The following is a 57,671-nucleotide window of genomic DNA, read 5'->3' on the forward strand; positions in this document are numbered from 1 at the left end:
ACCTCTTTCACTTTGGAAAGGGGTTTTTTTCTGCAGTAAAAGGAATTTACAAATCGGAGTAATTGATCAATAAATATATTCATAATGTTAATTAATTTCAGAAAATTAGATCAGTTTGATATATATTTGTACACTCTAACCTTTTATAATTAAAGTTACATTTATTTATCTTCATTAGCACTATTTTGAAAGGGCTTACAGTGGAGAAGAGACGTCAACTATTCAATGAAAGCGGGGATAAAAATGAATCTGGTAGAAAAGAAATCAATAACAGAAGAATTTACGCTTTTTGAAAAAATGTCTAAACATGAACAAGTGGTCTTTTGCAACGATCCGTCATCGGGCTTGAAGGCAATTATTGCCATTCATAATACAACGCTTGGACCTGCGCTTGGCGGGTGCCGTATGCAGCCATATAACAGTGTGGAAGAAGCACTTGAAGATGCCCTGCGCCTCTCGAAAGGCATGAGTTATAAATGTGCTGCCTCAGACGTTGATTTTGGTGGAGGAAAAGCTGTTATCATCGGGGATCCGTTAAAAGATAAATCACCTGAATTGTTCAGAGCTTTTGGCCAGTTTGTTGAATCGCTGGGTGGCCGTTTTTATACGGGGACAGATATGGGCACAAATATGGAAGATTTCATTCATGCCATGAAAGAGACCAATTGTATCGTTGGTGTACCGGAAGCCTATGGAGGCGGAGGAGATTCTTCTATTCCGACTGCTATGGGTGTTCTTTATGGCATCAAAGCAACAAATAGAACGCTCTTTGGTAGAGACAGTCTTGGCGGCCATACATATGCCGTTCAAGGCCTAGGAAAAGTTGGCTTTAAAGTAGCAGAAGGTTTATTGGAAGAAGGCGCTCATTTGATTGTGACAGATATTAACGAACAAAGCTTACAGGCGATACAAGAAAAAGCAGAAGCTACGCTAGGTTCAGTTTCTATTGTGGCTAGCCATGAAATATATACACAAGAAGCAGATGTTTTTGTTCCTTGTGCCTTTGGTGGAGTTATTAACGATGAAACCATCGCACAGTTGAAAGTAAAAGCAATCGCTGGTTCAGCCAATAATCAACTTCTTACTGAAGAACATGGAAGACAGCTTACTGAAAAGGGCATTCTATATGCACCGGATTACATTATCAACTCGGGTGGTCTCATTCAAGTAGCGGATGAATTATACGGTGTGAATAAAGAACGTGTACTTGCAAAAACAAAACATATTTATGATGCCATTCTTGAAGTATACCAGCAAGCAAGACTGGACAGCATCACTACCATGGAAGCAGCAAACCGAATGTGTGAGCAACGCATGGCATCCAGAGGAAAGCGAAACAGCTTCTTCACTTCTTCTATCAAGCCAAAATGGGCGATTCGTAAATAATTGTGTGTGAGGAGGGTACTATGGAGACTCAATTTCCGATCAAAAGAATCATAGATGATGAAGGAAACGTAGTGGACGCTTCCTATCGTGAACAATTGCATGAAGAGCTAGCAAAAGAGTTGTATTACCATATGAAGCGGGTTCGGGCCTTTGATAGAAAAGCGATCAGCTTGCAGCGGCAAGGACGCCTTGGCACATATGCACCAATGGAGGGGCAGGAAGCTTCACAGGTGGGCAGTGCACTAGCGCTGGGGCAGGATGATTGGATGTTTCCAACATACCGCGACCACGGTGCAAAGCTTACATTTGGCTCCCCTATGGTTGAGACCTATCTTTACTGGAATGGAAGAGCAGAGGGATGTATTCCGCCTGTAGGTAAAAATATTTTTCCGCCTGCTGTGCCGATTGCTACACAATTGCCGCATGCAGCAGGAGCAGCTTGGGCGGAAATGCGTAAAGGGACGCGGAATGCAGCCATTGCCTACTTTGGAGATGGAGCAACATCTGAAGGAGATTTCCATGAAGGATTAAATTTCGCCAGTGTATTAAAAGCACCTGTCTTATTTTTTAATCAGAATAACCGATATGCCATATCGGTTCCGATTGAAAAGCAAATGAATTCCGAAACGATAGCTCAAAAGTCTGTCGCATATGGCATGCCAGGAGTACGCATTGACGGAAACGACTGTTTCTCTGTTTACTTTGAGGCTAAAAAGGCCTTAGAAGATGCTAGAAATGGCAAAGGACCGACGCTTATTGAAGCGGTGACTTGGCGTACTGGTGCCCATACAACTGCAGATGATCCGTCAAAATATCGTCCGGAAGACCAAGGGAAAGAGATAGTAGATCCATTAGTGCGACTTGAGCGTTTTATGAAGAAAAACAGCTGCTGGGATGAGGCTTGGATTGTTGAGATAGAAGCATTAATCAAAGCAGAAGTAGAGACAGCTGTTGAAGAGATGGAAAGCTATCCAAAAGCAAACGTGGAAGATTTGTTTGACCATGTTTTCGCTGAAATGCCGACACAACTGGCTGAGCAAAAAGAATCCTATCTTGCACATTTGAAGAGGGGGTAATGGGCTTTGGAAATGAAAGTTAAGGATATACAACGAGAAAATACGACAACACAGCTTTTGACGATAGTAGGAGCTGTCAATGATGCGATGAAAACGCTGCTTGAAAGCGATGAAAGTGTCATGATTCTTGGTGAGGATATTGGAAAGAATGGCGGAGTTTTTCGTGCGACGGAAGGGCTTCAAGAGAAATTTGGTACTGATCGTGTTGTTGATACACCCCTCTCAGAAGCTGGAATTATAGGTACATCCATCGGCCTTGCAGTCAATGGATTTAAACCTATTGCGGAAATTCAATTTTTAGGCTTCATTTATCCAGCTTACGAACAAATTATGACACATGTCTCACGGCTTCGGATGAGAACCATGGGGCATTATACTGTGCCGATGGTTATCCGAGCCCCATACGGCGCAGGAATCCGTTCACCTGAAATTCATTCTGATAGCACAGAATCCCTGTTCACACATATGCCAGGAATAAAGGTTGTTTGCCCATCTACTCCCTATGATGCAAAAGGGCTGCTGATCGCGGCAATGGAAGACCCAGACCCGGTATTAATGCTTGAGCCAATGAAGAGCTATCGTGCGAAAAGAGAAGAAGTGCCGGTTGGAAAATATACAGTTGAGATTGGCAAAGGGAAAAGGGTGAAAGAAGGTACAGATGTCACTCTGATTGCCTGGGGAGCTATGATGACCATTGTAGAAAAGGCGGCGCAGCAAGCCGAGAAAAAAGGAATCAGCTGTGACATTATTGATTTGAGAACACTCTATCCAATCGATCGAGAAATCATTGCGGAATCTGTACAAAAAACAGGGAGAGCTGTTATTGTTCATGAAGCGCATTTAACTGGCGGTCTTGGCAATGACATTATCTCTATTATTAACGATACATCTTTCTTATATTTGCGGGCGCCTATTGAGCGTGTTACAGGCTTTGATGTGCCAGTGCCTTTCTTTGCATTAGAGGAAGACTTTCTTCCAACGCCAGCACGTGTATTAGAAAGTATTGAAAAGGCTGTTCATTTCTAATCGTGTGGCTGAAGGCGCCAATTCCTGGCGTCTTCTATTTTTCTATAAAGAGAATAAATGCATTGTGATTTTTGAAATGGGGGAACGTCTATGCTAGAGGTAAAACTTCATGATATCGGAGAAGGAATGACAGAAGGTGAAATTATTCATTACCTTGTTAAACCAGGAGATCGGGTGATAGCTGACCAGCCGCTTGTAGAAGTGCAGACGGATAAGATGGTGGCAGAATTGCCCTCACCTGGAGCCGGTACAATAAAAGAAATTATTATTAATGCAGGAACAACCGTAGCTGTAGGTACGACGCTGCTTTACATTGAAGGAGAAGGAAGCATAGAACCTGTTAGTGAAGGAAAGGCATCTGAAACTCCTAAAGAAGAAGTTCCGGTGCTATTAAAGGAGAAAAATGAGTTTGTTTCTTCGTTTAATCGCGTATTAGCTACTCCCTATACACGCAAAATTGCACGCGATCACCATATCAATATTGAAGATGTTACACCATCGGATCCCTCTGGAAGGGTAACAGAAGAAGATGTTTACCGGTTTATGAAAAGAGAACAGTTAGCAGAGAATGAAGCTGTATCGACTATTGTAGAGCCAGAAATCCTGGCAAAGCCAATATCGCCTGATGAAATTCCGTTCCGGGGTATACGCAAACAAATCGCGAAGAAAATGACAAAATCCCTCTTTACGATTCCACATGTGACCCATTTTGACGAAGTCAATATGACAAATCTTCTGAAGTTGCGGGAGGAATTAAAGAAGGAAGGCGTTCATGTATCGGTGCCTGCTTTCTTCATGAAAGCCCTGGTATTTGCTTTGAAAGATTTCCCTGTATTTAATGCGGAACTCGATGAAGAAAACGATAGAATACTGCTGAAAAAAGAGTACCATCTCGGTATGGCGGTAGATACAAAAGAAGGCTTAATTGTGCCAGTTATTCACCATGCTGATAAGAAATCAATACAACAGATTTATGATGAGATGAAATGCTTAAATGAAAAGGCGAGAGACGGTAAGCTTGCGGCTGCTGATATTCAAAACAGCACATTTACTGTCAGCAATGTGGGGCCGCTTGGAAGTACAGGAGCAACACCAATCATCAACTATCCGGAAACAGCACTGATCGCTTTCCATAAAACAAAAAAAGTGCCAATCGTGACGGAGAATGACGAGATTGTTATTGGACATATGATGACATTGTCCATGTCTTTTGATCACCGTGTTGCGGATGGTGCTACTGCGGTTGCATTTACAAATCGTTTTGCTAGTTTAATTGAGCAGCCAAACAAATTGATGCTGGAGATGATATAGATGGTCGTTGGAGATATCAGTCAAGAAAGAGATTTGGTCATTCTCGGTGGCGGCCCTGGCGGATATAGTGCTGCCATTCGTGCTGCGCAGCTTGGTTTATCCGTATCGTTGATAGAGCAAGAAAAACTTGGCGGCGTTTGTTTGAATAGGGGCTGCATTCCGTCTAAAGTGTTTACATATGCTGCGAAAAAACAGTCAGAAACTGGGCATATGAAAGAGCTAGGTCTTTTCGTTGGGGAAACATCATTTAACCTAAACAAGCTGCTTTCTTATAAATCGAAAGTAATTGAACAACTCAGAAGTGGTGTAGAAACACTTTGCAAAGCCAATAAAGTAGAGATAATTAAAGGGAAGGCAGGACTGATTGGAGAAGATCGGATTGGTGTTGAAAATGGCCACCAATTTGATATTTATACGTTCAAGCAAGCAATTATCGCTACAGGTAGTAGCCCTGTGTTGCCAGAGGGATGTCCAAAAAACAATAAGCGTATGCTACTTTCTCATGAAATATTTGATTTGCGGGAGTTGCCCGAGCATTTAATCGTTTATGGCCATGATTATATATCGCTAGAAGTGGCTTCAAGCTTTCATGCATTAGGGGCTCAAGTGACAATTCTATTGGAAGGCACAGATGATTTTTTATTTGATAGTTCTATCACTAAGGAATTGAACCGGTTACTTAAGAAAAAGAAGATAAAGATCTACAAAGAAGCCAAGATTTTGTCAGTCGAGGAAACAGAAGCAGGTATCGATGTAAGGTTTAGAACGCAAGGAAAAGAAGAGGATGTTTCAGGTACACATTTGTTCGCAGCAGGGAACAGGAAGCCGAATGTAGAGGATCTAGGGCTACAACGATTTGGTATCGAGCAGAATGAAGATGGGTTTATAAAGATTGATCGAAATATGAGGACAACAGTTCCCTCTATTTACGCGATCGGGGATGTGACGGAAGGTCCGCTTCTCGCAGTAAAGGCAATTAAGCAAGGCAAAGCCGCAGTAGAATCGATTGCTGGTGGCAATCCGGAGGTAGATTTAGAATTCCTACCAACCATTGTTCATTCCATTCCGCCAATTGCTTCAGTTGGTTTGACTGAACAGCAAGCCCAAAATCTCGGAATCGATCTTCGTGTAAACCAATTTGCATTGGGGAGTAATGGCTATGCTATGATTACTGGCAATAAAGATGGCTTTATTAAAGTAGTGACAGATGCTTCAAATGACTTTATTTTAGGCATTCATATGATAGGAGAAGGAGCGGTTGAGCTATCAAGCACATTTGTTCAACTATTGGAAATGGCAGCGAAAGAAGAGGATGCAAAATTTCCGGCCTTTGCCCACCCTAGTATGAATGAAGCCCTGTTAGAAAGTGTGGAAGGGCTTATTGGCCAGGCAATCCATACTGTACCAAAGGGAAAAAGGCAAAAGGAAAGTTCCTTGAGCTTTATTAGGTAAAAGATTTTCCACAGAGGGCAAATTTCATTTGACAGAATTTTGCTCTTTGGTTTAAGATAATTGTAATTCAAACGGACGAGAGGGTGACCCAACTAAATGATTTACTAATCCTATGATTGAAAACACACAAATGAAGGTTTTAAGTAGGCGGACACCGCTTCTTTTTGATGCCTTCAATTGTCATTTTCAGAATAGGATTGTATTTCTATAGTTGGATTGAATGGTCTTTTTATAGGCTTATTTAATGATCCTCTATTTATGAATGCCTCCTATTCTGCATAAAATAGGAGGCATTTTCTGTCTCCAAAAGGAGATGAATTTATGCAGGTATTAAAAGCGGGACAAATAAAACATTATGTAAAAGATCGTTTGTTGTTGGATATTACAGAACTCGAGGTGCAACAGCATGAACGGATTGGGCTGGTTGGACCGAATGGAAGTGGAAAGACGACACTATTACAGATTTTGGCTCAGAAAATAACGCCTGATAATGGGTTTGTGCATCAATATGTAGAGTGTGAATATATTCCTCAATTAAAGGTTGATATAACAACCAAAAGTGGTGGAGAAGTCACACAAGAATATATTCAAAAAAGCCTCAATCAAAATTCAGGATTACTGCTATTAGATGAACCGACTACTCATTTAGACCTTTCTCATATCAACTGGTTGGAAAAAAGTGTGAAAAGCTGGCAAGGAGCATTTATTTTAGTATCACATGACCGGACATTTTTGGATGCTCTCTGCACGAGTATATGGGAAATAAGAGATGGCCATCTGACAAAATATAAAGGCAATTATAGTGAATATGTAAAACAAAAAGAAGTGGAAAAGAATCAAGAGCAAGCGGCATATGAAAAGTATGTGAAAGAAAAGAAACAGCTTGAAGAAGCTTTAATATTAAAAGAGGAAAAAGCAAAAAGAGCCACAAAAAAACCGAAAAAGCTGAGCTCCTCAGAAGCTAGAATTACTGGAACAAAACCATACTTTGCAAAAAAACAAAAAAAGTTATATCAATCTGCTAAAGCCATTGAAACGAGAATAGAAAACCTTGAAAAAGTGGAAAAGAGCAAAGAGCGTGCCCCTATTAAGATGGATTTACCTCATGCAGATTTAGTGAATGGACGTATTGTTTTTCGATTTGAAAATGTGGAAGGGTCTTTTGGGGAAAGAAAGCTATGGAAGAAAGCAAGCTTCTTCATACGAGGCGGCGATAAATTAGCAATAATCGGAGCAAATGGAACAGGGAAAACAACACTCCTTAAAAAAATAATGGCAAGAGATGCAGGCATTTCGATTTCTCCCTCTATTCAAATGGGCTATTTCAGTCAGAAACTTGATATATTAGACACTGAAAAAACAATCTTAGAAAACGTGCAATCTACCTCAAAAAGAGGGGAAGACTTAATCCGTACAGTTCTTGCTCGCTTGCATTTCTATCATGATGATGTGTATAAACCTGTTGGTGTATTAAGCGGGGGTGAACGAGTAAAAGTAGCGTTCGCCAAATTATTTGTCAGTGACCTAAATACATTAGTGCTAGATGAGCCGACCAATTTCTTAGATACCGAAGCAGTAGAAGCTTTAGAATCACTCCTGCAAGATTATGAAGGCACAATTATTTTTGTATCGCATGACCGTCAATTTATTGAAAAGATTGCTACTCGAATACTGGAGATTAAGAAGCAGAAGGTCCATATTTTCGAAGGTAGTTATACGCAATATGTACAGCAACAAAAGCCTAAAAAAGATAATTCTAAGTCTGACCAGCTTCTCTTATTAGAGACAAAAATAACAGAAGTGCTCAGCCGCCTAAGTATTGAACCGTCTAGTGAATTAGAGTTGGAATTTCAAAGGCTCCTGAAAGAAAAAAGGGAATTAAAATAGCTCCGTAATTGGAAGTCAGAAGAAAAAGTTACTATCAATCCTAACAAATTTTATAAAATATGTTTTAAGCCTGCGACAGCGGGTATATATAGAATACAAGGGAAAAACAATACTACAACGAAAGGGACTGATAGACATGAAGTGTTTAACAGCGACTGCAGAAGATGTATTGGAAAACACCTTGTACGGGGAATTTAGTTTTCGGGCGAAAGGAACACTCGTCCTGAACCGTTATATTTAGCGCTAGAATTTTTTTCTAGTAATTTCCCTTGAATCCCGCAACTAGTGGGATGAAAAAGGCGCTACTCAATAGAGTAGCGTCTTTTTCGTGTGTGTTGATATTTAAAAGTTATAAATCAATGATAAATTAGATTTTGAACTGGTTCACATGTTCTTGCAACTCTTCCGCCATCTTAGATAGCGCCAAAGCAGAAGAAGAAATTTCCTCCATTGATGCCAGTTGCTCTTCAGAAGCAGCAGCCACGTGTTGAGTATTTGTCGCGGAAGTTTGTGCTATTTGAGCAATATCTTCCATAGTGGCGTTGATCTGTTCAGCGCCTGCTGACATTTCTTCAGAGATAGCTGTAGACTCTTCTATTTTGGAAGAAACTTGTTCTATTAATTTCACAATCTCTTTAAAGCCAGTTTCAGCTTCATGTACGACAGTCATGCCGACTTGCACTTCATGTGTTCCTTGTGTCATAACATCTACTGCACGTGCCGTATCATTTTGAATTTTGCTGATCAATTGAGCGATTTGGTCAGCAGATTGCTTGGATTGTTCAGCTAATTTGCGTACTTCGGCAGCGACTACTGCGAACCCTTTGCCATGTTCGCCAGCTCGAGCTGATTCAATCGCAGCGTTTAGTGCCAACAAATTTGTTTGATCGGCGATTGAAGTTATCACCTCAATAATATGGCCGATTTCTTCAGAATGGCTGCCCAAGTTTTTGACGACTCTAGCAGAATCATCTACTACATCTGTAATGGTGTTCATTTGGGAAATCACTTTTTTCAATGAGTCATGGCCATTATTAGCTTCTTTTAATGTATCGCTTGATAGTTCAGAAACTTGTGCTGAAGATTCGGCTACTTGTTGAATACCTACTGTCATTTCATTCATTGCACTAGAGCTTTCCATTGCACCTTGGCCTTGCAATTCTGCACCGCTAGAAATTTCATGGATGCTCGTTGCAATTTGGTTTGTCGCCAGTGAAGTTTGTTCAGCGCTAGCAGTTAATTCTTCTGCTGAAGAAGCAACTTGGACTGCATTATTGTTTACTTTATGAATTAAACTACGAAGGTTATCAGTCATCAAATTGAATGATTGAGCTAAATCACCAATTTCATCTTTATTTTTTACTTGAATAGGCTCAACAGTTAAATCACCGTCTGAAACGCGCGAGGTTGATTGTGCAATGGCGATGAGCGGCTTAGATATAAGACGGCCGATGAACCATGCAATGGTAATGGAGATTATAACCGCAATGATGCCGATGATAATTAACACGTTCATTGTATGTTTTACTGTGTCTGATGTTTCTTTGTTACCTTTGTCCAAAATATCATTTTGATAATCAGACAGTTTTTTTGATTGCTCATTAATACGGGTTACAATATCTTTTCCTTTTGAAGTCATCAAAAGATTTGCTTCTTCTGTTTTCTTTTGTTTTTGAAGTGCAATGACTTGCTCAGAGAGTTGATTATATTCATCTTCAATACTATTTAAATCACTTAACATTTTCTTTGCTTCAGCGATCTTAAACCTACTTTGTAGATTATTGTACTTATTTTTAAAATCCTCGCGTGATTGTGTATATTCTTGTAAAGCCTGATCAGTTCCTAAAAGTAAGTAGCCTCTTAAACTAGACATTTCTTGCTTCACGGCAACCTGTAAATCCTTAATATCTACCGCTTTTTGTGCTTTGTCTTGCAAGAGGAAGCTATAACTATCGTTCACTGAACGAAGTTGGGAAAAGCTTATTGCAACCATAGCAATTAAGATCGCAATTACTACTCCGAAACCACCGAGAAGTTTTCGGTTAATGGTCCATTTCATTTTCATCATCCTTTTCTACTATGCTTTATAGCATATAATTTTAATTCTATTGGGAATTTGTTGTTTCTTTAAAACATCAAATCTTTTGACCTATATTATGCTTTATTTTGCTATGTACAAAGGTATTTATGTTTTGTAAATACTCTTTTTTCAATGAGAAAAGCATTTTTATATAGTTATTAAGTCAAATTGCCCAGCAACTTTTCTATTATAATAACATGTTATTAAATTTACAATATTTTTAAATTGAAACCTAAAATTTTTATTCTTTGGAATGTTTATGGAAAAATACTTATTACTTTTTACTATTGAATGAACATGGTAGAATAGTTTAACGTACCGATCGCCTTTTGGGTATATTGGTTCAAATTGCTATTAATTGCAGACAACTAGGGGAGAAAAATCACATGAAGAAGACCAAAAGTATAGGTTGGAGATTGTCAGGGGTAATTATAGGGCTGTTTCTAATATTATTCCTGATATATTCTGTATTAGTAAGTATCAATTTATATCAAAAAAGTATCCAAGACTCAGAAAAATATGCAAAAGAGCATTCGAAACTATATGCCGCTGAAGTTTCTGAACGATTTGAAGCCACAGAAGAAACAATAAAGGCGACAAAACATGCATTAGAAGCACTGGCAAACGATCATAAACTGACAGCACAATCAGTTTTAAGTATTATGAAGCAAAACTTAGATAATACTTCGCAGCTTACCGGGATATCTATAATTTTAGAAAAAAATATCGCGCCTAAAAAGAATTTAGTAGACCCAAAATTATTAGATGAACATGGGCGATATATCCCGTATATGTTAAAAAATAACGATCAAGTTAATGTAGTGCCAGCAGTCGGATATGATAATGAAGAGATAAGTAAATGGTATGCTATTCCCAAAAATGAAGATCGTACTGTATTAACGGAACCACAGGAGTTTAAAGTAGGAAATGAATCTATTTATGTGGCTTCTATAGCTACGCCTATTTATACAGAAGATCATCAATTTGCAGGTGTTATAACAGCTGGAATTTCAATGGATTTCTTAAATGAATTCGTTAAGGACATGAAGCCTGATGGAGGTTATGCGAGCATTATCACAGACAATGGGACTGTGGTAGCGAATAGTATAAACCCCAAAATCACTGGAACCAATATGGCGAATGCGATTAATTGGAAACCGGTAAAAAGCCAATTGGCAAAAGGTGATATACCAAGTCTGTATGTAGATTCGAAGCAATTAAAAGAACAAGCGTTTAACGCATTTGCACCCATAAAAGTCGAGGGAGCAGATGAGGTATGGAGCGTGCAGTCGGTAGTTCCTAAATCAAGTATTCTGGCAACATTTAAGTCTATATTAACTTTAACAATTATTGCAGGTATCATCATCATCATTTTGATGGCAGCTGTGTCGCTTTGGTTCATTCATAAGCAATTGAAACCTCTTGCCAGCTTAAGAAAATCTATTGAAAAAGCAGCTTCAGGTGATCTAACTGAGAAAATAGATGAATCGCAAATACGCCCAGATGAAATTGGGCTTGTAGCTATAGCATTCAATGATATGTTAGACCAGACAAATGAAGTCATTGGCACGGTCAAAGAATCTACTTCGCGCTTGAATCAAACATCTACGAACGTGCATCGTGCATTTGAAGAGGTTTCAGCAGCGAGCGAAGAAGTGGCAGCAGCAGTAGAACAAATTGCGCAAGGTGCACAACAACAATCAATTGATGCAGAAAATACAAATCAGCAAATGGTGGATCTTTCTTCACAGATTGATGCATTAGCAGCACTTTCAGCAAATATGGATCAGTTGTCACTGAAATCAGCTCATTCTACTAAACAAGGAATTAAGCAAGTAGAATTGCTTCGTAATCATCATGAAACCACTAATGATATGAACAGTAAAGTGGAAGCTCAAATTTCAGTTCTATCCCATAAGATGACAGAAATTAATGCGGTCATTGAATCGATCCAGGGCATTACAGCACAAACTAATTTATTGGCATTGAATGCGAGTATCGAAGCTGCAAGAGCAGGGGAGCATGGCAAAGGATTCGCGGTTGTGGCCGAAGAAGTAAGAAAGTTGGCTGAGCAATCACGTTCAGAAACAGAAAGTATCCAGCATACAGTGAAAGAAATTTTGAATGAAACAGCTCAAACAGTTTCGCTCATTCAACATAATATAGAATTGATGGAAACCACCAATCAATCTGTCTCTGATACCGAGACAACATTTATGGAAAACGCGTCAGTAGCAAAAGAAATGGGCGGCACCATTGAGCAATTGTCCCATAAGCTAGAAGAAATGCTGACATATAAAGAAAGAGCGATGGAAGCAATCCGCAATGTAGCAGCAATTTCAGATGAAACGGCCGCATCAGCGGAAGAAGTGAGTGCATCTGCTGTCCAACAACAACAAGAAATGGAGCATGTGTCTACTTCTACTGAGCATATGAAACAAATTGCCGGTGAATTAGAAGATGTTATTGAACGTTTTAAATAATTGAACAGACAAACCGCCTATTCCTATTTGGAGGGGCGGTTTTTTGATTTCTTTCTAATGAACTATTGAAAAGCAAAAGACTTATCCGATATTAAAGGTAACTAATTATGCATGCTAATTGTAGGGAGGAATCTGTCTATGCGAATTGCTTCACAGATGCCGCCGGTCGATCCGGCTATAGCAAATACACCTTTAACAAAAAATGCGAATGAATCAACGGAAGAAAGTTTAAATCAAAACAAAGAAAATGACATACCAAAAGCCACTTTCCAGAAGGCAATAGACAAGTTGAATGAGTTCATGGAGGTACATAATAATAACTTGAAGTTTGTCTATCATGATGGATTGAAAGAGTATTATGTCAAAGTAGTCGACTCGAAAACAGATGAAGTGATTCGTGAAATCCCATCTAAACAAGTATTAGATGCTTACTATGAAATGCAAAAGATTATCGGAAATATAGTAGACGAAAAGATTTAAGGAGTGAATGAAATGGCGAACAATATATCGAGTTATTCATATTTACAAACAAGCGGTAGCCGTATTACAGGATTAGCATCTGGAATTGATACGGAATCTATGGTAGAAAAACTAATGCAAGCGCAAAGCATGCAAATGGAAAAACTTGTACAACAAAAGCAAAAATATGAATGGCAACGAGATGCTTATCGGGAAGTGAATACAAAGCTATCCACATTTGAAAAAACATTTTTTGACGAATTTGGTTTGCAAAGTAAATTCCCGACAAAGACAGTTAATGTATCCGATAGCTCTAAAATCTCTGCTACTGCATCTTCAACAGCTAGCGGATCGCTTTCTATAGAGAGTATCACAAGCCTTGCGACTTCTGGTAGGTTAGTGTCAGGAAAAATTACAACAAATTCAGGGATTGCTGATGAAAATACATTATTATCTCAAATTCCTGGATTTTCATCAGAAGAAGGGACCCTAACTCTAAATGTTTTACAAAAAGATGGGTCAATGAAAAAAGAAAGCATTGCATATAAAGGCACAGACACATTATCTAGTTTTACAAGTAAACTGAATAAAGTTGGTATAACAGCAATTTTCGCAGACGGAAAAATGTCGCTTACCGCAAATGCAACAGGATTACCTAAGGATGGAGGGGCTTCTATCCAAGCGGATAGTGCTAATGATAAATCTCTTATGGAAGGCCTTGGTTTCGAGGCAGCTGATGCACAGATAATTGAGGGTACAAATGCTGAGTATACTATAAACGGAATTACGATGAATAGTACGTCAAACCAACTCTCTATTTCAGGATATACTATTACTCTAAAAGAAAAATTTGCTAAAGATTCTATCAGTCCAATATCGGTTACATCCACAACTGATACAGATGGAATGGTAAACAAGTTGAAAGACTTCGTCAACATGTACAATAATCTCATCACCTCATTGAATGATAAGATTGGTGAAGCCAAATACAAGGATTATCAGCCACTTACCGATGCACAGCGCTCTCAAATGACTGAAGATCAAATTAAAAAATGGGAAGAAAAGGCGAAATCCGGATCAATACGTAGCGATTCTATTGTGCGTAGTGCGCTTTCCAGTCTGCGCAGCACTCTTTATAAATCAGTAGAATTTGGAGATGGAAATAAGAAAGCTCTATTTGAAATCGGCATTACTACAACAAAAACCTACAACGATGGCGGGAAGTTAGAGATTGATGAAAACAAGCTTCGAGAAGCCCTGACGAAAGATCCAGAAAGTGTAATGAAAATCTTTACTCAGCCTAACACAGGGATAGTTGCGCAAATGCGTAAAATTTCTCAAGATACCGTAAAAACAATTGAAGAACGTGCAGGCAAAGCTTCTTCTGTGGATAACACGTATACTCTTGGAAAACAACTTGAAGGTCTAACAGACAAAATTGCTGATTGGAAAGACCGCTTAAAAATGATTGAAGACCGTTATTGGAAGCAATTTTCTGCCATGGAGGATGCAATTGCACGTGCGAATAGCCAAGCCTCTTACTTCGCCCAATAGATAATTTAAGAACTTTGTAAAATATAAAGGAGTTGTCCAACTTGCAAGCACAAAATGCTTATAATGCATACAAACAAAATAGTGTCACAACCGCCTCTCCTGGTGAGCTAACACTTATGCTATACAATGGCTGTCTTAAATTTATGCATCAAGCCAAAAAAGGAATTCTTGAAAAAAATATTGAAATGAAAAATACAAATCTTATTAAAGCCCAAAATATTATCACAGAATTAATGTCCACATTAAATATGGATCTAGCTGTTTCTAATGAAATGATGCCGCTTTACGACTATATGAATCGTCGTTTAATGGAGGCGAATATAAAAAGTGACCCTTCCATTATTGATGAAGTGGAGGGCTTAGTGGTAGAGTTCCGTGATACATGGAAAGAAGTCATTAAGTTTAACAGACAAAAACAGTTTGTTGGGAATCAATTATAATGGATTTGCTTCAACAACTATTGCAAGTATCCGCGCAACTTTTTAAACATTTGTCCGAGCTGCCGCCGGATAAAGAGCGGGATGATTATTTACAAATCACAGAACGTTTACTAGATGAACGGGGATCTATTATTGAGGAACTACAGCAGTTGGAAGTAAATCCACTGCCGGGTCATCCATTTGAAAAGCAGTTGCGGGAGCTGGATGAAAGAATCCGAAAACGTTTGAAAGCCCAAAAAGATGAACTCTCAACAGATATAAAGAATCTCCATTTATCTAAGAAATCTGAACGAAGTTATGTTGATCCTTATGCGAGTGTCCGTGTGATGGATGGTAGCTACTTTGATGGTAAGAAGTAAAAGTAATTACTCTAGCGAAGGCTGCTGTTTTTGCTAGAGTCTTTTTTTTGTTATATTCTTCATATTGTCACTCTCGTTATAATAGAAACAATTTAGTAGTAAAGGTGTTGGAAAGCGTTATGAAGTTTAAACGTACCGAGTCATTTCGGCATATATTTGAGAACAGGATAACTTCAAAGTATAAAGTAATAATGGACGGAATTGTACAGGATTTTTCTTCAACCTCAGAATTTTGCCAGTTAGTCGATTTAAGCCCCAGCGGTGCGAGGATTGCTTTAAACGATAATTTACCAATTGAAGGCAAAGTTTGCGTTATTGAGCTTCTCTTTGTCTTACATACCAAACCTATTGCTGTACATGGTGAAGTGAAATGGAAGCGTCCTGCTTTTGGCCATTATTATTATGGTATTGATTTAGAAACCGATGAGCTGATTGAAACGCTGATAATTTCAGAATTGAAATTACGTCGTAAACAAGAAATTATTGATAAAAAACAACAAGTATAAATCTAGACTATTCCCGTAGAGAAACAAATCTTTACGGGGTTTTTTCATTTCTTAATAAACCAGTTATTCTAACATTACCAATTTTTCTTCCGATATAATAGAAGAGAGACTATATAAATAACATTACATAAAGGGGGATTCATATGCGTAAATCATTTGTTGCTATGGGACTTGCAGCTGTATTAATGGCGCCAGCGTTTTTGTCTGCTGCTAGCAAGGAAAGTACAGAAGCACAAGCTGGTCCTCATATCTCAACCCATGCTGATATTACGATGGTATCCAAAAAAACAAGTAAAAAAGCTAAAGCAGTTATTAATAAGATTAAAGCGATTAAATCTCAAAAAGCTGACTACATCCAAAAAACAAAAACTGCCAAAAGCGCATACGATAAACTATCGAAAAAAGACAAAAAGTTAGTTGCGAATTATTCAACTTTAAAAAAACATTGGGCAAAAATACAGCCAGCTCTTAAGAAAGTAAAAAAGCTCCAAGCTGATGTCACTAAATTAACTGATAAAAACTACAGAACAAAAGCTGCTCCGCTGAAAAAGACCTATGATAGCATGAATGCAATAACCAAAGCGGCTGTTCCTGCTTCTACAGTAAAAAAATTAAATCATTATAGCAATGTCACAGGTTCATATCGTTTAATGACGCTAGCTGTAGGAAATGCAAATAGCGGAACACAAGAAAAAAATGGCCCCAAAATATATAACTTTTTAACCTCTTATAATAAGCTTTCGGGCGCTCAAAAAAATCTGTTAGACCATTTAATGAGTTCAGACGAGAAAAGTAAATTAAATGGTTATCTAACTCAAGCTGACACAATTAAAACAGCTGCCACATTGGAGAAAAAATACGCAATTTTAAAGACATCCAGTAATACGTATGGTAAAGATGCTGTTGCTTTGTACTGGGAATACACAAATGCAACCGTAGCAGATAGCGAAGTTGCAGGGTTTATGCCGAATAGCTCTAAAATTGTGGAACTACAAAAAATCTACGAAAAGCAAATAGTAGCTGCAGCGACTTTTGCGAACCTTGTGGATTCCATTGATGAAGGTAGTGCATCAAAAGAAGAGTTACTAAAAAAAATACAGGATGCGGTAACTTCTTATAAAAATATAAGCAAACCGACAGCGAGCTCTACTCCGAACGTTTATCCTAAACTGGCGCCAATTGATGTTGTGGATAAAAAGATAATAGCTACATATAAAAAGTACGAAACCATACCAAGTATTGTTGAAGGAATATTAAATTTACCTGATTTTATTAAAGTTGTGCCAGGCTCATTAACTTCAGCCCAAATTGATAATTTAATCGACCAGCTTGCAAAATATAAAAAGCTTAGAGCAGATCAGAAAGAGATAGTTCAAGCAAACGCACAGGAAAAAAAGCCATATCTTTTAGAAGAAAAAAATGTGGCTAGTGCACAGACTATAGATAAAAGTTATGATTCAGTGCAAAAGAAAAAAACGAGTCCAACTTACTTAGCAGACCTGCAAAAGGTTTTTGATGCATATGATAATGCCATCATTGATGTTAGACGATTTATAAAGAATGCGCTTACCATTGCCGCAATTCCTACGTCTCCAGTTTACAAAGAAGCAAAGATAGCAGCTGATGACTTTGCTATAGACGTTAATAAATTATCGGCAAATAGCACTCTCCAAGATGTAAAATCAGTTGTTGCAAAATATAATACTATGTCTAATGCAAAACCAAACCAAACAGCATTAGTAGATAAAATAGTTCTTAAGACATACAACCAATACGCAGGCATTCCACAAGTGGTAACAGCGTTTAATAAAATTCCAGATAAAACATTAAGTAATGGTTATTATGGCTATTCTACAAAGAATATTACTGACAATTTATCCAATATTAAAACGTATAAAAAGCTAGGTACTCCTCAAAAAGCAATTGTAGACAATTCGACAACAACACACAAACCGACAATTGAGATGCTGGCAGGTGAAGAAGCCAATATTAAAGAGGCGCAAGGACTCGATAAAGCTTATGCTAAACTGAAAAAATCGAGCAAAAACTATCCGAAAGAAGCGAAAAAAGTACACATCGATTATCTAGATGCATCACCTGATACGCTTAAATATTTGGTAAATGGCCTAAAAATGGAAGGATTAGATCAAGCCTATAAAAGCCAACAACAGCTTGCCTCAACCTTTGAAGAAATGGTTAACCAATTGAATCGTAAAAGTAATGCAACGCAAGATGTACTGCCAGTTGTCCGTTACTATTTAGCAAAGGTAGAACCTTATTCAAAAATAAGCAATCTTGTTGATAGCAAAATCTTAAAAAAATATAAGCAATATGAGCCAATTGCAGATATCATGCAAATGTTTGATTTGATAAAAATTACGAATGAAAACGATATTTCACCAACTAATATTGAATATATTCAACAAGCCATCAAAACGTATAAGAAGCTGGCAGCTGATCCGAAAAAAGTAATAGATGATGCAGATCGCTCTAAATATAAATTTTTGCAAGATGGAGATGAGATAGCTCAAGCTGCAACTATTGATAAAGCATTCGAAAAAATTAAACCTACTGACAGCAAGTATGAAGTAGACGTTTTGAAAGTCTATTACACTCTTTATGACCGTGCACCGTCACAGGTGAAAAAATATGTAGCAAACAAGAAGGCCTTGGAAGAAGTAGCAACGCGATATATTCCACAACTTGCGACAGCTAGGGAATTCGAACAAATGGTGAAAGACCTGTCGGAAGTTAGTAATAAAGGCTATACACCAGGCGTGCAAGATGTAAAAAAAGTCAAAGATTACTATGTGAATAACGTAAAATACAACAAGATTAATGCGCAGTATAATGTTCCTTTAGAAACGATTATAGATCCAACAATTATGGAACAATATCATAAATTCGAAGATATCCTGACAATTCAGGACATCGCCAAAAGCATGTATGTGCAATATGGACGGTTTGTCGAAGGAAAAGGATATGCTTCTGGTGATAAACTAAAAAATAAAAATGACGTAAATAGTATTGTAAAGGTTATTACTCTTTATAATCAATTAGATTCACCGCAAAGAGCTATTGTCAGCAAGGCGCCAAGGTATGCAAACGACCACTCGTATGAAGAATCACACAACATTCCGTATGATCCAAATCGAGTTTTTGAAGAAAATGAAATTATTCGTCCGTCTATCCCGTTGAATGATGTGGCGATTCAGAATTTCCTAGAAGCACAAAAAATCAATGCAGCGTATGAAGCGTTAAAGCCATCTAGCTCTAGCTATAGAGATGGTGCAATTGCTCTATATTATAGATACATGAATGCGGGTCCAAACGTTCAGGCTTATGTAATCTACTCGAAAGAGATTGAGGATTTTGCTAATCGTTTTAATGCAGCAACTATTAAAGCCGAAATTGATGCATTTATTCAAGCTTTGAACAAGTTGTCTAAGAACAGTTTGTACGAGGATGTCAATTCTGTTGTGAAACAATACAATGCACTAAATGAAGTACAGCTTTCGCTTCTAGATAAGCCAACGCTAGCAAAATATAATAGCTATGCTCCTTTAGTAGATATGTATATAAATATTGATAAGATAAATAAAAATGGAAAGTACAGCAATAACGATATTCAATTAATGCTTTCCACAATTGCCATTTATAAAAAAATATCGTTAGATCCAAAAGCTATTGTTACAAAAACAACAAGCTTGAATAAGGAATTTTTAACCGAAGAAACAGCTATCAAACAAGCGCAAAAACTCGATAAGAGCTATCAATCACTTGATCCAAATAGTAAAAAGTACGGTACTGATTTGAAAAAAATTATCCAGGATTATGACAAATTGTCGACTACAGCTAAAAAATATGTAGTGACTGATTTTGATAGTATACAATCTGGGACAGAATACAAAACGCCAAAAGAAAAGGCAGATGCTTTTGAGGAGGCTGTCAATCGCTTGAGTCCAAAAAGTCCATATGCTGATATATTAGAAGCAGTGAAATTGTATAATGGACTTGACAAAAAAGCATTAACTTATGTAGATAGCAAAGTGCTGGCTATTTACAATAAATATGCTCCCATCGTTTCAATTGTGACAATACTAACAGATCCTGGCACTCCGTATGATAATCAGTATATTGATAATATTGCACAGGCCATAACACTATACAATAAGTTGGGGAAGGACCAAAAGGCAATAGCAGAAGAAGCGTTAACTGTACCTCAAAAGGCCTTGCTAAATGAAGGTGACAATATTAAAGCCGCTCAAGAGCTAGATAAAAAGATTGTGGCTATTACACCTGGAAAATCTGGTTACACAAAAGCAGTCATTGAAGCAGGCAAAACTTATGACGCTATGTCGGTCAATGCCCAAAATTATGTGAAGAATAAAAGCAAATTAAGAGAATATAGGACAGATAAAAATATCGAACCTTCTATTAAAAAGCTTGCAGACTTTGAAAAAGGCGTAGCCGAGGTAGAGGAACTTGCTGCTGATGAAACAAATAATAATTGTGGAACTGGGACATGTAGTAAAGACATTGTCGACAAAATGGTTATTCTTGAACGGCTTTACCAAGATCTAAATATACCAAAGCTAATCAAGGGTGAAGAAATCAAATTAAGCACGCTTATTGATCGCAAAGTACTTCAACGCTATCAATATTTCTATGCGGTTTATGATATTAAAAACCAATTGGATAATCTTTAATATAATGAAGGCCCGAGCCGTTATGGCGTTCGGGTCTTTTTTTGAAATCCAAAATATCAAAAATATATTATTTTGTTCTATATCTAAGTCCCAAGCAATATACTTTAGTGGAAATAAGACAAAATAGTGGCAGAACCCAATAACAACATCAAAAAAAATTAATTAATTATGTGTTTTAAGAAGGGTTTTAACGGGCATTGTAGAATAATATTAGTATGGTTGATTAAAGGAGGAGTTTACATGCTAACATTTAACATTCGTGGTGAAAACATTGAGGTAACTCCAGCAATTCGAGAGTACGTTGAAACAAAGCTTCAAAAATTAGAACGCTATTTCAATGAAGATCTTAATGCGATTGCTCATGTAAATTTAAAGGTTTACAATGACAAGAGTACGAAAGTAGAAGTAACAATTCCTATGAAAAGTTTAACTTTACGTGCAGAAGAGGCTAATGATGATATGTATGCTGCAGTTGACTTGATTATTGGCAAGTTGGAACGTCAAATTCGCAAGCATAAAACAAAAGTCAATCGCAAATTCCGCGATCGTGAAGGAGTAGGCATTTACTTTGCAAATGTTCAGACTGAAAATTCCCCTGGAGCAGTAGCTGATCCGAATGATTCAGAGGAAGAACTATCAGTTGTCCGTACAAAACAACTTTCCTTGAAACCAATGGACGAAGAGGAAGCCATTCTACAAATGAACTTACTTGGCCATGATTTCTTTATTTACACAGATGCAGAGTCAGACGGAACAAATATCGTATACAAACGCAGAGATGGTAAATACGGACTGATTGAAACTAGTTAAGATAATAAATTCATAGTATTTGCGTTTTTGATAAGCCCAGCAGGAGCAACCTAATGTTTGCTCAGCTGGGCTTTTATGTGATATCCTTCCTTATCAATTTTCGAAATCCAACCTTTCCTTCTATGTATTTCTTTTAAAAGAAATTAAAGATTGATTTTTCAATTTATTTACTTTACTGTTAAGTTATCATTACTGTTATATGTTAAGTGAACGGCCACAGTAGATGATTTAATTCATCACCCTGAATAGATTTGTAAATTTCAATTCTGTATATCTTTTTTCCTTGTATTATTTGTTTAGGAATAATAGATTTTTACTAATTGTTCATTTGCTTTAAACGTTCAGACAGTGTTAAAATGAAGGTTGAGACTATATAGGATGTGAAAATCAATGCCTAGCATATTAAATAAAATTTTTGATCCAAATAAAAAAGAATTAAAACACTTAGAAAAAGTTGCAAGTGCAGTCGATGCATTTGCTGAAGATATGGCTAAATTAACAGATGAAGAATTAAAAGCAAAAACGAATGAATTCTACGAACGTTTTTCTAACGGCGAAGATTTAGATAAAATTCGCCCTGAAGCTTTTGCAGTTGTTCGTGAGGCATCTAAACGCGTTTTAGGCATGTACCCTTACCCAGTTCAATTAATGGGGGGCGCAACGCTTCATGAAGGGAATATTGCTGAGATGAAGACAGGGGAAGGTAAAACGTTGACTTCCACTTTACCTGTTTACTTAAATGCCCTTACTCATAAAGGCGTGCATGTTGTTACAGTCAACGAGTACTTAGCAAGCCGTGATGCTGAAACAATGCGCCCATTATATGAATTTTTAGGTTTAACAGTTGGCTTGAACTTGAATAACATGTCAAAAGATGAAAAAAGAGAAGCTTATGCTTGTGACATCACATATAGCACAAACAACGAACTTGGCTTCGACTACTTGCGCGACAACATGGTGCTTTATAAAGAAGAACGTGTTCAACGCCCGCTGCATTATGCAGTAATCGATGAAGTGGACTCCATCTTAGTCGATGAAGCCCGTACACCTTTAATCATTTCTGGTCAAGCGAATAAATCAGCTGCTTTATACAAACAATCAAACGCGTTTGTACGCACATTGAAACAAGATGAAGACTACAATTATGATGTAGAAACTAAAGGCGTTACAATGACAGAACAAGGGATTGAAAAAGCAGAGAGAGCTTTCAATATTGATAACTTGTTTGATTTAACGCATGTTGGTCTAAACCATGCCATCAACCAATCGTTAAAAGCGCATGTTAGTATGCACTTGGATGTTGATTATGTGGTACAAGACGGTGAAATATTAATCGTTGACTCATTTACAGGACGTATTATGCAAGGCCGCCGTTATTCAGAAGGATTACACCAAGCCATTGAAGCAAAAGAAGGCGTGGAAATTCAAAACGAGTCTATGACCATGGCGACTATTACGTTCCAAAACTATTTCCGTATGTATGAAAAGTTATCTGGTATGACAGGTACAGCTAAAACAGAAGAAGAGGAATTCCGCAATATTTATAATATGAATGTTGTTGTGATTCCGACTAACAAACCAATTGCACGTGATGACCGTCCGGATTTAATCTATGCATCTATGCAAGGTAAATTTGAAGCGGTGGCAAATGAAATTGCAGACCGTCATCAAAAAGGGCAGCCAGTACTTGTTGGTACAGTTGCTATCGAAACATCAGAATTAATCTCGCACTTATTAGCAAAACGCAGTATTCCGCACAATGTCTTGAATGCGAAAAACCATGAGAGCGAAGCAGAGATTGTTGCAGAAGCAGGTCAAAAAGGCGCTGTAACTATTGCAACAAACATGGCTGGTCGTGGTACAGATATTAAACTTGGCGAAGGCGTACTAGATTTAGGCGGATTAGCCGTTATTGGTACAGAACGTCATGAATCACGCCGTATTGATAATCAGTTGCGAGGCCGTGCTGGACGTCAAGGTGACCCTGGTATCACGCAATTCTATCTTTCTTTGGAAGATGAATTGATGAAACGTTTCGGTTCTGAAAGCATGAAAAACATGATGACAAGATTAGGGATGGACGATACACAGCCAATCCAATCGAAAATGGTATCCAAAGCCGTTGAATCTGCTCAAAAACGTGTAGAAGGCAATAACTTCGATGCGCGTAAACGCTTATTGCAATATGATGATGTTTTGCGTCAACAACGTGAAATTATCTATAAAGAGCGTTATGAGGTATTGGAAACAGAGAATATGCGTGGCTTAGTCGAATCAATGGTAGACGAAGTACTAGTTAGCGCAGTTCATTCATATACAACTGAAGAAAATCCAACTGAATGGAATCTAACAGGACTAGCAAGTTTTGTAGGTGCTAATTTGCTACCAGAAGGCATTGCTACTGTCGATTCATTCAAAGGGAAAACACAAGAAGAAATCATTGAATTCCTTCGCACTGAAGTGAAAAAAGAATATGACCGAAAAGAAGAAGAACTTACGCCAGACCGCATGCGCGAGTTTGAGAAAGTTATCTTGCTTCGTGCAATTGACTCTAAATGGATTGATCACATCGATGCAATGGACCAATTGCGACAAGGTATTCATTTACGTGCGTATGCTCAAACAGATCCGCTTCGTGAATATCAATCAGAAGGCTTTGCGATGTTCGAAGCAATGGTAGAAGCAATCCGTTCTGACGTCGCTCAATATGCAATGAAAGCAGAAATCCGTAGTAATCTTGAACGTGAAGAAGTAGCGAAGGGTGAAGCGGTAAATCCGAAAACCGATGAAAAGACTTCTAAACGCAAGCCAGTCCGTAAACAGCAAGAAGTAGGTCGTAATGATTTATGCCCTTGTGGTAGCGGTAAGAAATATAAAAACTGCCACGGCGCTGTATAAAGAGTAAAAATAGTGGGATTCTTTATCTCCCACTGATGAGCTCTTACTGCCCGTAATGTGGTTAAAGTGAATGATGTAATTGGCAAAAGGAGCTGTTCAAACTTTGAACAACTCCTTTATGTCTTTTCATAGCTATAGTTATAGAAGCTTATCCCTTCTATAACTATACTTACAGTGAATAACATTCAGCCTTAGTTGTTGAAAAGTGACTAAGATGCGTGATAAGTTATTGAATATTTAATGTAATTGGAGGAACAAATTATGATGGAATTATCAGATGTTCGGAACGACCTTGATGGGACGTCCACAAAATTAGAAGACTTTAGGGGGTCTCTTTGACTTAGAAAACAAAGAGGCGCGGATTCAAGAATTGGATGAAATGATGCTTGAGCCATCTTTCTGGGATGATCAAAACAATGCGCAAAAAATTATCAGTGAATCCAGAGGTTTAAAAGAAATCGTCAACGAATTTCACGAATTAGTTGAAACGCAGGAAAACCTTGAAATGACACTGGATTTATTAAAAGAGGAACCAGATGAAGAATTGCAGCAAGAACTTTTTAACGAGATGGATGAGTTTAAAAAACGCACCGAGGATTTCGAACTGCAATTGCTTTTAAGCGATCCTTACGATCAAAACAATGCCATTGTGGAACTTCACCCAGGCGCAGGCGGTACCGAGTCTCAAGATTGGGGATCTATGCTTTTGCGTATGTATACGCGCTGGGCAGAAAAACATGATTTCAAAGTAGAAACATTAGACTACTTGCCAGGCGATGAAGCAGGGTTGAAATCTGTTACACTTGCGATTCGCGGACATAATGCATACGGTTACCTGAAAGCCGAAAAAGGTGTCCATCGTCTTGTACGTATTTCACCATTCGATTCCGCTGGACGTCGACATACTTCCTTTGTGTCTGCAGATGTCATGCCGGAGTTTACCGATGAGATTGCTGTTGAAATCCGTTCAGAAGATTTAAAAGTAGATACCTATCGTGCATCAGGCGCAGGTGGTCAGCATATCAATAAAACAGAATCTGCTGTCCGAATTACTCACTTGCCAACAGGGGTTGTTGTGGCATGCCAGGCTGAACGCTCACAAATTAAAAACCGTGAGAAAGCGATGAATATGCTGCAGGCGAAATTGTATCAGCTAAAAGTAGAAGAGCAGCAAGCTCAGCTAGATGATATCCGCGGTGAACAGAAGGAAATCGGATGGAGTAGCCAAATCCGTTCATATGTATTCCATCCGTATTCAATGGTGAAAGACCATCGCACCAACACAGAAACCGGTAATGTCCAAGCGGTGATGGATGGCGATATTGACCAGTTTATTAATGCATATTTGCGCTCACAATTATAAAAACTGTAAGTTGTGAATAAATAATACGCCCGAGTGGATAGACTTTTGCAAGGTCTCATCTGAACGGGCGTATTTTTTGCTAGTAGCGGTGTTGTCTCTTTCTATTTTAGGTATTGAGCCAAAACATACCAAACGTTTGTTCTTAATTTTGCTTGCTAAATGAGCAACTCGAATATAAAATAAAATAAGAACGTTTGTTTTCTATGGAGGTTGTTGGCGATGTTGAATTTATCGAATGAAGCAATTCATAGGTTAGAGCAGGCCATTTACTTGCCAATGGTGCTGCAAATTCTAAAGCGTGATAGCAAAGAATTTGAGCAAGGGCATTTTAAATTAAAACAACCCTATATAAGGCTGCTTGAACAGACGACCAAGCGAGTCCACAAAGAACTGGCTGAGACGAAACGTTATTTGGCTATGCATCAGCTGCAAGTATTCCGCGGGGAGCGAGATGATCTATTCTCCGAATACATTTTTATCAATAAAAGAGCCCAAGATTGCCGCCGGTACTCGAATATTCGGCTGCGCAATCATGTGGAAGAACTGTTAACTCACTATTTATCTAAGTCATAAGAAACAAGCCGCGCTCTATAATTGAACGATTGTCCATTTTTTGATGCCTATTGATCACCTCGTCCATATGACGGAAATAAAGGATGGAAGCATAATATTGCTGCCTTGAAAGTGTTGTAAAACTTAATTGTTCCTCTATATAAACTCCTTTTTTGAAATATAAGCCCATTTCTTGTTTATTCATCATAGTATGTCCTCTAAAATTTTGCCACAAAATCCATGCGTTATGCTTTTTCTTAGGTGATGCAGTCGGAAAGAAAATATATGGCTGTAAAAGAGCCGTTAAGATGATAGGTAGTTTAATAATCGTGTCTGATTTAGCATGTTCGTTTACTTTGCTAAATACGTAATTTGAATATTCCAGTGATACGTCCAATGAAGTGCCGAGTGAAGTACAAATATAATTAATCAATCGGGTCACAGTACACGAGACGATGTATTGACGATTGAGCTCAATAACAAGTGAATAATTTCGTTTGTCTACCAAAATAGGCTTAAGCATGCAAATATCCGGTGTTAGATAAAATTCATGAATTTTTATAATTTCCATTTTTATTCCTCCTAGTATGTTGGTGGATTCAAAGATTAAATTTACGGGTATATAATGATCTCAACTACACTATTTCTATAGATAGATGAGAAAGTAAAAAAGATTGCATATTCATGTTGTTTTTCCTATACTAACAAAAAGCATTTCAGGAAATAAAACAGAGAAAAGTGACATATCATTGGTCGTTCTTCTCTTTTTGTTGGTAGAATGAATACTTTGCTTGGGCCATATGAGGGTAAAATTAAACTATTTTTGTTTTACTTTCTCAGTAAAAGCCCCCAAAGTCGAAAACTGTGACTGTTATCATTCAATTTAAAAATTAAAAACCGTTCAGATGGAGCGGTTTTTTTATTTAAACAATAAAACGTACGTTCGCTTATTTCTGGATACTTGTGAGTAGCTATGTTAAAATATGTCTATGAGTTTTAAGGAACGGGGAGGAACCAAATGAGTAAAGATTTCGAATTACATTCCGCATATCAACCGAGTGGCGACCAGCCTGCAGCGATTAAAGAACTGGTTGAAGGCGTTAGACAAAATAAACAGCATCAAACACTTCTTGGCGCAACAGGAACGGGGAAAACTTTTACGATTTCAAACGTTATCAAAGAAGTGAAAAAGCCGACGTTGATCATTGCGCATAATAAAACGCTCGCAGGGCAACTTTACAGCGAGTTTAAGGAGTTTTTTCCAAATAATGCTGTCGAGTATTTCGTCAGCTATTATGATTATTACCAACCGGAAGCGTATGTGCCACAAACCGATACCTACATTGAAAAGGACGCCAGCATCAATGATGAGATCGATAAACTGCGGCACTCTGCCACTTCCTCTTTGTTTGAACGAGATGATGTAATTATTATTGCATCGGTTTCTTGTATCTATGGCTTGGGGAACCCGGAAGAATACCGTGAAATGGTTGTGTCCATTCGTACAGGGATGGAAATTGAACGCAACCAGCTGCTCCGCAAACTCGTAGATATCCAGTATGAACGAAATGATATAAATTTCACGCGTGGTACCTTTAGAGTGCGCGGAGATGTAGTCGAAATTTTCCCTGCATCTCGTGATGAACACTGTATCCGTATTGAATTTTTCGGGGATGAAGTTGACCGCATTAGAGAAGTAGATGCATTGACAGGCGAAGTGCTTGGAGATAGAGAACATATTGCTATTTTCCCAGCATCTCACTTCGTTACGCGTGAGGAGAAATTATTAAAAGCAATAGATAATATTGAAGTAGAACTGAAAGATCAATTAAAACATATGCGAGAAGAAGACAAGCTGTTGGAAGCACAGCGCTTAGAGCAACGAACGAATTACGACTTGGAAATGATGCGCGAAATGGGCTTCTGCTCTGGCATAGAAAACTATTCAAGGCATCTTACATTGCGCCCTGCTGGTGTTACACCTTACACATTGCTTGATTACTTCCCGGAAGACTTTCTGCTTGTCATTGATGAAAGCCATGTTACATTGCCGCAAATCCGTGGTATGTATAATGGAGACCAAGCACGCAAAAACGTACTAGTAGAACACGGATTCCGTCTGCCGTCCGCGCTTGATAACAGGCCGCTGAAATTTGAAGAATTTGAGAAACATATTCATAATGCAATTTATGTTTCGGCAACGCCTGGTCCCTATGAATTGGAACATACACCTGAAATGGCTCAACAAATTATTCGCCCGACTGGCTTGCTTGATCCAGAAATCGATGTACGTCCAATTGAAGGCCAAATCGATGACCTAATGGATGAAATTCAAAATAGAATTCAACGGAATGAACGTGTTCTGATTACGACGCTTACGAAAAAAATGTCGGAGGATTTAACCGATTATTTAAAAGAGATGGGCATCAAGGTACAGTATTTGCATTCGGAAATAAAAACGTTAGAGCGTATTGAAATTATTCGAGAGCTGCGTGTAGGAACATATGATGTACTAGTCGGTATTAACTTGCTTCGTGAAGGACTAGACATTCCGGAAGTTTCTCTTGTCGCTATTTTAGATGCGGATAAAGAAGGTTTCCTTCGTTCAGAACGTTCTTTAATCCAAACAATCGGTCGTGCTGCTCGAAACTCTAATGGGCATGTCATTATGTATGCTGATCGCATTACAGATTCCATGGCAAAAGCACTCGAGGAAACGGAACGTCGTCGTACAATTCAAATGGAATATAATGAAAAACACAATATTACACCTAAAACTATACAAAAAGAAATTCGTGATGTGATTCGCGCAACACAAGCTGCTGAGGAACCTGAAACATATCTGACAAAAGCAACCAAAGGCAAAAAGCTTACGAAGGCAGAAAAAATCACATTGCTTGAATCTTTAGAGACAGAAATGAAGGATGCTGCAAAAGCGCTTGATTTTGAGCGGGCAGCAGAATTAAGAGACACTATTTTGGAATTGAAGTCGGAAGGATGACCAATTTGAAAAATCAAGAGATTGTAGTACAAGGTGCCAGAGCAAATAATTTAAAAGATATAGATGTGACCATTCCAAGAGACCAATTAGTCGTGATTACTGGTTTGTCGGGTTCAGGGAAATCCTCTCTCGCTTTTGACACGATTTATGCGGAAGGTCAACGGCGCTATGTTGAGTCGCTGTCATCTTATGCACGTCAATTTTTAGGTCAGATGGACAAGCCGGATGTAGATGCGATAGAAGGCTTATCGCCTGCCATATCAATCGATCAAAAAACAACAAGCCGAAACCCGCGCTCAACTGTCGGAACGGTAACGGAGATTTATGATTACCTGCGATTGCTTTTTGCTCGTGTCGGAAAACCAATCTGCCCAAAGCATGGTATTGAAATTACTTCTCAAACCATTGAACAAATGGTGGATCGCATTAAGCAGTATCCTGAGCGTACTAAGCTTCAACTACTTGCACCCATGGTCCAAGGGAGAAAGGGCACACATGTAAAACTTTTAGAGGATCTAAAAAAACAGGGGTTTGTCCGTGCACGAATAGATGGTGAACTCCGCGATTTAGACGATAATATTGAATTAGACAAGAATAAAAAACATACGATTGAAGTGGTCATTGACCGTATCGTTTTAAAAGAAGGCGTCGAGGCACGTATAAGCGATTCATTAGAAACAGCGTTAAGGCTTGCAGAAGGCCGTGTAGTAGTCGATGTGATGGAACATGAAGAACTGTTATTCAGCGAACATCACGCTTGTCCTATTTGTGGCTTTTCAATCGGCGAATTAGAACCGAAAATGTTCTCCTTCAACAGCCCGTTTGGTGCATGTGCAAGATGTGACGGTCTTGGCTCTAAACTAGTAGTAGATAAAGAATTAGTCATACCAGACTGGGATTTGACATTGGATGAAGGAGCCATTGCTCCATGGATTCCAACAAGCTCACAATTCTATCCACAATTATTGAAAGCTGTTTGCTACCATTACGGTATCCCAATGGATGTGCCGGTAAAAGAGCTATCAAGTGAACAAATGGATAAGATATTAAATGGATCGGGAAATGATAGCATTCACTTCCACTATGAAAATGAATTTGGAAGCGTGCGAGACCAAAATATTTTCTTTGAAGGTGTGTTAAGAAATGTAGAACGACGCTACAAAGAAACTAGCTCGGATTATGTACGTGAGCAAATGGAAAAATACATGGTACAGCAACCATGCCCATCATGTCACGGTCATCGTTTAAAACCTGAATCATTAGCTGTAAAGATCAATGGTATCCATATTGGTGAAGTAACAGAGCTTTCTGTAAAAGAGGCATTCCAACTATTTAAAGAACTAGAGCTATCGGAAAAAGATATGCAGATTGCCCGGTTGATTTTAAGAGAGATCCAAGAGCGATTGAGCTTTTTAATCAATGTTGGCTTGGATTATCTAACGTTAAACCGTGCAGCAGGCACATTATCGGGCGGCGAGGCACAGCGAATTCGTCTCGCTACTCAAATTGGCTCACGGTTAACTGGTGTGTTATATATCTTAGATGAGCCGTCAATCGGCCTACATCAGCGCGATAATGACCGTCTGATCGCTACATTGCAAAGCATGAGAGATCTGGGCAACACATTGATTGTTGTTGAGCATGATGAGGATACAATGATGGCCGCTGACTATTTAATCGATGTAGGACCTGGCGCAGGAGCACATGGCGGTGAAATTGTTGCTGCCGGTACACCGCAGGAGGTTATGCATAATCCGCATTCATTAACAGGGAAATATTTAAGCGGCGAGAAATTTATCCCATTGCCAATTGAACGGAGAACCCCTGATGGCCGCTATATCAAAATTAAAGGGGCAAGAGAAAACAATTTAAAAAATGTAAAAGTAGATATTCCATTAGGCGTATTTGTTGCGGTAACTGGTGTTTCTGGATCTGGGAAGAGTACGTTAGTCAATGAAATTCTATACAAAACGCTCGCCCATAAATTGAACCGCGCCAAGATTAAGCCAGGCGAAGTGAAAGAAATAGAAGGAATCGAGCAGTTAGAAAAAGTGATTGATATTGACCAGTCACCGATCGGCAGAACGCCACGTTCTAACCCAGCAACATATACAGGGGTATTTGATGATATTCGAGATGTGTTCGCTTCTACAAATGAAGCGAAAGTACGTGGTTATAAAAAAGGACGCTTTAGCTTTAATGTCAAAGGCGGACGCTGTGAAGCGTGTCGTGGAGATGGGATCATCAAAATTGAGATGCATTTCTTGCCTGATGTTTACGTACCATGTGAAGTATGTCATGGCAAACGCTATAACAGGGAAACACTTGAGGTAAAATATAAAGACCAAAATATTTCAGATGTGCTCGAAATGACAGTTGAAAATGGCTTGGAATTCTTTAAAAACATCCCGCGTATTGCTAGAAAGCTGCAAACATTAGTTGATGTGGGATTAGGTTATATCAAACTTGGCCAACCAGCGACTACGTTATCCGGTGGGGAAGCGCAACGCGTTAAGCTGGCATCTGAATTGCATAAACGGTCTAATGGAAAATCCATTTATATATTGGATGAACCGACAACAGGACTTCATGCAGATGATATTTCGCGTCTATTGAAAGTGTTACATCGACTTGTAGAGAATGGCGACACAGTGCTGGTTATCGAACATAATCTTGATGTAATAAAAACAGTTGACTACATTATTGATATGGGACCAGAAGGCGGAGATAAAGGTGGTACTGTTGTTGCTAAGGGAACGCCTGAGCAAGTAGCTGACACAGAAGGTTCATATACTGGATTTTATTTGAATCGTGTATTAGAGCGTGATCGCGCCCGTATGGAAGCATCGCTCGAAAAAGCGCAGAAATAGTATTAGTAAAATGATTAAGATAGCATGACTGGAAATGGAGATTTATCTGCCCTAGGGAGCTAAGTAAGCTTTGGCAGGTATATCTCCTTCCGTTATTATGAAACTTTTTGCCAGTGAATTCGTACATGTAGTAAGACGAATAATGGAGGGTGTTATTATGCAAGATGAACGTAAACGAATTTTGGATTTAGTCGAAAAAGGCACAATCACCGCCCAAGAAGCAATCGTACTATTTGAAAAACTTGAGCAGCCAACAAACATGAACCAACAGCCAAACGAAAATAAAGCAACAACTGATAGCAGCAAGACTGCTCCACAGAAAGAATATTTCGAAAATGAGTCGAAAAAAGAGAAGATGGCAAGTGACCAGTATGGGGAGCAGACAACTGAACAACGCCAATCGGGCAATGAAGATGAATTCTTTGAAGAAATACGAAAAGACTTCACACAATTTGGAACGAAATTGGTGAATTTAATGAACACTACTTTCTCGAAAGTAAAAGAATTCGATTTTGACAAAGGGTTTATGAGTTCTTCAGCCTCAGAAGAAAAAATAGAAGAGTTACAAAACGCTACGTTTTCTAATATTAGCATTGATATTCCCAATGGTAATATCGAGTTGATTCCAACGAACGAAGAGAGCGCGAAAATTGTATATCGAATTCGACCAACCATTGGAAAAATGTCGGATGACATATTAAAAGAATTCAATCAAGGTGTAATCAGCAAGGCAGATGATGATACATTACGAATTGTCTCTGCAACTAAAAAACTGCGCCTAGATGCTACTATTTACATTCCGGCAAAAAAATATGATTTCGTTACAATCCGCCAATTCAATGGGGGATTTAAAACAGCTGACATTGATATCGAGCAAATAAAAGTTAAAACAATGAATGGCGGTATTGATTTCAAAAATGTCGGTTTTTACCAATTGGATGCAGAAACTGCCAATGGCGCAATTGACCTACGTGATGTGAAAGGGAAAAAAGCAGAAGTAGAAACAGTCAATGGTCGCATTTATGTCGATGGGAAAATAGAAGAATTAGATGCGAAATCAGCTAATGGCCATGTCGTAGTGACGACTCGTACTGAAAAAGCAAAGAATATCCGTGCACAAACAATTGCTGGTGCAGTGGAAATTTATATACCGAATAATACCTCCCTACAGGGTGAAGTCACTTCAAACTTAGGAAAAGTAGATGTGCGTCTACCGGATATCCAACGACAAAATGAACAAAATCAGTTCTTGCAAAAGAGTGTACAATTCTCAAAAGTAATTGAAGATACACAAACTCTGCTAGTTGAAGGGGAAACAAAAACTGGATCTGTTATAGTTCGATATAACCTTTAAAAGTTATGGTAAGAAGACTGCTTTAAAAGAAAGCTTTAACGCTTTCTTTTGATGCAGTCTTTTTTTTGGTAGATTAAATAACAAGTAAATAAAAAGAAACACCCAAGTAATAATTCACCTATTTGAAATACACTTGTAATGGTAGACAAATAGTGCCGTGATATAATAGAGTGGAAAATAGTCAAGTTTTACTAAAACATAGGTGGTCTAAATATGATAGAAATGAAGAATGTCTATAAAAAGTACCCCAATGGTATTGTAGCGCTGAATGGGCTCAATATAAGAATTAACCAAGGGGAGTTTGTTTATATTGTCGGTCCGAGCGGTGCTGGGAAATCGACTTTTATTAAGATGATGTATCGGGAAGAAAAAGCATCATCAGGTGAAATTGTTGTGAATGGCATGAACCTGTCTAATTTAAAGAATAAAGAAGTTCCTTACTTAAGAAGGCAAATCGGCGTAGTCTTTCAAGACTTTAAGCTGCTGCCAAAGCTTACTGTCTTCGAGAACGTCGCATTTGCTCTTGAGGTAATAGAAGAACATCCGGAAAAAATACGAAAACGTGTGATGGATGTATTGGATTTAGTGGGCTTAAAAAAGAAAGCGAGAATGTTTCCGGATGAATTATCGGGCGGAGAGCAACAACGCGTGTCGATTGCGAGATCCATTGTCAATTTACCAAAAGTAGTAATTGCCGATGAACCAACCGGAAACCTGGACCCTGATACATCTTGGGAGATTATGAGTTTATTTGAAGAGATTAATGCAAGAGGGACAACCATTATAATGGCGACGCACAATCGAGAAATCGTTAATAATATGAGGCGTCGTGTTGTTGCCATTGAAGGCGGACTAATTGTTCGTGATGAACGAGGAGGTGATTACGGCTATGAAATTTAACACCTTGTCGCGTCATTTACGAGAAAGCTTTAAATCAATTGCCAGAAATGGATGGATGACATTTGCTTCTGTCAGTGCCGTCACTGTAACCCTATTGCTTGTGGGCGTATTTATGGTGATTATGATGAACTTAAACAAAGTTGCCGATGATCTGGAAAACGATGTGGAGATCAAAGTACTCATCGATTTACAAGCAAATGAAAAAGATGAGAGCAATCTGCAAGATCAAATTAAGAACTTGCCAGGGGTAGAATCAATACGCTATTCATCAAAAGAGAGTGAATTAAGCGGTTTAGTGAAAGACTTTGGTAACGATTTAAGTTTATTTAAACAAAGCAATCCATTGCGAAATGTTCTCTATGTCAAAGCATCCAACCCTCAACAGACAGCGAAAATCGCTAAACAAATTGATAAGATGGATGGTACATATGAAGCGTTATACGGGAAAGGGAAAATCGAGAAGCTCTTCAATGTGTTAAACACAGGTAGAAATGTGGGGATTGTACTCATCGTTGCCTTATTGCTGACTGCAATGTTCTTAATCTCGAATACTATCAAAATTACTATTTTTGCTCGAAGTAAAGAGATTGAAATCATGAAACTTGTAGGTGCTACAAACTGGTTTGTACGCATTCCTTTCTTACTTGAAGGGATTTGGCTAGGTATTTTAGGATCGATTATTCCGATTGTAGTTGTAACGCTTGCGTATGCAAATATTCACAGTGCGCTAGCGCCAAGATTAAAGGGAGAAGTGTTCGAATTGCTAAGCGTTTCTCCATTTATCATTGAAATAGATGCATTGATATTAGTAATGGGCGTAATCATCGGTATGTGGGGAAGTTTTATGTCTGTACGTAAATTCTTAAAAGTGTAAGTTAAGCCATAAATATGCAATGTTGAGAGAGAAAGAATATCAGGGGGATTCGTGGTTGAACATGAAATCAAGGGCCTTAAAAGCTTTACTATGTACCACAATCGCATTTGCTCTAGTATGGCCAACGATAAAGGTGCATGCAACATCTATCAAGGACTTAAATAGTAAACAGCAAAGAATGGATAAAGAAAAAAGTGAACTCCATTCAAAACTAGATGCAAAAACTTCTGAGATTAATCAACATAAAGCAACAATTGAGAATTATATGGACCAAATCGCTAGCCTTGATCGTAAACTTACTAGAACTGATTTGAAAATTGGTTCCGTGCTTGCGAAAGAACACAAGATGTCTAAAGCAATCAACCAATTAAGTGTTTCGGTTGAAAGCATGCAGCAAACAATCAATCAACGTACTGAATTGCTTGATAATCGTGCAAGGGCTCTTCAAGAAAACAATGGGAGTTTAAGCTATGTGACCCTTGTCTTACAATCACAAAGTTTAGGTGATTTTATTGACCGTGTGGGTGCTGTGAATACATTATTACAAGCAGATCGCGAAATTTTACGAGAACAACGCGACAAAAAGGAGCGTTTGGAAGAGAAACAGGCAGAGCTTGATGGGAAAGTAGAGAAGAAAAAAATCTACCGTGAACAATTAGAATTGCTTCGTAAATCGTATGATGAACAAATAATAGATAAAAATCGTGTAATCGACAAACTGGAAGCAGAACAAAAAAAGCTGCAAACAGGGAAGAGACTCCTTGAAAAGGAATACTCAGAAGCTGTCACGATGAGTGAAAATGTGAAAAGAGAGATTGAAGAAGAACAGCAAAGACTAGCAAACCTAGCAGCACAAATGTCCTCTACGTCAAATGCAGCTACTTCGGCTGCTTCTCAAATGGAGACGGGCGAACTGCCCGAGGTCACGTTTGGAACATGGACAAAGCCGGCTGTAGGGCGGCTGACATCCAATCACGGGTGGCGGGATTTAGGTGAAGGCGCAGAATTTCACTATGGTATTGATCTTGCGAATAAAGAGGGCACTCCGGTAGTAGCAGCCTCCGATGGAGTAGTGTTTCGTGCTAGTCCCTTGTCTACCTATGGAAATGTGGTCATGATGACACATTCCATTGAAGGACATATCTTTACGACAGTTTATGCACATTTAAGCCAATATAAGGTATCTGTTGGCGAAAGAGTTCATAAAGGCCAGGTGATTGGCTATATGGGGCAGACAGGCCGCGCATACGGCACCCATCTCCATTTTGAAATCCATACAACGCCATGGGAAGGGCAAAAAGTAGGAGCGGTCAATCCTTTGCGGTATATCTCATTTTAGACATAATGAATTTGTTGCTGGCTAATTAGCCGGCAACTTTTTTTTATTTCCAACGTATCTATTCACATAGCATTCATGGCTTTTCAAATTAGATTGTGATAGCATTTTTAGTATGGAAACAAGCATAAATTCTTATAGATATGCAAAGCTGGAGGCGAAAAAGTGAAAAAGAAAGTTTTCGGTTTGCTGCTAGTGGCAGCATTAATTGTTTTTGCACTCACGAACTTTTTAAAGTCGAAAATAACTGAAGCAGAAAAAATCGACACCTCATACACAAAAGTAGAAACAAAAGAGACAGAAAAGAATGGATTGGAAATCGGACAATATGCTCCTGATTTTACACTTAAGACTCTCGAAGGGAAAAAAGTGAAGCTATCGGATTATCGCGGCAAAAAAGTAATACTAAACTTTTGGGCAACATGGTGTCCACCATGTAAAGAAGAGATCCCTCATATGGAGAAATATTATAAAAGCTTGAATAAAAAAGATAATGTGGAAATTTTAGCAGTTAATTTGACTAGCTCTGACAAAAGTAAAGAGTATATTAAAGAGTTTGCCGAATCCTACGATATCACGTACCCCATCTTATTGGATAAGGAAGGCGAACAGCAAAAGCAGTACGAAATTGTTACAATTCCAACTACCTTTTTCATTAATGAAGCAGGGCAGATTAAGCAGAAAGCTGTGGGTCCAATGGATAAGGGTATGATGGAAAATACAATGAAGATTTTAAAATAATTTAAAAACATGTCCACCATTTTAGTTTTATTTCAGGACTTTCTCTCATATAGTGCAAAGATATGGGAGGGACTGAGATTAATGCGAAAATGGTGGCTTTATTTATTTATTAGTGTATTGGTATGCGGAGGGATTTTCTATTTCATGAAGTCCCAAAAAACAAAAGAAGCAGTGAAGGCTGAATCAACAACTTTAGAACCTGTTGGAGAAGCATATCAATTAATTCGCCAAGAGTCGGTTCATAGTACAACGGAAAAACAATTGGTTGAAGGTGCGATTACAGGTATGGCGGGCGCTTTGAAGGATCCCTACAGCACCTACTATACAAAAGAAGAAGCAAAAATGCATAAGGAGCAATTATCTGATGAACGTGTAGGGATAGGAGCAGAGATCACCCAAAGCCAAGGGCGGTTTATTGTCGTGTCGCCAATGAAAGGGTCGCCAGCTGAGAAAGCGGGACTTAAACCTTATGACGAAATCGTCCAAATAGATAAGCAAAGGGCAGAAGGCAAGTCATTAACTCAATTGCTTGCACTTATAAGGGGCGATGAGGGTACAACCCTTACCATGACAGTATTTAGACCTTCAGAAAACCGACATGTAGATATCAAAATTACAAGAGGAGCAATTGCGCAAACATCTGTCAAAAGCAAGCTCATTGGAGTAAAAGACAAAAATATTGGTTATATCGCTATTTCTGTTTTTGGTGAAAAGACGGCAGAAGAATGGTACCAGCAAACAAGCGAACTGATGAAAAATAATATTCAAGCTTTAATCATTGATGTAAGAAGCAACCCCGGCGGATATCTCAAAAGTGTCGCACAAGTTATTGGAAGTGTCGTTAAACCGGATTCTACTTTCGCCTACATGGAAGATGCGATGGGCAATCAAGAGCCCTTAAAAGTCGCAAAAGATGATCTCGCGTTTGATTATGATGAAAAGTTAAAACAGCTGCCGATGGTCCTGCTGCAAGATGAGGGAAGTGCATCTGCGAGTGAAGTGCTAAGTGGAGCGTTAAAAGAGTTAGATCGAGCAATGATTATTGGTGTTAAAAGTTTTGGAAAAGGTACTGTACAAGAAACTTGGCCATTATCTAATGGGGGCGAATTGAAGCTTTCCACGAATAAATGGCTGACACCAAAAAGGGAATGGATTCATGGCAAGGGTATTCAAGCTGGAGTTGAAGTGGAACAAAATCCCCTATTTCATATGAAATTGCCACCAATCGCAGGGAAATTTAAAGAAGGAGATTTTGCAGATGATATTCAATCAATCCAAGAAGTATTAAAAACACAGGGCTACCAAATTAGCCGATTGGATGGGTATTATGATAAATCCACAGCAAAAGCTGTCCAACAGTATAGTGATAAACACAATCTGTCCGGCAAAAGTGAAATGAATGAGGAATTCTTAACAACCCTGCGTGAAGAGATGGTTCAATATAGAGAGAAAGAAGAAAATGATACGCAGCTCCAAATGGCGATTAGCTATATTAATCAAAAGTTGAAATAGATGAAAAATCCCTGTAGGTGAGCAGTCATCCTCGACCGCTTCCTACAGGGCTAATCTTGCAATTCATGAGCCAGAAAGTGAAGAAGAGAAAACTATTGCTTTTCACCGCTTTTACATTCCCTAATATAAGATAAATGGTACATAATCATTAAAACACTTCGTTTTCAATCGGCTGTTTGATACAATGAAAGCACCATTATATTAACTGCCGGAGAATGAAAGGTGATGCAAAACGTATGTACATAGATGTAATCATGGAAATTATCAAAGGCATCGGCCGTTTCTTTTTAAATCCTTTATTATATATAGGAATCTTATTCGCTATTTTAATTGGCTATCAGCGTGTAAAATCAGAACGGAAATCCTTTAAGACACGAATTTTTTGGGGATGGTCTGAGACAATCCTTATGGTGAAAGAAGGCTGGTTGCCTGGGGTTATCATCTCAGCCATAAGCTTAATCGTAGGATTAACAGTTCCCATTCAATTTATTGTGATCAGTGCAGTCGTCGGCGTTATTTTAATCGCTGTTTTTTATTATCATGCAGCATCTGCTGTTTATCCACTTGGCATAGCATTTGTTATCTTATGGTATACATATATTGCAGATGGCTCTTGGCATTTCTTGAAGTGGGATGTGACAAGTCATTCTATGCATGTCGGGATGTTAAGTACAATTCCTATATTAATTGGGCTTGTGCTGGTTGCGGAAGGTGCTCTTGTCGTAAAGAATGCTGCAAAACTTGCTTCACCTAAAATATTAAAGTCTGAACGAGGTTTACCATCCGCTATCTACCTTGCAAAACGGTTGTGGATGCTGCCTATTTTCTTCGTAATTCCGAGTGGAGCGATTCACGAATATGTTCCATATTGGCCGCAGTTTACGCTAGGAAGCAATACATTCTCACTAATTCTTGTACCGTTTGTCATTGGGTTTCAACAGAGATCAAGAAAGTTGTTGCCGGTACACTTTTACCCACAAGTAGGAAAAACAATCGAGATTCTGGGCCTGCTTGTCTTAATTGAAGGAATTATTGCTTACTTCTTTCCAATCATGGGAGTCGCAGCAGTATTTGTCGGTATAATTGGACGTATTTTCATTTCAATCCTATATTCATTAAGTGAACGCCATGGTACATATGCCGTAACGCCAAAAGATAATGGTGTGATGGTTGCGGGTGTTTTGCCGGATTCCCCAGCTGCAGCTATGGGCATTCAAGTGGGTGAATGCATTCGTAAAGTCAATGGCATTCCGGTCTCAAATGAAGAAGAATTATATGAAGCGCTCCAAATAAATGCAGCACATTGTCGACTAGAAGTGGTTGACCAGGACGGAGAAGTTCGGTTAAGGCAGCATGTCATTTATCGTCATGACCACTATCGAATTGGCTTGCTAGTAGTTCGCTAGAAGACACGTTGCTAGCTGAAGATAGAGCTAGAGTTAAATCTTTAAAACTGAGTATGTATAAATAGAAACATATCTATTATGACGGTAGCTGTCTGAAAGGACAGGCCGTCTTTTTGTATTTTGGAGAACAACATTTTGTCGAAATAAAGGCAATCCTTTTGTCGCTCACCTCTACACAAAGTGTTGTATAATAATTGGACTACCCCCTATTAGATTTTATGGGTAATTGTATGTCGAAAATAGCAAAAAAGTTTTAACTGAATCGTAACGCAACTTATAAATGGCTATATTAGTCTTAACTATAAAAGTAAGATTTGTCGAAAGGGGCAATGATCGTGCCTGAATGGTTATCCATTGAGAAATTTCAGTTGCTTGCACAACATTATCGTTTAATTGGGACTCTACTAGCTATAGCCTTGCCATTCTTAGAGGCTTTTTTGCCGTTTTTGCCATTAGCTGCATTCGTGGTGGCGAATGCTAGCGCCTATGGATTATGGTGGGGATTTTTGTTTTCGTGGGTAGGCGCAGTGTTAGGAGCTTATTCTGTATTTATTATTATCAGAAAGTTTGGCAGAAGCAAAATTCTGCGCTTTATTTCAAATCGTACAGCTGTTCAAAAGCTTATACATTGGGTTGAATATCAAGGCTTCACCCCATTATTAATATTGCTTTGTTTTCCTTTCACGCCATCGGCTATTGTCAATGTGGTGGCTGGACTATCAAATCTTAAAAAGAAGAATTATTTAATCACTGTGATGCTGGCAAAACTGGTGATGATTTTCATTATTAGTTGGATCGGATCAGATTTGCGTGCACTCATTACGAATCCTGTTAGGACAGGCTTGATTGTTGTTGTTCTGGTTCTCTTATGGTGGGGAGGAAAGCATGTCGAAGCGCGAATGAACAACAAAATGAAAGAAGAAATGCGAAATTCATCTAAATATGAACAAAAATAGAACGCTCGTTCGTGTTGTGCTATAATTAAGGAAAAGAAAGCGGGAGTTATGTATGTCACTGCGATTCATAACAGGCAGATCTGGATCGGGCAAAACAGCCCTGATTCAACAAGAAATTGTGGCGAAAGTGGAAGAGCAGCCAATTGGTTCGCCGATTTTCTTAATTGTGCCTGATCAGATGTCATTTTCAGCCGAGAGAGATATGACACACGAATATAGTATTAAAGGGCTTATTCGTGCACAAGTCACAACCTTTAAACGACTGGCATGGCGTGTTCTACAAGAAACAGGTGGGATTAGCCGCAAAGAAGTCAATGGTTTTGGCTATCGAATGCTGATCCGAAAATTGTTGGACCAACACAAAGAAGAATTTGCTCTGTTTAAGAAAGCTGCTGATAAACGGGGATTTACAGCTGAAATGGAGTCATTGCTAAAGGAATTTAGCAGATATAGTTTGGATAGTACAGCGCTGACAAATCTAATGACTAGTTTTGCAGATGTAGATGCGCCTAAAACGCTACAGGATAAAATGCATGACTTACATTTGCTCGTAGGGGCGATTGAAGAATCATTGGGCACGACGTATGTTGATAGTGAAGGCTACTATCCATTATTAGCGTCACAACTGGGAAAATCACTTGCTATCCAACAGGCAGATATTTATATAGATGGCTTTACGGCATTTACTACACGAGAGTTAGAAGTCGTAGAGGAACTGCTTAAAACAGCGCGCCGCGTAACGATTGTATTACCGATGGAGTCAGTTGCAGATGCAGAAGATGAGCATGCATTGTTCTACCAATCTTCGAGAACGTGCGCTAAATTAATGGAAATAGCGCAGGGAAATGGCGTTGAATTAGAACCGACTATCCATCAAAGGGAGCAACACAGATTTCAGACGGCTGATTTACGACATTTAGAAAGTCAGTTTGATACATTTCCAGCACTTCAACAAGAGAGCGATGGCAGTGCGGAGATCATTGAAGCATCTAATCGTCGGGCAGAAGTTCATGCTATTGCTCGAAAAATTCATGGGCTTGTCCATGAGGATGGTATGCGCTATCGAGATATGGCCATTCTTTATCGTCAACAGGATGTCTATGATCCACTCATTCACACCATCTTTCCTCAATATGATCTGCCATACTTTGTCAGCCAAAAGAAGCCGATGCTTCATCATCCGTTGATTGAATTAAGTCGATCAACTTTGGAAGCTATCCAATCCGGCTGGCAGTATGAGCCTATTTTCCGTGCCGTCAAAACCGATTTATTTTTCCCGATGAATGCAGAAAAGCAAATATGGAGAGAAAGAGCAGACTTACTTGAAAATTTTGTTTTGGCGAAGGGGATATACGGCAATCGCTGGTTTGAAGATGAGCGCTGGCTCTACAAAAAATATCGCGGACTAGAATTATATACAGCCAATCAAACAGACGAAGAACGGGCCTATCAACAAGAGATAGAATTGGTGCGCGAAAAAATTCGTGTGCCATTGAAAGCATTAGAAACAGAATTGCAAGAAGCCACTACAGGTAGAGATATTGCCACATCCATTTATCGTTTCATGGAGACGCTAGAAGTATTTGATAAGCTGCAAACGTTAAAGGACTATGAAATTGAAAAAGGACGTTTACTGGAAGCAAGCGAGCATGAACAAGCATGGAAAAATTGGGTGGATATCCTAGACCAGTTTGTTCTTCTTTTTGGCGATCAGCCTATGAATTTAGAAGAAGCCTTTGAGATTTTAGATGAAGGCTTTGATACATTGGAGTTCTCAAGAATTCCGCCTTCTATAGACCAAATAACAATAGCATCAGCTGATATAGCTCGTTTAACACATGTTAAGGCAGTTTTTGTGATTGGCGTAAATGATGGTGTGTATCCAAAACGGCTCGATTATGAAGGGATATTGGCTGACAGCGAGCGTGAGTGGTTTTCAAGACTTGGGCATGAAATCGCACCAACCTCTAAAACTCGCTTATTAGAAGAAGAATTTATCACCTATCATGCATTTACTATGCAATCCCATCGTTTGTTTGTTTCTTATGCGATGGCTGATGAAGAAAGCAAGGCACTGCTACCGTCTTTGTATATCAAACGCTTGGAAGATCAACTGAAAAACATACGTAAAACAATGGCGCTTGTTGATCCGACTGAATCGACTGAGGCTTTTGATATTATGTCATATATTGTGCATCCGCGTACGTCGCTTGCGTATTTAATGAAAGGACTACGGATGCAACAAGAACGTGGAGAGTTAAGTCCTGAATGGTTAGCGCTTCAACAATATTATGAGAAGGATCCTTACTGGAGAACCATTTTAGAGCGCTTAATGCGTCCATTAAAAACGCATGGGCAAGCTGAACCTTTAACACCTGAAATGACGGAGGCCCTTTATGGATCTACATTAACTTCGAGTGTATCGCGAATAGAGAAGTTTTATCGCTGTCCATTCTCCCATTTTTCAATGTATGGATTAAATCTGGAGGAAAGAGCAGAGTATCGCTTAGAAACACCTACAATCGGCGATCTTTTTCATGCTGCTTTGAAATGGATTAGTGAAGAAACGGATCGTCTGCACCTCTCATGGAGCCAATTAACGAATGAGCAATGTGCGCATTTAGCAAAAAAAGCTGTTGAAGAAATATCGCCACTTTTATATCACCAAATTTTATTAAGCAATGCACGCTACCGCTATATTGCTCGAAAGTTGACCTATATCGTACAACGAACACTGCAATCGCTTAGCCAGCATGCAAGAGTGTCGGGCTTTAAACCCATTGCGATTGAAGCAGCTTTTGGGCCGAATGAGCCTTTGCCACCACTTATAATTCAGTTGGACAACAATAAAAAAATGCAAATGCGCGGCCGAATTGACCGTGTGGATGCAACAACCATTGATGGTAAACCGTATATACGCGTTGTCGATTATAAATCATCTGCCCGCAAGCTGGATTTAAATGAAGTTTACTATGGACTATCTTTACAGATGCTGACATACCTAGATGTGGCCATTACGAATTCAGAGGAATGGCTTCCGGTCCATGCCGAAGCTGGCGGCGTTCTTTATATTCATGTTCACAACCCAATGCTAAGTGCATCTAATAGCTTATCAATAGAAGAAGCCGAAACTGAGCGTTTAAAGGAATTTAAAATGCGTGGCCTATTATTAAATGATTCTCAATCAATTCATGCGATGGACGAAAATCTTGCTGAGAGTGGAGGATATTCCAAAGTCGTGCCTGTTTATGTCAAAAAAGACGGCAGTGCATCTCCCGGTATGTCATCCATCATAGGGCCAGATGATATGAGTTCACTTACACACTTTATTCGGAGTAAGCATAAAAAGGCAGGCCAAGAAATCCTGGAAGGCAAAACGGACATAAGCCCATTCAAGATGAATCAGCGTACCGCATGCGAATTCTGTTCATTTAAAAGTGTATGTCAATTTGATACAACAGACCCAGCGCAGCATTATCGCCAATTATCGCTGGAGAAGCCAGAACAAGTAATTGAAAAGATACGGAAGGAGAGTGGTCACGATGACCTCAGCCATACCTAAAAAGCCGGACGATGCGACATGGACGGACGAACAATGGAAGGCCATATGGGCAACTGGACAAGATATCCTAGTGTCTGCAGCAGCAGGGTCAGGTAAAACGGCAGTATTGATTAATCGGATGATTGAGAAAGTCATTTCATCTGACCATCCGATTGACGTTGATCAGCTGCTTGTCGTTACATTTACTAATGCATCTGCGGCAGAAATGAGACATCGTATGGCAGATGCGCTTGAAAAGGAAATCAAGAAAGACCCTACTTCTAAGCATTTGCGCAGACAATTAAGTCTGATTAATAAAGCGCAGATTTCTACACTGCATTCGTTTTGCTTAAATATCGTGCGGCAATATGCATATTTACTGAACATTGATCCAGGTTTTCGCATTGCAGATGAAACAGAAGCGGCATTGCTAAAGGATGATATTCTCGCGCAAGTGCTAGAAGCGGCTTATGACGGTGAATATGCCGATCGTGTCTACCGGTTAGTGGATAGTTTTACATCCGATCGAGATGACCAGGCGATTGAAGTGCTCATTTCTAAGCTATATGAAATGTCACGCGTCAATCCAGAGCCGTCTAAATGGCTTTTGGCCTTGCCAGAGCAATATGCCATTGCAGATGATGCTGTTGTAGATGATTTGCCTTTCATTCCATATGTGAAAAAGGCCATTTTACATGATATTGATGGAGCCATCCACATTGCCCAAGAAATCCGTCAGCTTGCACTGTTGCCAGATGGTCCTTATGCATACGGGGAAACAGCAGAAAAGGATTTAGTACTACTTCAAGAGGCAAGAGCTCTTGTTAGTGAGAGAAGTTGGCAGGAGGCTCATTCATTCTTCCAAAAGGTTAAACTAGACAGAGCGAAAGCCCAAAAGAAGGGTAGCTGTGATGAAGAACTGCTAGAAATGGCAAAAGCGAAACGTAAGCAAGTAAAAGAAATGTTTGAAAAGCCAGTTGAAAAGTATTTTCAGCGTTCTCCAGAAAGGCTGCTTGATGAAATACGCTTTATGAAGCCGATGATTGCAACGTTGGTAGAGCTAGCTTTACAATTTAGCGAAATGTATGGAGCAGCTAAAAGCTCAAAGGGATTAGTAGACTTTTCAGATTTAGAGCACTACGCATTAGCTATTTTAACGGAAGACGTGGATGGCGAAATGGTGCCTTCATCGGTTGCACTTGATTATCGGGCCCATTTTAAAGAAGTGTTAATTGATGAATACCAAGATGTCAATTTTCTTCAAGAGACCATCCTACAGCTCATCAAAACAGGTGAAGCATCAAACGGTAACATGTTTATGGTCGGTGATGTGAAGCAGGCCATCTATCGATTCCGCTTAGCAGAACCAACGCTATTTCTTCATAAGTATCTAGCTTACAATGAGGGGGAGAATTCAGGCCTCCGTATAGACTTAAACGCGAACTTCCGTAGTCGTCCACAGGTGTTACATGGAACGAACTATGTTTTTAAACAAATCATGGGCGAGGAAGTAGGAGAAGTGGTTTATGATGAAGCTGCCGCTTTAAAACCACAAGCACCTTATGACGAAAAAGAAATGCCAATTGAATTGGCTATTTTATATACCGAAGAGAATGAGGATGAAAGCGGTTCGCAAGCATCCGAGGAAGAAGAGTTAAAGAAATCCCAGCAAGAAGCTAGATTTATGATTAAAGAAATTAGACGCATGATGGATTCAGGTATGACAGTAATGGATCCATGGACCAAAAAAGAAAGACCCATCGAGTATAGGGATTTTGTCATTCTAATGCGTTCAATGACTTGGTCTGCAGATTTGGTGGATGAGTTTAAGGCAGCGGAGATCCCATTGTATGCGGAGATTTCAAAAGGTTATTTTGAAGCACTTGAAGTCATGATTATGTTAAATACCTTAAAAACAATCGATAATCCTTATCAAGATATTCCGTTTGTATCGGTTTTAAGAGCACCTTTTGTGGGTCTTACTGAAAATGAATTGGCCAAAATTCGCCTTGCACAACCGAAGGCATCATTCTACGAAGCTCTTAAACAATTCGTACGTAGTGAAGGAGCCGGGTTAAACGCCACTACTGCTTCGAAGTTACAGCGTTTCTTATTGCAACTGGAGGATTGGCGAGATTTGGCGAGACGCGGATCTCTGGCTGATTTGATATGGCGCGTTTATATGGATACAAATTATTATGAGATGGTCGGAGCTATGTCAAATGGCAAGCAAAGGCAGGCGAATCTCCGTGCGTTACATGATCGGGCTATCGCTTATGAAAAAACGTCTTTCCGAGGTCTTTTCCGTTTCTTACGTTTTGTAGAGCGCATGCGGTTGCGGGGAAATGACTTAGGAACTGCTAAAGCCATCAGTGAGAAGGAAAATGTGGTTCGTCTCATGACTATCCATTCATCTAAAGGCCTAGAGTTTCCTTTTGTTTTTGTAGCAGGGCTTGGACGTGAATTTAATAAAATGGATTTCCATTTGCCTTACTTATTTGACCAAGAATTTGGCTTAGCTGTGAAGATGATTGATCCAGAAAAGAGAATCCAGTACACATCGCTGCCTTTCCTTGCGATGGTAGAAAAGAAAACGCTAGAAATGAAATCAGAAGAGATGCGTATTCTGTATGTAGCCATGACAAGGGCGAAGGAGAAGCTTTTCTTACTTGGAACGATTAAAGATTGGGAGAAAGCGAAGAAACAGTGGACGGATTCTGCACAGCTGCCAGATGGAGAAATGCTTCCAGACTACCTTCGCGCAAAAGCAAAAAGTTATTTAGATTGGATCGGACCGGCATTTGCAAGACATCCTCATTTCAAAGGAGAAGAGGTAGGGGCAGAACAATCTCAATGGAAATTAAATGTTTTGCATGTGAATGATTTTTATGAAACTGAGGTAGAGAAAGTAGAAGAAGAAAAAGAATCTTTACTAGAAGCGGAAGTAAATCCGGCAATGGTGGCAGAGATCGAAAGACGCTTTGACGAACCTTACGCATATGAACGAGCGATTGCTAAACGTTCCAAAACATCTGTCAGTGAATTAAAGAGACTGCAACAGCTACAATCGCAAGAAGAGCCAGAGCTATTTACGAGCAGCACGCCAAATCAGCAAAGAGTAGCACAAAGGCCTGCATTTTTACAGCAGCAATCACTGACAGCAGCAGAAACGGGGACAGCTATCCATACAGTGATGCAGCATATCCCAAAAGAAGGTCTTCATAGTGAAGAAACGGTACGCAGGTTTGTGGATTCATTAGTGGAGCGCCAACTGTTAACAGAAGAAGAAGCGAAAGCTGTGAAACCGAATAAGATTATCGACTTCTTTAAAAGTGAAACAGGCATCCGCTTTATGAATGCGCAAGAGCTTCACCGAGAAATGCCTTTTACGCTAAGTCTTGCAGACAATGAGGGAGATACGCAGGTTGTGCAGGGGGTAATCGACTGCCTGTTAAAGGATGCAACCGGGAAGTGGATTTTGCTCGATTATAAAACGGATCAGCTTTTGCCCCATATGCAAACAATAGAGGGCTTGCGTACTGAAATGGTTAAGCGATATGAAGTGCAGCTTTCACTCTATAAAAAAGCAATAGAAGAGATATTGAAGATTGAAATAGCGGAGAAAGTGATTTACGCATTTAATGCTAATCACTCTATACAATTATAGGAGGAATAGACGTGCAGAGTACCCCAACGGCGACCAAAGAGAGAGTCGCTACCTTAGATATTCTGCGAGGGGTCAGTTTACTTGGCATTCTTCTCGTAAATATGTTTGCATTCAGTACGCCAGTACCATATGTAGATTTAAAGACGTATTTTTCAACGCCGCTTGATATTTCATATCATAAATGGTTGGATATTCTCGTGCAGGGCAGTTTTTATCCGCTTTTTGCCATGTTGTTCGGCTATGGTCTTGCGATGCAACAGGAAAAGGCGGAAACACTAGGAAACAGTTTTTATAAATTGAGCGTAAAACGTTTGGTGGTGCTATTCATCATCGGTTTGCTTCATGTACTGCTTCTTTGGTGGGGAGATATTTTAATGATGTATGCTTTCTGCGGACTTATTGCCATTAGCTTGATTCGTATGAAGCCCCAGTTTTTATTAGCGATTGGTTTGCTATTTTACGGAGCAATAAATGGTTTGGTAGCTTTATTGGCATATATTGCCTCATTAGTTAAAGCTTCATCTGATACATTTGAATACGCGGATATACAAGCTGTTCAAAGTGCAATTAAAGCTTATGGGGGCGGTTCATGGATGGATGCGTTCCAGCAGCGTTTAACAGATGCGAGCGTACAATTTTCTCCTTCTATGTGGATTATGGCGTTGTTCACCATACTACCTTTCATGTTAATTGGAGCCGCGGCGGCGAAATGGAAGTTAATAGAAAGTGCTAAGAATCATCTATCTAAGTGGATTGTGACTGCGGTCGTGCTCATTGTACTTGGAATTATTTTAAAAATGTTGCCTTATACAATGGATCGCACTTATTTTCTAGATAGCATTCAAATGCAATTCGGTGGACCTCTTTTAGCTATTGGATATGCTAGTGCTATCATTCTTATTTGTTGCATTCCTTATGCAACGAAGATTTTATTGCCTTTTGCGATGGCAGGGAGAATGTCATTAACTGTTTACTTATTAGAATCCCTTGTTTGTACACTTATTTTTTATCATTTTGGATTAGGGCTTTATGGAAAATTAGGTCTTGATACAATCACCTGGTTAGTGCTTGGAATATACGCGATTTTAGCAGTTTTTTCTATGTTCTGGTTAATGATTTTTCGCCAAGGCCCACTAGAAAGCCTATGGAAACGTATTACGTATGGAAAGTTTAGCGAAAAAAGAGGAAATATTTAAGTAAATGTTGTATGATGGGTAAAAAAAGGAGTGCTACATTTATGAAAATTCTTTCTTTTCGTTATAATGATCAATTGGGCTTTGGTCCAAAGGTGAAAAAAGAAGAAGCAGTTTGGGATGTACTTGCTATTCAAGAAGAGCTACAAGTTCTGCCATCTTATGCTAAGACAATAGTGGAAGGCATGACGAATGGCTTTGAATTTGTGGAGCAAACACGCAAACTAGTAAGAGCTGCTGAAGAATCAGAGAACCCAGCTCACTTTAAATATAGCTTTAATGATATTGAGTGGTTGGCGCCTATACCGCGTACTACTAAAAATATTATTTGCGTTGGCAAAAATTATAATGAGCATGCAAAAGAAATGGGTGCAGCAGAAGCTCCTGAGGATATTGTTGTATTTACAAAAGCACCGACAGCTATTGCTGCTGACGAACAAACTTTGCCTATACATGCAAATGTAACATCTCAATTGGATTATGAAGGTGAACTAGCTGTTGTGATTGGCAAAAAGGGGAAAGACATACCGAAAAACCTAGCCTTTGATTATGTGTTTGGCTATACGATTGCCAATGACATTACCGCTCGAGATTTACAGGGAAAACATAAGCAATTTTTCTTAGGCAAAAGTTTAGATGGCTCTTGCCCAATGGGACCTTATTTGGTGACGAAAGATGAATTGCCTAATCCGCAGAATTTAACTGTTGTGACAAAGGTAAATGACGAAGTACGTCAAAATGGTACAACCCTAGATATGGTGCACACTGTTGAAGATTTAATAGTAGAGATTTCTAGATTAGTAACGTTAGAACCTGGAGATGTTATTTTGACGGGCACTCCTGCAGGCGTCGGGAAGGGCATGAATCCACCGCAATACCTGAAAGCAGGAGATGTGGTGAAAGTATCAATCGAAGGAATCGGAACTTTGGTAAACAGTTTTGAATAACGAAGCTGACATGTGTATCTCTTTTAATCTACATTTATTGAAATAATTATGTCAGAATTAAGAATTAGGCCGATGGAATCTATTATCCATCGGTCTAAAATTTGTATAGTACATAACAAATTTGGTAGGATAAATAAGACAATAACTATTTGGGGGAAAATACGAAATGATACACTTACATTTTACATCGGTTATTATAGCAGTCATTTTATTCTTCGTAGCTGTTATGATGCAAAACGGCTCTAAAGGCCAAAAAATCACACATATGATTTTACGTGTATTTTACATTTTAATCATTATTTCAGGCGGCGTTGTATTTAGTTCTCAGATGGCAGGCCCTATGGCAATGGAATACGGATTAAAACTATTGGGCGGATTACTTGTAATCGGCATGATGGAAATGGTCTTAGTACGCAAACAAAAATCAAAATCTACAGGTGTACTTTGGGCGCTCTTTATTATCTTCCTTGTATTCACTGTATATATGGGAGCACATTTGCCATTAGGTTTCCTTCATATCTAAAAGGCAGTATATTAAAGCACACATTCAGTAAGAATGTGTGTTTTTTTCTGTCAAAGGACATTCACAACTTTGTTGAAATTACAGAAGGATTACATTTTTTTTGCAAGTACGTATGGAGAGATTGTTATTCGTTTGTTAAAATTATGTTGGACAGTTCTATAGAGGAGGACTTCGAGTTGAATGTAAAATGGATTAGTACTGCAGTTGCATCCATATTGCTGGCCACGGCAATTGGCGCAGCCCCGGCAGTATCTGCGAAAGAAGAGACACCCGAAATTCAAAATGAAAGTATTTATGATGTATTAATAGACCGATTTTTCGATAAAAATGTAGAGAATGATTATAATATTAATGCAAAAGATCCAAAAGCTTTTCATGGTGGAGACTTTGATGGAATCGCTACAAAGCTTTCGTATTTTCAAGACTTAGGTTTTACCATGCTTTCATTAGGTTCTGTTTTTTCATCCGAAACATATGATGGACAAGCCGTTGTAGATTACAACAAAATTGAGCGCCATTTCGGTACAGGCAAAGAATTCTCATCATTAATTGGAACATTGCATAAAAACCATATTAAAACGATGGCAGATTTTCCGATTAATAATGTAAGTAAAAATCATGCATGGGTATTAGAAAAAGGCCATCAAGACTGGTACGAGCTAGCAAATTCTGACCGCATTAACTGGAATACATCCCATACTGCTGTACAGGATGCATTAGTACAAGCAGCGGTAGATTTTGTAGGTAAGTATAAAGTGGATGGTATCCGATTAACGGAGCTTGGCAAAGCAGACACTGCATTTCTCAATAAAATGATTACAGCACTTAAACAAAAAAATAAAAATTTGTATGTGATCACAAATGAGCCGAGCGATGCTGATTTTGATTTGAAAGTAAATAAAGATACGATTGATACATACCAATCCATCTTTAAAAATGTGGATCAAGACTCTTCACAGCTAGAGAAGCCATTAGGTAATAGTATTAACGATACCTCGCAAAAGCCTGTTGCACTAATGCTTGATGATTTATATAGTGCGCGCTTTACACATGCATCTGCTGAAGAAAACATGTTCCCGCCTACACGGATTAAAGTTGCGCTGGGAGCAATCATGACATTGCCTGGTGTGCCGATTGTTTCATATGGTACTGAAATAGCGCAGAATGGCGTGACTACAGATGAATCGCATGCGCCAATGGATTTCCGTACAAAAGATGATATTATTTCATATATTGAAGACCTTCAATCAGTCAGAAACAAATCTAAGGCATTGCGTACAGGGAAATTTAAGCTGTTAGAAAATAAAGATGGTTTAATGGTATATGAACGTTATGCAGGAAAAGAAAAATGGATTATAGTTGTCAATAATACTGATAAAACAAAAAGATATGTTTTGGATCCTTCTGTGATTGGTAATAATAAGGAACTGCACGGCATCTTTGAAAAAGATATTGTGCGACAACAAAAAGAAGATGAAAAATATAACATCGTTTTAGATCGCGAACTTGTTGAGTTTTACCAAGTTACTGACCATAAGGGAATTAATATTCCGTATATGATTGCGCTAGGACTTGTGTATGTCATCTTTATTACCTTCATTGTTTTGTTGCTTCGTAGAGGGCGTAGAGGGAAAAAAGCATAAAATAAAAGCTCTTCTTATCAAAAAGATAAGAAAGAGCTTTTTTGTATTCTTTTATTTTTCGGGCAGCTGATTTAAGAAGAAGACGGAAATAGTACCTGTCCCTGTATGTGCTGCAATGACGGATCCGATTAAATGAATTTCTACTGCTTTAGGATGGAAATTCTCCTCAATCAATGCTTTCATATCTTCTGCTGCAACGAGGTCATCGCTGTGGCTAATGGCAATCACTTGTTCAGAAAGTGAGTCGCCTCGTTCTTTCATTAACTCTATTAGGCGTTTAAAAACTTTTTTGCGCCCTCTATATTTTTCGATAGGCACCAATTTACCATCTTCTACATCTAAAACAGGTTTAATGCTCAATAGGCCACCGATAAAAGCACTCGCTTTGGAAAGTCGGCCACCCTTTGCAAGATAATCTAAATCATCTACTGTAAATAAATGCTCCATATGGAGTGCGTTAAATCGCGCTCTTTCCGTCACTTCATCGTAAGATTTGCCTTCATTCTTCATGCGGGCAGCTTCTTTAACGATTAGTCCATAACCAAGAGAGGCACATTTTGTATCAATAATAGTTAGCTTTAAATCCGGATAATTTTCTTTTGCCTGCTGAGCCATCATGACGGCAGTATTGTAGGTGCCAGAAAGTTCAGATGAGAAAGCAATGTAGATTCCTTCTTCGCCGGATTGACCTAAAGCGTTAAATTCCTTCAAAAAACGTTCGGGTGAAGCTTGCGAGGTTTTTAATGATTCTCCATCTCGGATGGCTTGATAAACCTCATCCATGTCGACGCCAATGATGTCATCATATTCTTTTCCTTTTAGATGAACGCGAAGCGGGATAAGTGTAACATCCTCTTGTTCATAAAAAGACTTTGGCAAATCAGATGCGCTATCTGCGTAAATTCTCATTTTAAAACCCCCTGTATTCTATTCTCTATATATGAAGACGATCGATAAGGAATTCAGCAATTCCGTCTTCGTTGTTGGTTGTTGTTACTTCATTCGCAATATTTTTAAGTTGGCTAATGCCATTGCCCATTGCTACGCCTACACCTGCATATTCAATCATCTCAAGGTCATTGTCCTCATCGCCAAAAGCAATAATGCGGTCGCGAGGAATGCCTAGGTCTTTGGCAACATGAGAGAGGCCGACAGCTTTATTCAAGCCATGACGTACGATTTCTATGACTGGGAAAGGATCTCCCCAACGCCTATGATCAATCAATTCGGCTTTCGTGTCTGCCAAGTATTGACGAATGCCCGGCACGCTGCTTTCTTTCGCTTGAATTAACAAACTTGTTGGATTGTCTTTTAGATATTGATGTAAGTCTCCCGTCGTTACTTTCGGGTCACCCATACTAAAAATATTTAATAGCTTCTCATCATGGTATTGTACATATACGTCATCCATGACTTCAGCAATTAAATTTTCAAACTGCTCTCTGTTTAAGGACTCTACGACTTCTTGTACAACTTTTAAGTCAATCGGCTTATGTACTGTCTTCCAGTTTTGGTCTAGAGGATGATGTACAAATGCGCCATTGAAATTGACGATGGGTGTGTGCAAACCTAGTTCATGATAGAACAATTTACTTGCACGATAGGGCCTTCCTGTTGCAATCATGACTTCATGTCCGGCCTCTCTAGCTTTTTGCAATGTGGCCTTTGTTTTAACAGAAATCACTTTTTCATCAGTTAATAGGGTTCCATCTAAATCTAAAACAATTAAATGTTGTTGTGCCATGCTGATAACTCCTTTTCTTATTTGTTTTGTCGATGTGTAGTCCAAAATTAGCTAGTCCTGTGATTTAAGTAAAATTTTCATCATAGGAATACATATGTTTAAATGCTATTAGCTGAGTCAATTTCACCATATAGTTGAAATGACCGAACGTTCTTTATTTTATAGTGTAAGTCTGTGAAAAACGCAGTCTGAAACGAAGCGTTAATTGGCAGAAATTCTGAATGATTAAAATCAAAACGTTCGTTTATACACTATTTATGAAGTTGATTCAGTTGGTAAGATATATTAAAGTTTATCCTTTCAATAAGGCTTTAGTCAAAGTTTATTCACAATAAAGGGTTTAATGTATTTCTAAAGGTTATATATATTTTAGAATAACTAACAAAGGGGAGTGATTCAGATGTACAAATCGATTATTTTTGATATTGATGGTACTTTATTGAATACAGAAAAAGCCATCTTATTATCTCTACAGCAGGTATTGAAGGAAGAAGGACTAAGTTATGAATTGGATGATCTAAAGTTTTCTTTAGGAATTCCGGGGAAAGAGGCACTCAAGCAACTCCCTGTAACGAATATAAATAAAATGGATAAAAAGTGGTCGCAAGCGGTATTAGCATATGCTGATGAGGTTGGATTGTTTAGCGGTATAGAAGAAATCATAGAGTTATTGGCTGATAAGCAAATACAAATGGGGATTGTTACCTCTAAAACAAGAGACGAATTGAAAAGAGAGTTCCAACCATTTGGATTGAATACCTATTTTCAGTATATAGTTTGCGCTGACGATACAGTCAAACACAAACCAGAGCCAGAACCACTATTGGCTTGCCTAGAAGGATTAGGCGTACCAAGTAGCAGCGCGCTGTACATTGGCGATTCTATCTATGATATGCATTGCGCCTATAAAGCTGGAGTACATTTTGCCCTGGCATTGTGGGGAGCGAAAACAACAGAGGGCTATGACTTAGCAGAATACGTATTAAAAAAACCACAGGATATAGCAGTATTAGCAGGCTTGAAACCATAAGTATATGACATCAGATTGGCTTCACTTTCTTTTTTTTGATAACATTGACATAACGAAATGAGGGAGTGAATGAAATGAAAGTGGACCATGAAATTTGGGGCAATATCCCTTTACTTCATATATATAATGAACAGTCGGCGACAAAAGAAGCGCCCACTGTCATTTTTTTGCACGGATTTACAAGCGCAAAAGAGCATAATCTACATTATGCTTACCAGTTAGTAAATAAGGGTCTACGTGTATTATTGCCTGATGCGCTATTGCATGGGGAACGCGAAGAGGAACTGGATGAAGTTCAGTTGAGTCTGCGTTTTTGGGAAATTGTTTTAACTTCTATCGAAGAAGTACAATTTTTACGCAATCAGCTGCTAGAAAAAGGGTTAGCAAAAGAAGGTGAAATTGGCCTTTCTGGAACCTCAATGGGTGGCATTGTGACGCTTGGCGCATTGAAAGTATATCCGTGGATCAAAACGGCGGCTGTTATGATGGGCTCTCCAGCTTATGTAGAGTTAGCGAAGGAACAAATTGCCGGCATTGAAGAAAAAGGGTTTAAAATTCCGTTGAATGACGAAGAATTGGAGGGAATGTATAAAACGCTTAGTCGTTTTGACTTAAGTAAAGAACCAGAAGGTCTGTTAGGTCGCCCTGTATTCTTTTGGCATGGCAAAAAGGACCAAATGGTACCATTTAAGCCTACGCATGAATTCTATAAACTACTTCAAAAAGATTATTATCAGAATCATCCAGAAGATTTGGCGTTTATGGTTGATTCGTCTTCTGGCCACAAAGTATCTCGTGCTGGGATGCTTGCAGGGACTGCTTTCCTTGCTGACCATTTGGCATAGTGATTTAGGGATGATATGATTAGGGAACAATATGAAGAAAGGGGATAAAACCATGGATGCTGATTTAAAAGAAAATATTCTAGGTGCACTTGAAAATGTTATTGACCCAGAACTGGGTATAGATATCGTCAATTTAGGTTTAGTCTATGACGTGGATATGTCTGAAGAAGGCCTATGCGTCATCACAATGACACTTACTTCTATGGGTTGCCCACTAGGACCAGTGATTGTGGATCAAATCCGTACAGCTTTATTTGAAATTCCAGAAGTAAAAGATGTAGATGTCAATGTTGTCTGGAATCCGCCTTGGTCTAAAGATAAGATGTCACGTTACGCAAAAATGGCATTAGGTATTCGATAAAAATTAAAAATCAGTGGAGAACTAGTTCTTCACTGATTTTTTATATAAGCATTCCGAATATATTCATGACAGTAGGGTATACATAGAAGATGAAGCATTAGTCAATACGACAGACGCTAATAGGGCAGTTATCGCATTCACATTGATCTTTTAAATAGTTTAATTGATGAACGGTAATCAATCCTTTATCAAAAGAAATGACGTTTAAATTCTTTAACTCATGCAGCGTACGATTGATTACTTCACGGCTTGTTGCACACAAATTTGCTAGCGTAGTGTTTGTTAATGGATAGTTAATTAGAACGTCACCATTTTCTAGTTTTTCACCGTACGTATTGGATAAACGAATGATAGTGGAATATAGCGCACCTTTCTTGCCAAATAGCAGCAAATCGCGCAGCTTCGTTTGGGTTTTTAAATTTTGAAGCTGTAGCCATTTAATGTACTCAATTAACAAATCAGGTTCTTGAGCTAATAGTATTTCGAAAAGGCCTGCATCTAATGTAAGAATTTGAGAGGCTTCTAATGTTTTGGCACTCAGCGGATAAAATCCAGATGTACTAAAAACAATTCCTTCACCAATACAATCATCACTGCCACAAATTCGGAGTGACAATTCTTTGCCTCCTGCAGTTTCTTTCGATACAACCACTTTTCCAGCTACGATAAAGAAAAGATCTTTAACTGGCTCTCCCTCGGTGCAAATATGGCTACTCTTAGGAAATTTAATCAATGAACCATGTTCTTCAAAGATTTTTCGTATCTTTTGCGGAAGCGGTTCAAAATGATCCAAATCTGCCAATACCTATCCCATCCTTCACGTAATCTATTTTTCTTATTATAACACAGCGTAGTTAGAATGATAGTCATGTGAAT

The 57,671-nt window shown here is 38.8% G+C and carries 41 protein-coding genes; 36 read left to right on the forward strand and 5 right to left on the reverse strand.

What is annotated here, in order from left to right; all coding sequences use genetic code 11:
- The first annotated feature begins 243 nt into the window (after nucleotides 1-243).
- The 6 genes from F0527_RS02475 (at nucleotide 244) to F0527_RS02500 (ending at nucleotide 8,138) form a co-directional block, all read left to right on the forward strand.
- Nucleotides 244-1,386, forward strand: a complete 1,143-nt coding sequence (locus F0527_RS02475; protein ID WP_150283696.1) for a Leu/Phe/Val dehydrogenase — start codon at nucleotides 244-246, stop codon at nucleotides 1,384-1,386.
- Nucleotides 1,387-1,406: 20 nt separating this feature from the next.
- A complete protein-coding gene (pdhA, locus tag F0527_RS02480) occupies nucleotides 1,407-2,462 on the forward strand; it encodes a pyruvate dehydrogenase (acetyl-transferring) E1 component subunit alpha (RefSeq protein WP_150283697.1) in 1,056 nt (351 codons plus the stop codon).
- Between the two features lie 12 nt (nucleotides 2,463-2,474).
- Complete coding sequence (locus tag F0527_RS02485) at nucleotides 2,475-3,488, forward strand: alpha-ketoacid dehydrogenase subunit beta (protein ID WP_150284895.1); 1,014 nt, start codon at nucleotides 2,475-2,477, stop codon at nucleotides 3,486-3,488.
- 90 nt (nucleotides 3,489-3,578) lie between these two features.
- Entirely contained in the window at nucleotides 3,579-4,799 is a 1,221-nt protein-coding gene (locus tag F0527_RS02490; protein ID WP_150283698.1) for a dihydrolipoamide acetyltransferase family protein, read from the forward strand.
- Nucleotides 4,800-6,251 (forward strand): dihydrolipoyl dehydrogenase, encoded by a 1,452-nt coding sequence (gene lpdA / locus F0527_RS02495; RefSeq protein ID WP_150283699.1) that lies wholly within the window; start codon nucleotides 4,800-4,802, stop codon nucleotides 6,249-6,251.
- Between the two features lie 321 nt (nucleotides 6,252-6,572).
- Nucleotides 6,573-8,138, forward strand: coding sequence for a Vga family ABC-F type ribosomal protection protein (locus F0527_RS02500; protein WP_150283700.1), 1,566 nt, complete (start codon nucleotides 6,573-6,575; stop codon nucleotides 8,136-8,138).
- A 367-nt stretch (nucleotides 8,139-8,505) separates the two neighbouring features.
- On the opposite strand, the gene F0527_RS02505 is transcribed toward F0527_RS02500, so the two are convergent.
- The gene (locus tag F0527_RS02505; protein ID WP_150283701.1) at nucleotides 8,506-10,197 is read right to left on the reverse strand and encodes a methyl-accepting chemotaxis protein; all 1,692 of its coding nucleotides are present in this window, start codon (nucleotides 10,195-10,197) and stop codon (nucleotides 8,506-8,508) included.
- A 407-nt stretch (nucleotides 10,198-10,604) separates the two neighbouring features.
- Here F0527_RS02505 and F0527_RS02510 point away from each other — a divergent pair, with 407 nt between their 5' ends.
- From F0527_RS02510 to F0527_RS02560, 11 genes are all read left to right on the forward strand, one after another.
- Nucleotides 10,605-12,701 (forward strand): methyl-accepting chemotaxis protein, encoded by a 2,097-nt coding sequence (locus F0527_RS02510; RefSeq protein WP_150283702.1) that lies wholly within the window; start codon nucleotides 10,605-10,607, stop codon nucleotides 12,699-12,701.
- Nucleotides 12,702-12,839: 138 nt separating this feature from the next.
- Nucleotides 12,840-13,181, forward strand: a complete 342-nt coding sequence (locus F0527_RS02515; protein ID WP_066784695.1) for a flagellar protein FlaG — start codon at nucleotides 12,840-12,842, stop codon at nucleotides 13,179-13,181.
- Between the two features lie 12 nt (nucleotides 13,182-13,193).
- Nucleotides 13,194-14,714: a flagellar hook-associated protein 2 gene (locus F0527_RS02520; protein ID WP_150283703.1), complete on the forward strand. Its 1,521-nt coding sequence runs from the start codon at nucleotides 13,194-13,196 to the stop codon at nucleotides 14,712-14,714.
- 41 nt (nucleotides 14,715-14,755) lie between these two features.
- A complete protein-coding gene (gene fliS / locus F0527_RS02525; protein WP_084246847.1) occupies nucleotides 14,756-15,154 on the forward strand; it encodes a flagellar export chaperone FliS in 399 nt (132 codons plus the stop codon).
- Complete coding sequence (locus F0527_RS02530) at nucleotides 15,154-15,513, forward strand: flagellar protein FliT (RefSeq protein WP_147194642.1); 360 nt, start codon at nucleotides 15,154-15,156, stop codon at nucleotides 15,511-15,513. The genes fliS and F0527_RS02530 overlap by 1 nt, the downstream gene beginning before the upstream one ends.
- 119 nt (nucleotides 15,514-15,632) lie before the next feature.
- Nucleotides 15,633-16,019: a PilZ domain-containing protein gene (locus F0527_RS02535; RefSeq protein ID WP_149031980.1), complete on the forward strand. Its 387-nt coding sequence runs from the start codon at nucleotides 15,633-15,635 to the stop codon at nucleotides 16,017-16,019.
- A 143-nt stretch (nucleotides 16,020-16,162) separates the two neighbouring features.
- Complete coding sequence (locus F0527_RS02540; protein ID WP_150283704.1) at nucleotides 16,163-20,728, forward strand: hypothetical protein; 4,566 nt, start codon at nucleotides 16,163-16,165, stop codon at nucleotides 20,726-20,728.
- A gap of 240 nt (nucleotides 20,729-20,968) precedes the next feature.
- On the forward strand, nucleotides 20,969-21,538 hold the full coding sequence (gene hpf, locus F0527_RS02545; protein ID WP_066784713.1) for a ribosome hibernation-promoting factor, HPF/YfiA family: 570 nt from the start codon (nucleotides 20,969-20,971) through the stop codon (nucleotides 21,536-21,538).
- 390 nt (nucleotides 21,539-21,928) lie between these two features.
- On the forward strand, nucleotides 21,929-24,436 hold the full coding sequence (gene secA / locus F0527_RS02550) for a preprotein translocase subunit SecA (RefSeq protein ID WP_150283705.1): 2,508 nt from the start codon (nucleotides 21,929-21,931) through the stop codon (nucleotides 24,434-24,436).
- Nucleotides 24,437-24,700: 264 nt separating this feature from the next.
- A protein-coding gene (gene prfB / locus F0527_RS02555) for a peptide chain release factor 2 (RefSeq protein WP_147195101.1) occupies nucleotides 24,701-25,799 on the forward strand; the annotation gives its coding sequence in 2 pieces (ribosomal slippage) (nucleotides 24,701-24,772 and nucleotides 24,774-25,799; 1,098 coding nt in all).
- 219 nt (nucleotides 25,800-26,018) lie between these two features.
- Complete coding sequence (locus F0527_RS02560; RefSeq protein ID WP_066784719.1) at nucleotides 26,019-26,372, forward strand: YhjD family protein; 354 nt, start codon at nucleotides 26,019-26,021, stop codon at nucleotides 26,370-26,372.
- Here F0527_RS02560 and F0527_RS02565 read toward each other — a convergent pair.
- The gene (locus F0527_RS02565; protein ID WP_150283706.1) at nucleotides 26,362-26,922 is read right to left on the reverse strand and encodes a competence protein ComK; all 561 of its coding nucleotides are present in this window, start codon (nucleotides 26,920-26,922) and stop codon (nucleotides 26,362-26,364) included. The two genes, F0527_RS02560 and F0527_RS02565, sit on opposite strands and share 11 nt — an antisense overlap.
- A gap of 447 nt (nucleotides 26,923-27,369) precedes the next feature.
- Between F0527_RS02565 and uvrB the strand changes: the two genes are divergently transcribed.
- From uvrB to F0527_RS02645, 16 genes are all read left to right on the forward strand, one after another.
- The gene (gene uvrB, locus F0527_RS02570) at nucleotides 27,370-29,352 is read left to right on the forward strand and encodes an excinuclease ABC subunit UvrB (protein ID WP_150283707.1); all 1,983 of its coding nucleotides are present in this window, start codon (nucleotides 27,370-27,372) and stop codon (nucleotides 29,350-29,352) included.
- Nucleotides 29,353-29,357: 5 nt separating this feature from the next.
- Nucleotides 29,358-32,222 (forward strand): excinuclease ABC subunit UvrA, encoded by a 2,865-nt coding sequence (gene uvrA, locus F0527_RS02575; protein WP_150283708.1) that lies wholly within the window; start codon nucleotides 29,358-29,360, stop codon nucleotides 32,220-32,222.
- Nucleotides 32,223-32,379: 157 nt separating this feature from the next.
- Nucleotides 32,380-33,576, forward strand: a complete 1,197-nt coding sequence (locus tag F0527_RS02580) for a DUF4097 family beta strand repeat-containing protein (RefSeq protein ID WP_190323366.1) — start codon at nucleotides 32,380-32,382, stop codon at nucleotides 33,574-33,576.
- Between the two features lie 213 nt (nucleotides 33,577-33,789).
- A complete protein-coding gene (gene ftsE / locus F0527_RS02585; protein ID WP_066784729.1) occupies nucleotides 33,790-34,476 on the forward strand; it encodes a cell division ATP-binding protein FtsE in 687 nt (228 codons plus the stop codon).
- Nucleotides 34,466-35,350 (forward strand): permease-like cell division protein FtsX, encoded by an 885-nt coding sequence (gene ftsX / locus F0527_RS02590; RefSeq protein ID WP_150283710.1) that lies wholly within the window; start codon nucleotides 34,466-34,468, stop codon nucleotides 35,348-35,350. Before ftsE ends, ftsX begins: the two co-directional genes overlap by 11 nt.
- A gap of 61 nt (nucleotides 35,351-35,411) precedes the next feature.
- On the forward strand, nucleotides 35,412-36,689 hold the full coding sequence (locus F0527_RS02595) for a murein hydrolase activator EnvC family protein (RefSeq protein WP_223823576.1): 1,278 nt from the start codon (nucleotides 35,412-35,414) through the stop codon (nucleotides 36,687-36,689).
- A gap of 162 nt (nucleotides 36,690-36,851) precedes the next feature.
- Nucleotides 36,852-37,427 carry a peroxiredoxin family protein gene (locus F0527_RS02600; RefSeq protein WP_150283712.1) on the forward strand — a complete coding sequence of 192 codons (576 nt, stop codon included), beginning with the start codon at nucleotides 36,852-36,854 and terminating at the stop codon, nucleotides 37,425-37,427.
- A gap of 81 nt (nucleotides 37,428-37,508) precedes the next feature.
- Complete coding sequence (locus F0527_RS02605) at nucleotides 37,509-38,939, forward strand: S41 family peptidase (RefSeq protein WP_150283713.1); 1,431 nt, start codon at nucleotides 37,509-37,511, stop codon at nucleotides 38,937-38,939.
- 236 nt (nucleotides 38,940-39,175) lie between these two features.
- Nucleotides 39,176-40,345 (forward strand): PDZ domain-containing protein, encoded by a 1,170-nt coding sequence (locus F0527_RS02610; protein WP_066791825.1) that lies wholly within the window; start codon nucleotides 39,176-39,178, stop codon nucleotides 40,343-40,345.
- Nucleotides 40,346-40,674: 329 nt separating this feature from the next.
- The gene (locus F0527_RS02615) at nucleotides 40,675-41,301 is read left to right on the forward strand and encodes a TVP38/TMEM64 family protein (RefSeq protein WP_370454623.1); all 627 of its coding nucleotides are present in this window, start codon (nucleotides 40,675-40,677) and stop codon (nucleotides 41,299-41,301) included.
- 52 nt (nucleotides 41,302-41,353) lie between these two features.
- Nucleotides 41,354-44,863, forward strand: a complete 3,510-nt coding sequence (addB, locus tag F0527_RS02620) for a helicase-exonuclease AddAB subunit AddB (protein ID WP_150283715.1) — start codon at nucleotides 41,354-41,356, stop codon at nucleotides 44,861-44,863.
- A complete protein-coding gene (gene addA, locus F0527_RS02625) occupies nucleotides 44,844-48,509 on the forward strand; it encodes a helicase-exonuclease AddAB subunit AddA (protein WP_150283716.1) in 3,666 nt (1,221 codons plus the stop codon). The genes addB and addA overlap by 20 nt, the downstream gene beginning before the upstream one ends.
- An 11-nt stretch (nucleotides 48,510-48,520) precedes the next feature.
- Nucleotides 48,521-49,705 carry a DUF418 domain-containing protein gene (locus F0527_RS02630; protein ID WP_223823510.1) on the forward strand — a complete coding sequence of 395 codons (1,185 nt, stop codon included), beginning with the start codon at nucleotides 48,521-48,523 and terminating at the stop codon, nucleotides 49,703-49,705.
- 41 nt (nucleotides 49,706-49,746) lie between these two features.
- A complete protein-coding gene (locus tag F0527_RS02635; protein WP_066784754.1) occupies nucleotides 49,747-50,649 on the forward strand; it encodes a fumarylacetoacetate hydrolase family protein in 903 nt (300 codons plus the stop codon).
- Nucleotides 50,650-50,815: 166 nt separating this feature from the next.
- Nucleotides 50,816-51,172: a YisL family protein gene (locus F0527_RS02640; RefSeq protein ID WP_150283717.1), complete on the forward strand. Its 357-nt coding sequence runs from the start codon at nucleotides 50,816-50,818 to the stop codon at nucleotides 51,170-51,172.
- Nucleotides 51,173-51,348: 176 nt separating this feature from the next.
- The gene (locus F0527_RS02645) at nucleotides 51,349-52,815 is read left to right on the forward strand and encodes an alpha-amylase family glycosyl hydrolase (protein ID WP_190323368.1); all 1,467 of its coding nucleotides are present in this window, start codon (nucleotides 51,349-51,351) and stop codon (nucleotides 52,813-52,815) included.
- A 51-nt stretch (nucleotides 52,816-52,866) separates the two neighbouring features.
- Here F0527_RS02645 and F0527_RS02650 read toward each other — a convergent pair whose 3' ends face one another.
- Together F0527_RS02650 and F0527_RS02655 are read right to left on the reverse strand one after the other, a co-directional pair.
- The gene (locus F0527_RS02650) at nucleotides 52,867-53,724 is read right to left on the reverse strand and encodes a DegV family protein (protein ID WP_150283719.1); all 858 of its coding nucleotides are present in this window, start codon (nucleotides 53,722-53,724) and stop codon (nucleotides 52,867-52,869) included.
- Nucleotides 53,725-53,749: 25 nt separating this feature from the next.
- Nucleotides 53,750-54,559, reverse strand: a complete 810-nt coding sequence (locus F0527_RS02655) for a Cof-type HAD-IIB family hydrolase (protein WP_150283720.1) — start codon at nucleotides 54,557-54,559, stop codon at nucleotides 53,750-53,752.
- A gap of 400 nt (nucleotides 54,560-54,959) precedes the next feature.
- On the opposite strand from F0527_RS02655, the gene F0527_RS02660 reads away from it, so the two are divergent.
- From F0527_RS02660 to F0527_RS02670, 3 genes are all read left to right on the forward strand, one after another.
- Nucleotides 54,960-55,589 carry an HAD family hydrolase gene (locus tag F0527_RS02660; RefSeq protein ID WP_150283721.1) on the forward strand — a complete coding sequence of 210 codons (630 nt, stop codon included), beginning with the start codon at nucleotides 54,960-54,962 and terminating at the stop codon, nucleotides 55,587-55,589.
- 74 nt (nucleotides 55,590-55,663) lie between these two features.
- The gene (locus F0527_RS02665) at nucleotides 55,664-56,434 is read left to right on the forward strand and encodes a prolyl oligopeptidase family serine peptidase (RefSeq protein ID WP_150283722.1); all 771 of its coding nucleotides are present in this window, start codon (nucleotides 55,664-55,666) and stop codon (nucleotides 56,432-56,434) included.
- 52 nt (nucleotides 56,435-56,486) lie between these two features.
- Nucleotides 56,487-56,795 carry a metal-sulfur cluster assembly factor gene (locus F0527_RS02670; protein ID WP_066784777.1) on the forward strand — a complete coding sequence of 103 codons (309 nt, stop codon included), beginning with the start codon at nucleotides 56,487-56,489 and terminating at the stop codon, nucleotides 56,793-56,795.
- Between the two features lie 97 nt (nucleotides 56,796-56,892).
- Here the strand turns inward: F0527_RS02670 and F0527_RS02675 are convergent, their stop codons facing one another.
- On the reverse strand, nucleotides 56,893-57,597 hold the full coding sequence (locus tag F0527_RS02675) for a Crp/Fnr family transcriptional regulator (RefSeq protein WP_223823511.1): 705 nt from the start codon (nucleotides 57,595-57,597) through the stop codon (nucleotides 56,893-56,895).
- Nucleotides 57,598-57,671 lie beyond the last annotated feature (74 nt).

Source organism: Rummeliibacillus sp. TYF-LIM-RU47 (genome assembly GCF_008638315.1).
GTDB classification, from domain to species: Bacteria; Bacillota; Bacilli; order Bacillales_A; family Planococcaceae; genus Rummeliibacillus; species Rummeliibacillus stabekisii.

Excerpts from the sequence above, each read along its gene's own strand:
- F0527_RS02490 (WP_150283698.1), top strand. The coding sequence starts at position 3,579 with ATGCTAGAGGTAAAACTTCATGATATCGGAGAAGGAATGACAGAAGGT.
- F0527_RS02500 (WP_150283700.1), top strand. The coding sequence starts at position 6,573 with ATGCAGGTATTAAAAGCGGGACAAATAAAACATTATGTAAAAGATCGT.
- F0527_RS02540 (WP_150283704.1), top strand. The coding sequence starts at position 16,163 with ATGCGTAAATCATTTGTTGCTATGGGACTTGCAGCTGTATTAATGGCG.
- F0527_RS02485 (WP_150284895.1), top strand. The coding sequence starts at position 2,475 with ATGAAAGTTAAGGATATACAACGAGAAAATACGACAACACAGCTTTTG.
- ftsE (WP_066784729.1), top strand. The coding sequence starts at position 33,790 with ATGATAGAAATGAAGAATGTCTATAAAAAGTACCCCAATGGTATTGTA.
- addB (WP_150283715.1), top strand. The coding sequence starts at position 41,354 with ATGTCACTGCGATTCATAACAGGCAGATCTGGATCGGGCAAAACAGCC.
- pdhA (WP_150283697.1), top strand. The coding sequence starts at position 1,407 with ATGGAGACTCAATTTCCGATCAAAAGAATCATAGATGATGAAGGAAAC.
- lpdA (WP_150283699.1), top strand. The coding sequence starts at position 4,800 with ATGGTCGTTGGAGATATCAGTCAAGAAAGAGATTTGGTCATTCTCGGT.
- F0527_RS02560 (WP_066784719.1), top strand. The coding sequence starts at position 26,019 with ATGTTGAATTTATCGAATGAAGCAATTCATAGGTTAGAGCAGGCCATT.
- F0527_RS02610 (WP_066791825.1), top strand. The coding sequence starts at position 39,176 with ATGTACATAGATGTAATCATGGAAATTATCAAAGGCATCGGCCGTTTC.
- ftsX (WP_150283710.1), top strand. The coding sequence starts at position 34,466 with ATGAAATTTAACACCTTGTCGCGTCATTTACGAGAAAGCTTTAAATCA.
- F0527_RS02580 (WP_190323366.1), top strand. The coding sequence starts at position 32,380 with ATGCAAGATGAACGTAAACGAATTTTGGATTTAGTCGAAAAAGGCACA.
- F0527_RS02515 (WP_066784695.1), top strand. The coding sequence starts at position 12,840 with ATGCGAATTGCTTCACAGATGCCGCCGGTCGATCCGGCTATAGCAAAT.
- F0527_RS02635 (WP_066784754.1), top strand. The coding sequence starts at position 49,747 with ATGAAAATTCTTTCTTTTCGTTATAATGATCAATTGGGCTTTGGTCCA.
- F0527_RS02520 (WP_150283703.1), top strand. The coding sequence starts at position 13,194 with ATGGCGAACAATATATCGAGTTATTCATATTTACAAACAAGCGGTAGC.
- hpf (WP_066784713.1), top strand. The coding sequence starts at position 20,969 with ATGCTAACATTTAACATTCGTGGTGAAAACATTGAGGTAACTCCAGCA.
- F0527_RS02640 (WP_150283717.1), top strand. The coding sequence starts at position 50,816 with ATGATACACTTACATTTTACATCGGTTATTATAGCAGTCATTTTATTC.
- F0527_RS02665 (WP_150283722.1), top strand. The coding sequence starts at position 55,664 with ATGAAAGTGGACCATGAAATTTGGGGCAATATCCCTTTACTTCATATA.
- F0527_RS02595 (WP_223823576.1), top strand. The coding sequence starts at position 35,412 with ATGAAATCAAGGGCCTTAAAAGCTTTACTATGTACCACAATCGCATTT.
- F0527_RS02535 (WP_149031980.1), top strand. The coding sequence starts at position 15,633 with ATGAAGTTTAAACGTACCGAGTCATTTCGGCATATATTTGAGAACAGG.
- F0527_RS02605 (WP_150283713.1), top strand. The coding sequence starts at position 37,509 with ATGCGAAAATGGTGGCTTTATTTATTTATTAGTGTATTGGTATGCGGA.
- F0527_RS02530 (WP_147194642.1), top strand. The coding sequence starts at position 15,154 with ATGGATTTGCTTCAACAACTATTGCAAGTATCCGCGCAACTTTTTAAA.
- F0527_RS02650 (WP_150283719.1), bottom strand. The coding sequence starts at position 53,724 with ATGAGAATTTACGCAGATAGCGCATCTGATTTGCCAAAGTCTTTTTAT.
- secA (WP_150283705.1), top strand. The coding sequence starts at position 21,929 with ATGCCTAGCATATTAAATAAAATTTTTGATCCAAATAAAAAAGAATTA.
- F0527_RS02670 (WP_066784777.1), top strand. The coding sequence starts at position 56,487 with ATGGATGCTGATTTAAAAGAAAATATTCTAGGTGCACTTGAAAATGTT.
- addA (WP_150283716.1), top strand. The coding sequence starts at position 44,844 with ATGACCTCAGCCATACCTAAAAAGCCGGACGATGCGACATGGACGGAC.
- uvrB (WP_150283707.1), top strand. The coding sequence starts at position 27,370 with ATGAGTAAAGATTTCGAATTACATTCCGCATATCAACCGAGTGGCGAC.
- F0527_RS02565 (WP_150283706.1), bottom strand. The coding sequence starts at position 26,922 with ATGGAAATTATAAAAATTCATGAATTTTATCTAACACCGGATATTTGC.
- F0527_RS02615 (WP_370454623.1), top strand. The coding sequence starts at position 40,675 with ATGATCGTGCCTGAATGGTTATCCATTGAGAAATTTCAGTTGCTTGCA.
- F0527_RS02505 (WP_150283701.1), bottom strand. The coding sequence starts at position 10,197 with ATGAAATGGACCATTAACCGAAAACTTCTCGGTGGTTTCGGAGTAGTA.
- F0527_RS02510 (WP_150283702.1), top strand. The coding sequence starts at position 10,605 with ATGAAGAAGACCAAAAGTATAGGTTGGAGATTGTCAGGGGTAATTATA.
- F0527_RS02655 (WP_150283720.1), bottom strand. The coding sequence starts at position 54,559 with ATGGCACAACAACATTTAATTGTTTTAGATTTAGATGGAACCCTATTA.
- F0527_RS02660 (WP_150283721.1), top strand. The coding sequence starts at position 54,960 with ATGTACAAATCGATTATTTTTGATATTGATGGTACTTTATTGAATACA.
- F0527_RS02475 (WP_150283696.1), top strand. The coding sequence starts at position 244 with ATGAATCTGGTAGAAAAGAAATCAATAACAGAAGAATTTACGCTTTTT.